The following is a 56,780-nucleotide window of genomic DNA, read 5'->3' as shown; positions in this document are numbered from 1 at the left end:
ATTTGTGTCGGCACGTATGTCACCCGATTGCGCAGAATGGCAGCGAGATGCACCGCGCCCACCGTAGTCCCAATCAGTCGCTTGACATGTCCACCAAAGTGAGGGCTTTGCAAGCGGGCGATAGGCCGGATTGTTCCACCATTCCGCGCAGGTCGAATGAAAGGCACGGGATCGAAAATTGCGGCCAGTGTCGACTTGAATGCTGTCCGGCCTGCCCTGCGTGGGCCACGGGACAATAAACTCGATGTCAGCCAGAAACTCTGCTTTGGGGCGACGGCCCGCGTGAAGCACAAGGCACTGCGGATTTTTGTCACATCTCGCACTGGGGTGAGGCGTTCTCGCCAAAGGAAATATCGCGTCAAATGCTCTTTGATGATGCCCTCGACATCACCGAACACCATGACAAACCCGTGGGTTGGCCGTGTTTGCGGGGAACAAGGGCGCTTGTCCGGCCACCTCCTTCTGCAAACCGTCGGCTCCAGTGCCAGGCAGTGGTCTTGCTGACGCCAAGCGCCCAGATTGAATCACGTATACCGCTCTCCAAGCTTCCGTTGCAGTTGAGATGCACCTGAACAAGCGGTCGAAGGGCTGATGCCGACCTAGCGCTTCAGCACCAACATCGCCACTTTTTTCGTCATTGTCTTCTATCGCTCACAGCCGTCATATCCCGTGAATCCTGTGTCAGATTTAACGGTAAAAACGTCGGATTTAGAAACAAGCTATCGTATTGAATGACAAAAGCATCCCATTGATTTTGTTGACTACTCTATACCGCACTCAAAGGCTACGCGACAAACAATTTGCTGTGTTCGCGGTATAGCCATGTCCAAAATATAGCCCTTTTCCATCCCTTACAGAAATTTGCGGCGGAACCAAAAGAACAGCAAAACTCTTGGTTCGACCGTCCCCAAAAACCGTTGCTCGGTATCAGGCCAATGGCTTGGCCTTTCCCAACGCCATTGCCGAGCGACTGATGTCGGACACCAGAGGCAACAGGTCTGCCTGCAAAGCGTGATAGATATCAGGCTTGCCCGAAAATTGATCAGCGGCGATTCCATTGCTGTCTGAAAGTTCCGGATACCAGCCACCACGGACATGGTCGATCAAATGGGCATCTGCAAACCCCCACAATCGACGATACCAGATTTCATCTTCCGGCTGCGCATCAAACTTGATCAGACAGGCCAACGCGCCAATGGCCTCAGTCACCGGCCACCAATACCGGGCATTGCGCAGCACAGTTCCATCCGATGCCAGAGTATAGATAAAACCGCCACGTTCAGTCTGCCATGCATCCTGTAGGGCTCGCGTGATCAAACGGCGGGCGTTTGCTGGCGCGGTTGTGTCAAAACGGCCCGACAGATCCCACAGTTGCAGCAAAAGGCGCGCAAGTTCAAATGAATGGCCGGGAGTTGACCCTGCCGGGCGAAACATCGGATTGCCTTCATAGGCACGATCTATTTGCCAATCTTGGGTATAGTGTTCCGGAATGCGCCAGTTTTCAGCCGGGGCAATGCGTCCCACGAAAAAGTCGAGGATACGGCTGGCACGTTCCAGAAAAATCGCCTGTCCGCCGGCCTCATATGCGGTCAACATTGCTTCAACGGCGTGCATATTGGCGTTCATTCCGCGATATGACGAGAAGGGCTGCCATTCGCGGGTGAACTCATCACGAAACAGCCCCGCTTGATCGTCCCAGAAATATCGGTCCAGAGCCTCGGCAACATCGGCGAGCAAGCGATCCGCGTCAGGGTGACCTGCCTGTTTCGCGGTGGAGGCCGCCAGCAAGACAAACACATGCCCATAGGCCAGTTTCACACCATCCACGATACCGTTTTGGCCAACGCCCCAAGCATAGCCACCATACCGCGTGTCACGATGGCGGTTCCAAAGATCGGACATGCCCCTATCGATGATACCCGCATGATCGGGCCGCCCTGCTATTTGCGCCAAGCCATAGCTATGAACCAGCCGTGTGGTAGTGATCAATTCTTGTGGGCCCGAGAGGGGTTTGCCCGCAAAATCCAGAGTTGCCAGCCCACCACTTTCGCCAAGGCTGGCGTCAAAAAAATCCAGCTGCCGCTTTGCATCCCGGACAAGATAGGCCCGATGCGTCGGATCGTTAAGCCAAAAGCCATCTGCGGGAGACGAAAGCGGAAGGGACATCGTGAATCAGCCTTTTAGAGGGTTACGTGCATTGCCCAGACGTTGAGATCGTGTCAGCGATTATGGCTAAATAATTTGGAAAACGACAAAGCCAGAGTGATCAATGCTCAGGTTCATCCCCAATTTCTGCCATTTTCGCGTCCAGCTCGGCCTGCAACGCCATGCGAATATCGGCATAGGCTGGATCATCGACCACATTGAACAACTCTAGCGGGTCTTTTTCACAGTCGAACAATTCCCACTCCCGATCCTCTCCGCCGTGATTGGTGCCGGGCAACTCATAGCCCTCATTATACCAGTAGATCAGCTTGTAGCGCTGATTGCGCACGCCGTAATGCGAATAGGCGTTATGATCGGGGTCGCGGTGCATCCAATAGCGGTGATAGGCCAGTTGCGGCCAATCTGCGGGGGTTTTGCCTTCAAACACCTTTCGGGCCGAGCGGCCTTGCATGTAATTCGGCACCACCTGCCCCGCGAAATCGAGGAATGTCGGCGCGAAATCGACATTGCACATAATGTCATTGCAGACCTGACCTGCCGGAATGGCGGCGGGATAGCGGATGAGGAAGGGCATCTGGAACGATTCCTCATACATGAACCGTTTGTCGAACCAACCATGTTCACCCAAAAAAAATCCTTGATCCGAGGTATAGATCACGATGGTGTTTTCGGCCTGACCGCTTTCATCCAGCCAATCCAGCAACCGCCCGACACTCTCATCTACCGATTGAATTGTCCGCAAATAGCGCTTCAGATAGCGCTGATATTTGAAGTGATTCAGCTCTTTTTGCGTGGCAAAGGTGAACACCTCACCGGTATCGCGGTCAATCAGGCGCATTCCGGTCACATCTTCAGGGTTCGGGATCTTGCGGTTGATATCGCCGACCTTCACCCGCTCGCCGACCTCTGATCCGCCTTCGGGTTGCACGAGGCCAAGGTCGATATATTTCATATCATCCTTGATCCGCATTTTGGCCTCGGCGGCGGCGCGGGCACGGTTGCGGTAATCATCGTCGAAACTTTCCGGCACTTTGATGTCATCGGTGTAAAGGTCACGGTTTTTGGGGTGCGGTTCCCATTCGCGGTGCGGTGCCTTGTGGTGGCACATCAGGAAAAACGGCTTGTCAGGATCGCAAGACTTCAACCACTCAAGACTTTTGTCGGTGATGATATCCGTCGTATAGCCCGGCACCTCAATCTCTTCGCCCATCTCGATCATATAGGGGTCGAAATACTCGCCCTGCCCTGGCAGCACTGACCAGAAATCAAAGCCGCTGGGTTCATGCGCCTTGCCTTCGCCCAGATGCCATTTCCCGACAATCGCCGTCTGATAGCCCGTCCCGCGCAGATGTTTAGCCACATTCGGCCCGCGACTGTGGATCGGGGTGTTCAGTGTGGTGACATTGTTCACATGGTTATAAGTGCCCGTCAGGATTGCCGCGCGGCTCGGGGTGCAGATAGAGTTGGTCACATAGCAATGGTTCAACCTCATCCCTTCCTTGGCGATGCGGTCAAGGTTGGGGGTATGGTTAATTCCGTGGCCATAGCAACTTATCGCTTTGGAAGCGTGATCGTCGGCCATGATGAACAGGATATTGGGGCGTTTTGTCATAAGCGATTGTCCTATTGCTTGGCCTCGGAGTGGATGGAAAGACCCGTCTTGGGATGAAATGCGTGTAGCCGTGCCGGGTCGATGCGGACGCGCACAGACTGGCCCGCAAGCGGGAAATCAGTGCCACCGACACGCGCCAGCATGGGTTGGCCCATCACCGACAGGTTCAGCAAGGCATCAGCACCAAGCAGCTCTGCCAGTTTGACCTTTGCGTCAAAGACCCATGGGCCTTCGGGTGCGTCCTCAGGGGCAAACACTTCCAGATGTTCAGGGCGAACACCCAGCGTCAGAGCGGGGTCAGTTGATTGCAACCTTTCAGTCGCGTGCAACACCAGATCTGAATCGATAATCTGCCAATGGTCTCCTGTCCGCCGCCCCGACATGAAATTCATCGCGGGACTACCGATAAAACCAGCCACAAACTCGGTTGCCGGATGATCATACACCTCGCGCGGTGTGCCAATTTGGGCAACCTTGCCGCCGTTCAAAATGACAATCCGGTCGGCCAGCGTCATCGCCTCCACCTGATCATGGGTCACATAGATTGAGGTGACGCCCATCCGGCCATGCAGTTCCTGCAGCTCCATTCGCATCTTGACCCGCAGCTTGGCGTCAAGGTTGGAAAGCGGCTCGTCAAACAAGAACACTTCGGGCGTACGAACAATGGCCCGTCCAATGGCAACACGTTGCCGCTGACCGCCAGACAGGGCAGCGGGTTTGCGCTCTAGATATGGGGTCAGGCCCAACATGTCAGCCACGCCGTTTACCCGCTCGGCAATCTCAGCCTTAGGCATTTTTTGCAGCTTCAAGGCCATCGCCATGTTGTCAAACACGGATTTATGCGGATAAAGCGCATAGTTCTGGAACACCATCGCCACGCCGCGATCCTTTGGGTCGATATCATTCACCCGCTTGCCACCGATCATCAGGTCGCCGTGCGTAATACTTTCCAAGCCAGCTATCATCCGCAGCGTGGTGGATTTACCGCAGCCCGAAGGCCCCAACAGAACCAGAAACTCACCATCTGCAATTTCCAGATCGAATTGTTCAACCGCTGTCACAGCCCCGTAGGCTTTGCCAATTTGGTTGAGTGTTACACTTGCCATGTCAGACCCTCATTTGCCAGCGCCAGCAGTCAACCCGCCGACAATCTGTTTTTGGAATATTGCGGTAATGACCAGAACCGGGATAATTGCCAGAACGGTCGCAGTTGAAATTGTTTCCCACGGAAAGGCGTATTCGCCGGGATAAAGCGAGATGCCGACGGGGGCGGTCCGCATCGCGTTTTGCGTCATCAAGACCAAGGCAAGCGGAAACTCATTCCACGAAAAGATAAAGACAATCAATCCTGTAGCCACAAACCCCGGCCATGACAGCGGCAGCACGATTGTCAGGAAAATCCGCAAAAAGCCCATGCCATCCATGCGGGCGGCTTCCTCAATCTCCACCGGCAGGGTGGCGAAATAACTGGCCAGCATCCAGACGGTAAAGGGCAGGAACAGACCAGCATGGGCAAGGATAAGCCCCGTATATGTATTGAGCAGCCCAAAGTTCAGAAAGTTCTGGAACAGGGACGGCAGCAGCGACACGGGTGGAAACATCGACACAGCCAGAATGCCCACCATCAACACGCCCGCAAACCGCATTCCCAACCGCGACAGCGCATAGGCCGAAAGCCCCCCCAGCAGCAGCGTGATGGCGGTCGTCCCAACCCCTACGATAAAGCTGTTCAGAATATAGCGCAGCAGTTCGGGTGAATTGGTGAAAATAGAGATATAGTTTTCCAGCGTGAACGGGTCCGGCCAGTATTGCGGTGGCCAGGCATAGATGCCCGCTGTGTTTTTGAACGACGTCAGGATCAGCCAGACAATCGGAAAGAAGGAGATCACCACCGACAAGGTGACAAGGGCATAAAGGCCAAAGCGCGGTTTCTGGTTCATGATCTCAATCCTTATTCCGAAGGGCGATGACATAGATCAGGCTCATCGCGAAGATCACGAGAAACTGCACCACGACCACTGCCGCACCAAAGTTGAAATCGAGGAAATCGAAAATCACCTTATAGGCATAAAGTGACAGGCTTTCGGTCGCGTTTACCGGCCCGCCATCGGTCAGGTTGAACGGCAATTCAAAGGTGCGCAGCGCGTCCATCGACCGGATAATAAGCGCCACAAGGATTGGGCCTTTCAGCAAAGGCAGGGTGATCTGGCGAAACTCTTGCCATTTGGTCATGCCGTCCATGCGGCCTGCCTCAAACAGGTCTTTGGGGATGGATTGCAGGCCTGCCAGAATGATCAGCGCCATGAAAGAACTGGTCTTCCAAACCGCCACAACCACCATCGACCCCATGGCAAGCGAGGTGTCACCCAGAAAGTTGATGGGCCTGTCCGCCAACCCGCTTTGCAAGGCCACGGCATTAAACAACCCGTAATCCGAATTATACATCCAGCGCCAGATCAATGTGTTCAACGCCGTAGGCAGTGCCCAGGGGAACAGGATGGCCAAACGCGCCAGCCCCTTGCCTTTGAAGCTTTCGTTCATCAGCAGGGCCAGCCCGATACCCAGCGCCAGCTCCAACGGAATAGACAGCGCGGTGAAAGTAAAGGTCACGCCAAGGGCGTTCCAGAACTGGCTGTCACCCATCAACTTGGCGTAATGCTGCAAGCCTACAAAATGATAGGGCTCGGACCCGTCGATGCTGGATTGTCCAAAGCTAAGCACGACCGACTGAATGATCGGATAGATCAGGATCAGCGCAATAATGATAACGGTCGGCGTGACAAAGCCGATCCCGGTCAGCGCCGTGCGCTGTTCCAAGTTCATGGTGCGGTTCATGGTCAACCCATCTGTTTTGAAAATCCCCGCGCGGGAAAGGATCGCGCGCGGGGTGATTGACTTACTTGCCGAGGATAGAATTGATCTCGGTCTCTGCGTCGTTCAGCGCTTGCTCTACCGTTTTTTCGCGATGCAAAGCGTTGGTGATTTCGGTTTGCATAGTCTCGGAAATACGTGGGTAGAGATTCCCCGTTGTTGCTGACGGGCGCACCACGCCAACCGCAAAGTCATTCCCAAGTTTCTTCAGCAACGCAGCCTTTTCCATTTCTGGCGCGGCATAAACATCTGTCCGGCCGGGGGCACGGTTTTCGTCCAGCGCCGCCGCGAGCTGCGCGTCATAAGAGGTGAAATATTCCACCAATTTCGCCGCAGCTTCCTTATGCTCCGAATTCGCATTTACAGCCAAAAGCCAACCACCCATTGCTGTGGAATGACCGTCGGGATGGCCCTCGAAATAGGGGTTGCGGGTGAAATCGAACTTGCCCGCAACCGGGCTATCGGCAGCGCTTAGCGGGGCATAGACAAAATCCTGCACCATCATGAACACCGCGCGGCCTTGTTGGAACAACGTGCGTGCGTCATCTGGTTTCATCGTCAGAATTGAATCCGGCACGATCTTGTCTTTATAGATCATGTCAACCATGGTTTGCGTGGCGGCAATCGCCTCGGGAGAGTTGACCGCGACGTTGCCATCGGCATCAAAGAAGGTCGCGCCATTGGCACCGGTGAACGATAACCAGTTCATGAACAAGCCTTCAATCTTGGCCCACATCGAGACAAAACCGTAAAGTTGTGGATTGCCTTCGCCCTCCATCACGGTTTTAGAGGCGGCGATGACCTCTTCCCAGGTCTTTGGCACTGGAATGTTGTATTTTTCCAAAAGATCGCTGCGATAGAACAGGTGCGTGCCATCGACATAAAGCGGTGCAGCAAAAACCTTGCCATCCACTGTCGCGGCAGACAGGAACGACGGGTTATAGGCCGCAATCGTGTCTGCGCCCAGATAATCGCTCAATGGCTCAAGCCAGCCGCGTTGCGCAAATTCGCCCGCCCAGATCACATCAATCGCAAAGACATCCGGTGTGGGGCTTTTCGCTGTCAGACCCGTGACATAGAGCTTACGGCTGTCACCGGGAACATCCGACACTTTCAACCATTCCACTGATGTGCCGGGGTTGGCAGCCTCAAACGCTTTGATATTCCGCTCGACCATGCCGCCGTAGCCGCGAGACCCGATCGACATGACCAGATCTTGCGCTGTCGCCATTACCGGCGCGCAAAGCGCCATGGCCGCCGCAATCCCAGCGGCACCTTTAAATGTAAACTTCATCTTATCCTCCCTCATTTCCACCTCACTAAGCCTGATACGTCAAATTTTGTCTTGCCAACTTGCTGCCGCTTTCAACGGCCGCTTTTGCCTCCAACAGCACGGCGCGCACCTGTGCCACATGCGCGTCTACATCCCGCACCGGCGTTGCCGCTTCGGCTGCAGTCATAAGCCCGACGAATTCCCCTTCGTCGCCATGAATTGCCACGCAAAAGCGGCGCACACCCTTGGCATTGCCCATCAGATCAAATTGCATTTCCGCCGTATCAACGGCCAATATCTGCTCGCGCGCCTCATCCCACGACACTTTGCGACCGGACACGCCCACTTCGTAAAAGCCAGCAATATCCCAGCTCGTCTCTACCTCTGACAACGGCAAATGCGCTAGAGCCATACGCGTTATGCAATCCAGTTCATACATGCCGCGCACAAACCCAACCCCTGCGCGCAGCCGAATGGATTGATTGGGGTGCCCTTCGGCGACATGCCAAAACAGCGTTTCACGCCGCATGGCGATGAATTCCGAAGCGGCAACCAATGCAACGCAGACCAATTGGCAAGCATCAGACAAGCGCCCAATATCAACTCCACCAAAGCTCATGCCTTGTTCAAAATGGAATTTCGGAAACAGACGGCGATCATCGGATTTGCGTATATATCCGAGCGCCTCAAGCTCTTGAACCAAGCGATAAACGGTTGAACTGGCCAAACCTGTTTGCTCGACCAACTGCGCAACAGTTACCCCCGCACGCTTTGCAGCCGAGAGATGCTCTAGCAAGATCAGAGTGCGGTTAAGATTTTCGCTCATTTGATTCCCTATCTTGGGATTAATTATTCCCAATTTAGAGAAAAGTCAAATTTATTTTGTATCTTTCTGTCACGTCGATATCGCGTAGCCCTATTTTTGGATCATCCTCAGTTTGTGTGGTGGGGCGGCAGCAGACTGGCCCTCAGCAAATTCGAACCCGCCTTGCCGTACATGGTGCGTTTCAAGGCTTTCAACCGGTTGACCTGGCTTTCAGCTTGGTCGTTGCTCTACGGTTGTTCGATGGCATTTCTGACAGCATCGATGTTACAGTGAAGCGTTCGAGCAATCGCACGACTGGAGCAAGGTTTGCGCCGATCGCATCGTCGCGAAGGCAGGAGAACCGGCTTTCTATGCATCGACCTTGCGTGCCTGATCGTGTGAGAGGTTTGCCTTGGGCTTGATACACAACACTGCGGCTCCACCCGGCAAGCAGGCGCTGCAAGTGTGTCAGACTACCTTCATGTCCCCGATTTTGATCTACTGGAACAGGGCACTGCCGGTGCGAACGCCGTCTCTTCACCATTGGTTCAAGTACTCTTCGGAATACCACTGCGGAGTTGGCTTCATTGTCACTCGCCTAAGGTCTGCTAGCTTCATACATCAGCCACTTTGCGACACCGCGACGCCTGAACCCTGTCCTTCGCTGGACCTCGCTGCACGACGGTCCATGCTGTTGAAGGGCATGAACGCTCTCAACTATTTCTTCTCGGGACTTGCGAAAAGCTAGGCGGGACCGCAACAGATGTTTGGCGGTGCTGATGTTATTCGCATCAGAGAGAAAGGCCCTACCGGTCGCGCGACCGTGCAAGTTCATTCACACTTCAATCGCCATGCGAAGGCTCTGGATGATATAAAACCGCGCCGCGACTTGTACCGTCTGTGGGGCACCTTAATCGGCAGCCTGTGCGCAGGGACCATAACGATCCCGGCTGATACCCTCGATTTCGGGGGGGCGACGCCGCCACTCCGTGGATATGTCCACGTTGCGCTCGTCAAGGATGCCGACAGCGGAGCGATTTTCAAGATCGATGACGATTGTCCCGCACGTCTACAATTTCCGCCAGCTCCAGCCATCAATACCAATGACGCTTAGCGGCCAGGCATTGAGCCTAGACGCACAGAGTATTTGGCGAATGACCGTATCATCACTGTTCCGAATGCCAGCAACCGCATGAAGCAGGATCCGATGGTCGGCAGACGATATTTGCATCACCGCAAGGCTGGCGATCCGGGCATTAGACATGGCCGTGGCGTTGCGGCCCCCACCAGAGGGTGACATTCAACATACCAACCGCGATGCGCAATATTGATCACATGACTATCAGAAGCGTCTTGCGTGGCAGAAACAGTCCCCCGTACGGTTTCCTGATCCTCCTCACGTTCTTCAAATCCCTCAGGGCAGAGCTTATCTGGCGAAACCGTTGGGAAACCCGACGCTTTACCGAAAGAGCGATATTCCAGTATATCAATGGGTTCTAAAATCTGCGGCGGCGCCATTCATCGCTGGGCCGCAAAGCCCCTAGGCCTTCGAACGAAAGGCCGCCTAAAAGAGTTGCGAGACCAGAACACAAACGGGACAAGTAAAAATCAGCTGCCGTTATTCTCAACGTCTACTTTTGCGCGGAAATCGCAGCGTAATGATCGCCAAACTTCCGACAACCAGCACGACGCCAGCCCATCCAAGGCTTGGCAAACGCTCGCCGACGATGATTACCGCCAGCAGCGCTGCGATAACCGGTTCCAGCAGCGTGAGCACCGTTGCCATGCTTGCCGCAACGCGGGCAAGGCCATAGCCGAATGCAATGTAACCAAGAAACATTGGCACTGCAGCCATATAGACCCCAACAGCCGCATTGGACCATGAGGCAAAAAACGGGGCGCCCGTCATGATCAACACCGGCAACAGCAGCAGGCCGCCAAGGCCAAACGTAGCACCCATCGCGACCGAAGACTGCGTGCCGCCCAACATCATTCGGCGCGCGGTCCAGGAATAAAGCGCATAGGTTAGCCCGCCGATCAGCCCCAAAAGCACACCCAAGAGCACGTAATCGCCGCCGATTGCCGCGCCATGGGATGCATTTTCCGCGATACAGATCAGTACTATACCAACCACACCAACAACGGCCCCAATGCTCCAACGCAATGTCAGGAGTGTCCGGTCAAGCACATATTCGATTAACGCCGATAGCAAAGGTGCCGAACCAATGGTGACGACCGTGCCAACCGTCACACCTGCCATCCGCATAGAGCCATAAAACGCCAATGGATAGATCATGACAGCCACGGCGCCAAAGACCAAAAGCAGACGCTGGTCCCAAAGCGCCTTACGCGACCGCACAATACCGCGTGCAGCCCAAAGGGCCTGACCAATGCCGCCAACGCCCATTGCGGCAGCACCAATCGCCGCGGCGCTGACATCGGGTGCAAAGGTCGCAGCTGTACCTGTCGTGCCCCAGACAGTTGCGGAGAACAGTATGGCTATCACACCCCACGCATATTCTTTTGGCACCACAAAGTCCCTTCGTCGTATATTAGGCTATGTCCTGTAACCTGATCACCCGGACAATTGCTAGCGAATTGCATGGTGCGGTCAATTGCATACACTTGATTGATGAACGGGTGCATCAAGGCAATGGTTTTCGCCAAAAGCCTTGGCGATAGCAAACGTCGCCTCCCCGAATGGCACAAAGCCGAAAGCTGCACCAATTGTGGCCATATGCTACCGGACAAATGCTCTTGCCACCATTGCACATGGCGCTGCCGACGATTTCAAACCCCAAGTGCCGAAAATCTGCATGCGGCGGCCAATGGCGGGTCGCTTTTTATAGCGCTCAAATCCGCAAAGCTTGCAATTCGAAGTGGGCTCGTATGGACGGGCACAAAGATAGCCCTATTTTCGCTTTCAAAACCCGTCTTTTATGTGCCACAGGATTGCACAAAGAGAACTCTCGACTACCATTCCGACTAGCCCAGACTTGCCAAAGAAATGAGGCCCAACATGAGAAAATCTGCCATCTTGGTGGCCCATGGCTCACCAGCCGACCCAGTGCCACAAGAGGCCACGATGCAAGCACTTGCAGTACGTGTTGCCATGTGGTTGCCAGGCTGGCAGATAATTGGTGCGACCTTGGCGCAAGAGGGGGCGCTGGAAAACGCCCTGTCCAAAGTAGAAAAGCCCTTTATCTATCCGTTTTTCATGGCCGAGGGGTGGTTTACGCGCACCAATTTGCCACGCAGGCTTGCGGCAGCCCATCGCACGGATCTGGTGCAGCTTGCGCCATTTGGTACCGACCCAGCATTGGTTGGACTAATGGCGAAGGCAGCCAGATCAGGCGGTGCCGCCAAAGGGGTATTGATTGCCGCACATGGTAGCAAAGTTTCGAAAACGTCGTCAGATACGACCTATGCAATGATTTCGCAGTTAGAAAGCTTGGGCATTGGCCCGATCGAGGCAGGCTTTATAGAAGAGGCACCTTTCTTGGCAGATGTTGCCCGCGATATGCCCGAGGCTATTTGCCTGCCATTCTTTGCTTTGCGCGCCGGACATATTGTGCAGGATATTCCTCAGGCTTTGAAGGAAGCGCAATTTCAGGGTACCGTTTTACCGCCCATTGGCGAAGATATCGGAACGGCACAGTTGATTGCAGCGGCTTTGAACCGCGCCCCGAGCTGATTTAAACTGACCCTTGATTAAACGCAGCCGCGACACTCGCCAAAAGTAGTGCCAAGCATCTTACCTTTGCGACAAGTTTGTTGGAAATGGCCGCGCCCGACACGCGTACCCGCGCATATCTGGAACATTTGCCCCCATAAGTAGGGTGTTTTTATAAGAAACAATCAAACCCAGCTTGCAACACGCACAGATCGTGCGCTATGGCCATGCAGTGGATGCAAGGGGCGGCAACACTTACATGGACAAGCCGAGTATCATTCGAAACCCGATAGGATTCCTAGCGGGCGGACGAAACCGGCGCAATTTGCCGGAAGGCGCGCCGCAGCCCATCAATTTTATTGTGGCGACAAGGTATCTGGCAAAGAAGCATTCTCGGATAGAAAACTGTTTCGCCAGCAGCGCATGTCACACAGTTTTTCGACATCGGTTTGACCAGCAAACGGCCCTCTGCAGTGGGCGTATCAGATAATGCAAACTCTGGTACCTCTTGGCGGTGAACGGCGTTGGACAGCTGTGTTGATGGCCGACTTGGCAGGATCAACGGTTATCACCGAACAGATTGGTACCGAGAATGCTTACCTATTACTGACTCGGCTTATTGCCATGGCCGTCAGCGCCGTAGAGCATGAAGGCGGAACCGCCCTAACCTTTGGCGGAGACAGCTTGTTAGCGTCTTTTGGCGCCCCAATCGCAGTAGAGGAAGCGTCGTTGCGGGCCTGCCGGGCGGCACTTGCCTTTCAAGCCGCCGTCGTCGAAGAAACCGACAGAATCGAGGCGCAGTTTGACGTCCGCCCCACCTTTCGGATCGGCATTAGCGGCGGCATGGTCGTCGTAGGCCATATGGGCCCAAACGCCGGAATGGACCTGAACATCATGGGCCAGCCGGTAAATATGGCCGCACGCTTGCAAGAGCTTGCCAAGCCGGGCCAAATTCTCTTGTCCGACGCGATATTCGAGCAAGTTGCCGGAGAGGTCGAGTTTGAAAACCTGGGGCCTCACACGCTGAGAGGCATTGCGGGCAAGTCGCCGGTCTTTGCATTGCACAGAACGATTGAATCGTCACAAAGGTTTGCAGGGCGGATCAGGCGCGGTCTGGTCGATATGGTTGGGCGCAGAGACCAACTTAGCGCGCTGCACAACCTATCGCAGACCGCGCCTGTTGGTTGGAACTTGGGCCTGATCGAGGGGCCCCCGGGTATCGGAAAGTCACGCTTGCTGCACGACCTGCGGTTTTCCCTGCAAGGTGAACGACGCATTTTTCAGGGCCAATGCCGCGCCGGTTCCAAAGTGCTGTTTCAACCGTTTGCGGATATTATTGTCGCTGCGAGCCAGGTTGATCCAACTGAGGGCCAAAATGCTGTGTTGGCAGGCCTGCAGCAAGTGCTGGGACAAGATATAGATCTTGGACCTTTGCAACATGTTCTGTCGCCGGGCAAAGATGTCGATATTTCCAGTACCCCGACCAACCAGGCCCTTGCACTGCGCTTGTGCCTCAAACAGGCACTGGCGCGTCTTTACGAAACCCAACCCTGCCTTTTGGTAATCGAAGATGTACATTGGATCGACGGCTCCAGCCGAAACCTGCTTGATGACTTGCTGCGGGACTCCGATTTCCAAGCCAACATCACTGCCCGCCCCATATTGCTGACCAGCCGACCAGAAGGCACGCACCATTGGGCAAAGCACGAAAAGGTCACCACGCTACATCTGGAAAGCCTGACCTTAAAAGAGACAAAAGCATTGGCATCCCGCAGATTGCGCAACGCAAAGCTGTCGGCCGGATTGGTGCAGACCCTCTATGAAAAATCAGAGGGTAACCCTTTGTTTATCGAAGAAATCCTGCGCTATCTTGGCGCAACCGATGCGATAGGGGATGGCAAGGATGGGTTGACGATTCTGGGCAATGCAGACATCGGCTTGGCAAGCGGAAACCTTCAACATCTTGTCATGTCTCGCGTCGATGCCCTGCCCGCACCGATGCGCCGAACGCTCCGTTTTGCCGCTGTGCAAGGCCGTCAGTTCAGCGCGCTCGTGTTGAAAACCGTTCAGCTTGGGCAAGATATTTCCCAGCATCTGGCCGAAGCGGCAGATCGCGGTTTGATCGAGGTCGCGCCACTGGGCAAAAAAGACTGTTGGCGCTTTCGTCACGCGCTGCTTCGAGATGCAATTTACAGCAGCCTGCTTGAAGATGATCGCCGCCTGATGCACCACACCGTTGGCACGATGATCGAGCACCTTAATTTGGCGCGGCTTGACGAAGTTTCGGAAACCTTGGCCTTTCACTTTCATACGGCCCAAACCCCTACGCGCGCCGCCCCTTACTTAATCCGATCTGCCCGCAAAGCATTGCAAGTTTATGATCTGAGCGAAGTCGACCGCCTATTACTGCTGGTCCGCGACATGCTACGCGAAAACCCTGAAGTTATTGATCAGGCCAAGATAGACCAAATGGTTATGATTTGGGGAGAGGCCATGACGCTCAAGGGCGATTTTGCCCGCGCTATCGAAGTGGGGCGCGAATTCTTGCCTAAACTGCGGGCCGGAGGAAATGCGCGTGCAATTGAAATTACGGTCTCACATTACGCCACAGCCTTGGCCCATACGCGCCACTACCAACAGGCGATCGAGCTGGCACTGAATGGGATCGATCAGGCCCGACGGCGTGGCGACGAAATGTCGGCCGCATGGCTGCATCTGCCTTTGCTACGGGCCTATGATGAAACCAACGCCGTCTCGCTCGAGGCCTATATGCAGCTGTCCAACGACAGTTTGCATATTGCCGAGAGGCTTGGCGAAACGCGCTTGAAAATGCAGCTCATTTATTTGCAGGCTGCAAAATACCGGTCCCATGGGAAAATGAATGCGGCACGCGAACGCAGCCTTGCACTGCAGGATTTTGCGATCTCTGAAAACGATAAACGCGGCCAAAGTTTTGCAGCCTGGTCCCTAAGTCTGTTGCATCAAATTGCCGAAGAAAATGAGGCCGCAGTTCAACTGACCGAAGCCGCTATGCCGCTGAGTCTGGCTGGAACTGCGGATGCACATGTACTGAAGTCTGTTTGGGCGGCAAATGTCGTGTTGGGCAGCACCCCCCAAAAGGCCCGTGCAACGCTGGATGAAATGCTGGAGCTGTCGCGCAAATATCTCGATTATAACATCATTCAAGGGAATGAGCTGATCGATGCAATCTACCATTTGCGACTTGGAATGATAAGGATCGGCTGGACCCGGCTTTGCGCAGTTATCGAACGCACCCGCATTGATGGGAATGTTGTGTTCAGCCGCTACTTCCATCTGGTACGCGCTGAAGTACTGCTGAAAATTGCGGGTTTGATGAAAGAACCGGTGCCTGCACCGGATTTGCCAGACCGCAGCGTACAGCCCCCACCACAGCCGGGGCTGAAAGACATTGCGACAGTGATCGCCATTCGCTTTAAGGCGCGCAAACTGGCGGCGGCAGACCTCGCTTATTTTCGCGCAAACTATCACGGTGATGGCACCGGCCTTCTTGAGGCACGCGTGTTGACTTGCGAGGCACTTTTGACCCGCAATAGAAATCTGCGCAGCGAAATGCTGCACCGTGCCAGTCAACTGGCGCAGGACGAAGGAATGCAGATATTGCAAAGCAGGATCAAAGCCCAGCTTTAGGGCTGTGGATGGGCCCTACCCGTAACGTGGCGGCGATTGATCGATGCAGGCCGCCCCGGCAGCGCAAGGTTGGCATCATTGCGCTGCCGTTTGGCAACCAACTTACCTTTTGACACAACGGCAAGCCTGTCTGGCCGCAGGCGCAGCGCCTCAACCGGCCCACCAGCATCCAGCACGACAAGGCTAGCTTGTGCGCCAACCCGCAAACCGTAGTCCTGCAGGTTCATAATGGTTGCGTTTTGCGTAGTTACCATATCGAAACAACGCGCCATCTCGTCAGGTGAAGTCATCTGCGCAACATGCAAGCCCATGAACGCCACATCCAGCATATCGGCTGTGCCAAGGCAGTACCAAGGATCCAAAACGCAATCCTGCCCCCAACCCACAGTGATACCATGCGCCTGCATTTCTTTTACCCGCGTCAGGCCGCGCCGTTTCGGAAACGTATCGTGCCGCCCCTGCAATGTAATATTTATCAATGGGTTAGGAATGGCACACAAACCGCTTTCGGCAATCAAGGGCAGTAACTTCGACACATAATAATTGTCCATCGAATGCATCGAGGTCAGGTGACTGCCCGCCGCCCTGCTGCCAAGGTCCAACCGCTGCACCTCATAGGCCAAAGTTTCCACATGGCGCGACATAGGGTCGTCGGTTTCATCACAATGCAAATCCAGCATCAGACCACGGTCTGCCGCAATTTGCGCAAGGTCCGTTACCGAGGCCGCTCCCTCTGCCATTGTTCGTTCAAAATGCGGAATCCCGCCCACCACATCGACGCCCATTTCCAAGGCCCGGATCAGGTTTTCGCGTCCGGTTTTCGTGCGATACAGCCCGTCTTGCGGAAAGGCCACCAGCTGTAGATCAAGGTAGGGCGCGACGCGGCGCTTGACCTCTAACATCGCCTCAACCCCGCGCAAATGGTCTGGCGTGGTATCGACATGGCTGCGAATGGCCAAAAGACCCATGGAAACCGCCCAGTCGCAGTAGTCTACTGCGCGGGAAATCATTTCATCTACAGTGGCAATATCGCGCAGTTCGCCCCACAGGTTGATGCCTTCCAGCAAGGTACCCGAAGCGTTCAGACGCGGCGTGCCATACGATAGCGTGGCATCCATGTGAAAATGCGGGTCTACAAAGGGTGGGCTAACCAAATCACCTGTTGCATCAATAATTTGCCTAGCAGCATCGGGTAAATTTCCCATCGCCGCAATACGGTCACCGGAAATGCCAATATCACTGCGGGTGCCATCGGGCAATGTGCCGCCTTTGATCAGCAGATCGAACATCAACGCTCTCCTTTGTTGAATGGCACCATTAGCGCCGAGGGCACTTGGGCGCGGCGTGACATCAAGATCAGCGCGAGGATAGACAGGAAATAAGGTGCCATCAGAAACACCTGATAAGGTACCGCCTGCCCGATAGGTGTTTGTTGCAAACGAATTTGCAGCGCGTCAAAGCCAGCAAACAGCAGCGCCCCCAGCAGCGCCTTGCCGGGCCGCCAAGCCCCGAAAACGACCAACGCAATGCAAATCCAGCCGCGCCCGTTAACCATCTCAAAGAAAAAGCTGGAAAACGCCGAGAGCGTCAGGAATGCCCCGCCAACGGCCATCAGCCCCGAGCCCACAATAACCGCCCCCATCCGCAAGCGCGTAACCGAAAGCCCTTGGGCCGCCACTGCGTTCGGGCTTTCGCCGGCCGCACGAATGGCAAGGCCAAGCGGTGTGCGATACAGGATAAGCACGGTCAGGGCCACCACGGCGAATGCCGCATATGTAAGTGCGGTTTGTGCAAATAGTGCTGGGCCAAGCAATGGAATATCAACAAGATAGGGAACCTCCACAGCCTGAAAAGGTTCGATTTTTGGTGGGCTTGTCACCTCGGGCAAGATTAGCCGATAGGCGAAATAACTGGTCGATGTCGCCAAAAGCGTAATGCCAAGCCCAACCACATGCTGGCTAAGGCCAAAGGGTACTGTCAGCGTGGCGTGCAGCAGGCCAAACAGCATCCCCGCCAGCATCGCGACGAAAACACCGCCCCAAAGGCCCATCCCCAGATACACCGCCATCCAACCCGAAAACGCGCCAATGACCATGATCCCTTCGATCCCAAGGTTCAGCACGCCTGCCCGTTCGCAAATCAACTCTCCCATCGTGGCAAAGATCAGGGGCGAGGCAATCCTCACTGCAGCGGCCCAAAAGCTGGCAGTCAGCAGAATGTCAAACAGCGCGTTCATCCCCGCACCATGCGATACTTGGTCAGGCCAATCGCCAAGACCATCAGCAGCAGTGCCGTCGCCAGCAGCATATCGGCGATATATGTCGGCACTTGCGCCGCACGGCTCATGCTATCGGCCCCCACGAAAATACCCGCAACAAAAATCGCTGAAATAACAACGCCTAACGGATGAAGCAGTGCCAACATCGCGACAATAATCCCCGTATAGCCAAACCCCGGCGACAGATCGAGGCTCAGGTGCCCCTTTAGCCCAGCCACCTCGGAAAACCCTGCAAGTGCCGCCAAACCGCCGGAAAGCAAGGCGGTTTTCACCAAAACCCGGTTCAGCGGAATTCCCGCAAACCGCGCCGCCTGTGGGTTAAACCCCACGGCCCGCATCTCATAACCCAGTGTGGTGCGGGTTTGCAAAAACCAGATTAAGGCCGCTGAAATCAGGGCCAATCCGAACCCCCAATGCAGGCGCAGCCCCGCCACAATCCGCGGTAAGCGCAGATCCTTATCCAGCGGAGCCGATTTGGGCCAGCCCATACCCATCGGGTCTTTCATCGGGCCTTCGAGCAGGTAAGATACCAGTAACAGCATGATAAAATTTAACAAAAGCGTAGTCACCACCTCGTCCACACCATAACGGGTTTTAAGCATAACAGGTACCAGCAGGACCACAGCACCAGCCAACATGGCGCCCAAAGCAATCAATGGCAGCGCCGCCCCGCCAAAGTTTGATAGCGCCGAAGTCCCCAGAATAACCGTTACAATCGCGCCCCCATAAAGCTGCGCCTCGGCGCCGATGTTCCACAGCTTTGCCCGGAACGCGACAGCAATTGCTAAACCCGTGAAGATAAGCGGAGTCGCACGGTTCAGCGTTTCTAGCAGTGCGAATTTTGACCCCGCGGCCCCCTGAACAATCAGCCCCAAGGTTTGCAAGGGGTTGCCGCCCGCAATGGCCGCCAAACCAGAGGCAACCAGCACAGTCACACAAATCGCCAGCGCCGGAAAACCGAGGCTGCGGGCAAGGCTAGGGTTCGCGATTGGTTCAAGCCGCATCTGAAAATCCTTGCCCCGCCATCCATAGCCCCAGTTCGGCCGCTGTAAGGGCGCCACGTCTGAATTCCGGCGACAAGCGCCCCTCGGACATCACATGAATAACATCTGACAATCCCATGATTTCATCCAGATCTTCTGATATCAACAACACCGCCGCACCTGCATCGCGTGCCGCCAACAGCCGTCCGTGAACATAGGTGATCGCCCCTATATCCAACCCGCGCACTGGCTGGTTTGCCAGAACAATCTTTGGCCCCAACTCTAGCACCCGCCCCAAAATCAGCTTTTGCATATTGCCGCCAGAAAGCTGGCGGATCGGGCCTGACGGACCGGGGCAGCGCACGTCATAGGTATCGATCAGCTTGCGGGTGTGGTCTTCGGCCGCGCGCCAGTTCATCAGGCCGTTGCGGCTGAACGGGGCCTGCGCATAGGTTTCCAGAATGGCGTTTTCAGTCAAAGAAAAATCTGCGATTGTGCCGGTTTTATGCCGATCCTCGGGGATGCGCGCGATGCCTGCCGCCACAGCCGCGCGGGGCGACCAAGCGGCTGCGGCAAAATCCAACTCTAGCGCACCGGTTTCGGGTGTCAAAAGCCCCGAAATCAGGTCAGACAGCGCAGATTGCCCATTCCCCGAAACGCCTGCAAGGCCGGTAATCTGCCCTGCCCGCAACGCAAGCGACACGGATTTTAGGCCAGGGGCCGCGCCCATGCTGCGAGTAGTCACGTCGCGCAAGGTTAAAAGCGCAGGGCCGGGCAAACCAGGCGCAACACTTGGCAGCGTAACCTCGGCCCCGACCATCAATTCGGCAAGCGCGTGGCGGTCGGTATCACGGGTGGCAACCTCGCCAACCAATCGCCCGTGCCGCAACACCAAAACACGCGAGGACAAGGCCGTAACTTCATGCAATTTATGTGAAATAAAGATGACAGACAGGCCGGCTTTTACTGCCCGCCGCAAGGTATCAAACAGCGCCTCGCTTTCTTGTGGCGTCAGCACTGCGGTCGGTTCGTCCAGAATTAGGATCCGAGCATCGCGGTACAATGCCTTAAGGATTTCAACCCGCTGTCTTTCGCCCACAGTCAGGCTGCCCACCAAAGCGTCAGGATCAACCCTTAGGCCAAAATCATTCATAAGCCGCGCCAGTTTGGCCCGCGCAGCGGTTCCTTTCAAGCTAAACCGCCACAGCGGCACCGTGCCAAGCTGGATGTTTTCCAGCACGGTTAAGTTATCGGCCAGCGTGAAATGCTGATGCACCATGCCCAAGCCAGCCGCCAATGCGGCGCGGGGGTTGCCGGGTGGCAAGGGCTTGCCAAACACCTGCACGCTACCTTCATCGGCCGTATATTGGCCAAACAGAATGTTCATCAACGTGGTCTTGCCCGCGCCGTTTTCACCCAACAGGGCTATGACTTCACCACGACGCAAATCCAAAGAAATCGCGTCATTCGCGGTTAACGCGCCGAAACGTTTCGTGATGCGATCAAGGCGCAGAACAATGTCCTGCGCCCCCGAAGATATTGATGTCACGAGGATTTCGGCTCTTCGTCGTTAACCTCAACCGTAAAGGCACCTGATTTGATCGCGGCCTCTTTTTCAGCCACGAGCGCCAGCGCGGCCTCGGGTACTTTGCCCTCAAATGTGCCCAGCGGGGCCAGCGAACAACCACCCTCTTTCATCAAGGAATAGGTGCCATAATTAGCCGCTTTAAAGCTGCCTGCCTGCACGGCGGCAACGGCTGCGTTAAAAGTCGGCTCAAATTGCCACAGCGCCGAGGCGACGACGGTTTCGGGGTAATCGGCCTGCGTATCAATCACGTTGCCGATTGCCAGAACGCCCTTTTCCATCGCCGCATCCGACACGCCAAAGCGCTCGGCATAAAGCATATCCGCGCCGTTTTCGATCATCGCAAAGGCAGTTTCTTTGGCCTTTGGCGGATCAAACCACGAGCCGATAAAGCTGATCTGAAACTTGATCTCGGGGTTGGATTCTTTGGCGCCGGCCATAAAGGCGTGCATCAGGCGGTTCACCTCGGGGATCGGAAAGCCGCCTACCATGCCGATATTGCCTTTGGTCATCGCCCCCGCAATGATGCCCGACAGATAGCTGGCATCCTGAATATAGTTGTCAAACACCGCAAGGTTTGGCAGCGCCTCATCGGGCATAAAGCTGGAGCCCATAAGGAACGCCACATCAGGGTATTCGGCGGCCACTTCGCGGGCCTCTTGCTCAACGCCGAAAATCTCGCCCACGATCAGTTGCACGCCGCTTTCAGCATATTCACGCATGACGCGCGGGTAATCGGTGTTCGAGGTGTTTTCGGTGTAGGTGTAATCCACCTGTCCCGCCGCTTTGGCCGCCTCGGCCGCGACATGGATGCGGCTGACCCATTGCTGTTCAACCGGCACCGTATAGATGCCTGCGACTTTGATCGGCGTTTGTGCGCTGGCAATGCGGGGCAGCAGCCCTGCACCAAGCGCGGCCCCTGCCCCTATAAGAAGGCTACGGCGTGACGTGGAATACATCATCTTGTGCATGTTTTGTCCTATCCCTGTTTGTTTTTGATGTTTGACCAGATGGTAAAGCAAGAATGCGATTCGCTACAAGCAAGCAGAAAATGTTTTGCCATCATCCACAGCATCCGGCCAAACTGCTACACAAACAGGCACCCGCAGCTGTATTGCGCATATTTTGCGCAACGACTGTTACGAGAAATCTATTTCGCCAAAGCCAAAAGGCCCGACACATCGATATACCGCTCTAAATGGGTGGCCAAAGCATCCAGAGTTTGCTCAACAGCAGCGCTGTAAGACATGGTTGATGCCGCTGCCCCCCGCGCCGCCAGAAACGCTGCACGAAAGCTGTCATCAACAAAGAGGCCGTGCAAATAGCTGCCCATGATACGACCGTCGTTTGAGACCGCACCTTCAGGCGTGCCATTCACTGTCGCAAATGGCCGTGCGCGCGCGGGGCCCTCGCTGCGGCCAATGTGGATTTCATAGCCTGAAATGGGGCAGCCGGTTTCAACATGCGTGGCGGAAACGCGGGTCAGGGTTTTGTCGGGGCTCATCACTGTTTCAATATCCAAAAGGCCAAGGCCCATTGTGTCGCCGGCCACGCCTTCGATTCCATGCGGATCGCGCACCCATTCGCCAAGCATCTGATACCCGCCGCAAATGCCCAGCACCGCCCCCCCGCGCCGCACATGGCCCGCAATATCGACATCCCAGCCCTGGGCGCGCAGATAGGCCAAATCGCCACGCGTGGATTTGGACCCCGGAATGATGATCAGATCGGTATCCCCCGGCACCACCTCGCCCGCGCGGATCATGCGTAGGGACACGCCCGGTTCCTGCGCCAGCGGGTCGAGATCGTCGAAATTGGCGATGCGCGACAGGGCAAGGCAGGCGATTTTATAGCTGCCCGTGCCACCGCCGCACGGCAGGTCAAGCGCATCCTCGGCCGGCAAGCGGCTGGCATCTGCGAAAAACGGCACCACGCCAAAACCGGGCCATGTGGTGCGATCGGCAATCAGTTTGTAACCATCATCAAACAATGACACATCACCGCGAAATTTGTTGATCAGAAACCCTGCGATCAAGGCATTATCGGCGGGGGCCAGCACGGCTTGGGTACCGATCATCTGCGCAATCACGCCGCCACGGTCAATATCCCCCACCAGCACCACCGGAACGCCAGCCGCTGCCGCAAAGCCCATATTGGCAATGTCACCGCTGCGCAGGTTCACCTCGGCTGGGCTGCCTGCACCTTCGACGATCACCAGATCACATTGCGATTTCAGGCGGTTAAAACTGTCGAGCACGGGCGCCATCAGGCTGGGTTTCAGGGCCGAGTATTCGCGCGCCTTAACCGTGGCTACCCGCCTGCCTTGTACAATTACCTGCGAACCGACCTCGGATTCCGGTTTCAGCAAGACCGGGTTCATATCAACCATCGGGTCCACCCCGCAGGCCATCGCCTGCAACGCCTGTGCGCGGCCGATTTCGCCACCATCGGCGGTGACGGCGGCGTTGTTCGACATATTTTGCGGCTTGAACGGGCGCACCGACAGGCCGCGCAGTTTCGCCGCACGGCACAAGCCCGCCACCAGCAAGGATTTCCCGACGTTCGAGCCAGCCCCTTGGATCATCAGCGCAGGCATAAGTCAGACCTGTTTTGGCAAAAACGCCTCAACCGCCGCCGTGGCGATCACCAGCACATTGCCATTATCGGGGTTGGTGACGTTCAAACCGCCGTGGGTCGCGGTCACAACCGCCCGCCCGCGCGGCAGGTTCTTTGCCAGCGCCGCACAATCAACTACTTCAGGGTTTTGCACGCCAATCGTCACCCGCACCTCCATGTCCGAATGCGCAAGACCCATCGCATCGAACATCGGAATAGAGGAATGGCGGATCGCATCCTCGATCGCGCGGGCGGCGGCTTTGGTGTAATCTTGGCCGTATTGGTCGTTACCCATGCCCATTTCAATAATAAAGCGCTGCATCTAAACCTCGAATGAAACGGAAATGGCAGCATTGGCGATGACCGTGGGCAGGCCGCCATCAGCGCGCGGCACATCGAGCCCGCCGTGAACGACGCGCACCGAAACCTGCCCGTACGGGAACACGCCCGCCAGTGCATCCGTGTCCACGCGGTCGGGCTGCTGGACGCCAATTTCCAGATCAATCAACATATCCGATTTATCGCGGCCGAAAAGCTCGGCCAAGTTGATCGAATTATGCCACAGCGCGTCTTTGACCGCCCGCACCGCCGCCTCGGTATAATCCTGACGGCGCAGGGATGTCCCCATCCCCATTTCGGTAAGCATCCGTTTTTTCACCTAAAACTCCACACCCTTTTGCGCCTTGATCCCCGAGCGGAACGGATGCTTGATCAAGGTCATTTCTGTCACCAGATCGGCCAGTTCGATCAATTCCTCTTTCGCATTGCGGCCTGTCAGAACCACATGGGTCATCGGCGGCTTATGATCGCGCAAAAAGGCCACGACTTCGGCGATATCCAAGTAGTCATAGCGTAGGGCGATGTTGATTTCATCCAGCAAAACAAACTGGATCTCGGGGTCAAGGATCAGCTCCTTTGCCTTGGCCCAACCAGCTTGGGCGGCGGCCACGTCGCGCTCGCGGTCTTGGGTTTCCCATGTAAACCCTTCGCCCATCGCGTAAAACTGGCAAAGTTCGGAAAAATTCGCCTCGATCAAACGCCGCTCGCCAGTGTCCCACGCGCCTTTGATAAACTGCACCACCGCGCAAGGCATCTCATGCGCGATGCAGCGCAGGATCATCCCGAAACCGGATGAGGATTTGCCTTTACCCGCCCCCGTATGCACAATCACAAGGCCCTTATCGCCTTCTTTGGTCGCCATGATCTTATCGCGGGCGGCTTTTTTCTTGGCCATTTTACTGGCGTGGCGGGCGTTATCTACAGGCGGTTTTTCATTTGCGGATTCGGGCATGGCATCAGGTCCTTTTCGGTCGGTTTGGCGTATCATTGGCACCAGTTGCCGCCCACTACAACCCGAACCCACGGCACTTGCCGCGACAATTGCGGCAGGGTTGGATTACGGGGGCGCTTGACTCCGCCCTGTTACATACGCCAAACGTGCCATGCTGGTGCCCGAAACATTCGGGTGAAAAGGGAATGTGCCAAGGCGATCCGCCCCAAACACAGCCGCCCCCGCGACCGTGACCGGAGAGGTCGCCCAAAGCCACTGGCCGCGAGGTACGGGAAGGCGGGGCAGCCGACAGGGCCAACCCGATTTGGGTACCCCCTGACATCCGCAAGCCGGGAGACCTGCCAGCCATAAGACAAGACGTTTCCGGGCGGGGTGCCCCGGTGTCGGGCATTACTATGCGCCCGCCATTTACCCCGGTCCCTGTTGCCAAAAAGGACCGATGAGATGCCAGACCAACCAGATGCCACCTTGCCAGATGCCGAATTACTGATCTGCGTGACCTGCAAATCCAGCGTCGTAACTGACCCAACGGATGATGATACTCGTCCCGGCGCACTGCTTTATGCGGCCTTGATGGCGGGCGAGATTCCTTCGGGCGTTAAGGTGCATGCCGTCGAATGCCTGTCCAACTGCACACGCGGTTGCACGGTTGCGCTGCGGGGTGGTGACCGTTGGTCCTATGTTTACGGTAACCTGAACCCCGAAACTGATGTCGAAACCCTGCGCGATGGCGCTGCCCGCTATCAAGCTGCCGCAGATGGGCTGGTGCCATGGCGCGAAAGATCGCAACACTTTCGCAAGAATTGTATCGCCCGCATTCCTCCACTTACCTTGACCAAGGAAACCCCAAATGTCTGATCTATCCAAAATCCCCGTTACCGTGATCACCGGTTTCCTCGGCTCGGGCAAAACCACGCTGATCCGGCATTTGATGATGAACCCGCAGGGCAAGCGGCTGGCGGTGTTGGTCAATGAATTTGGCACCGTGGGCGTCGATGGCGATATTCTGAAATCCTGCGCCGATGATAACTGCCCCGCCGAAAATATTGTCGAGCTGGCAAATGGTTGCATCTGCTGCACCGTGGCCGATGATTTCATCCCGACGATTGAGGCGCTGATGGCGCTGCCGCAACGCCCTGACCATATTCTTATTGAGACCTCGGGCTTGGCGCTGCCTAAACCGCTGCTCAAGGCGTTTGACTGGCCTGCAATCCGGTCGAAAATCACTGTTGATGGTGTGATCGCGCTGGCCGATGCCGAGGCTGTGGCCGCTGGCCGCTTTGCCCCCGATGTGGCGGCGGTGGATGCCCAGCGCGCGGCTGATGACAGCATTGACCATGAAACCCCTTTGTCCGAGGTGTTTGAGGATCAGATCTCCTGCGCCGACATCATCCTGCTGTCCAAGGCTGACCTGGCGGGTGAGGCTGGTCTGGCCGCTGCCCGTGCCGTGATTGCGGCGGAAACCCCGCGCGAGTTGCCGATGATCGCGATGACCGATGGCATCATTGATCCGCGCGTGATCCTTGGCCTGAACGCAGCCGCCGAAGATGACATCGACGCCCGCCCCAGCCACCACGACGGCCATGACGACCACGAGCATGACGATTTCGAATCCGTGGTGATCGACCTGCCCGAAGTGGCCGACCCCGAGGCGCTGCAAGCTGCGATTATCCGCCTTGCCCGCGAACAGCATATCCTGCGCGTCAAAGGTTATGTCGCCGTGACGGGCAAACCGATGCGGATGCTGGTGCAAGCCGTGGGCGAACGCATCCGCGCGCAATACGACCGGCCTTGGGGCGACACAACGCGCCAAACCCGCCTTGTGGTGATTGCCGAGCATGACCATGTAGATGAGGCCGCCATCCGCGCCGTTCTGGTGGGCTAGGCCATGCATGTCGTCTTTCGCGAAAGCCACGGGCTAGAGGAAACGGACGCGCCGTTTGACGTGGGGCAAAGCCCTGCCGATTTGGTGGTGCTGTCGTTTTCTGATAGCGACCTTGGGGCTTTCGCGGCAGGCTGGCATCGCGGTAAGGGCAAGCTGCCCTCGACCCGTTTGGCCAATCTGGTGGCGCTGCGGCATCCGCTGTCGGTTGATACCTATGTCGAAAATACGCTGGCAGGGGCCAAGGGCATTCTGATCCGCCTGATCGGCGGCGAAAGCTATTGGCCCTACGGCTTGGCGCAGGTGCAGGATCTGTGCCGCCGCCAAGGTATTGCGCTGGCGGTTGTGCCTGCCGATGGCCGACCAGATGATCGGTTAGATGCACTGTCCACCCTGCCCCTGTCTACCCTGCGCCGGCTGTCTGCGCTATGCGAAGCAGGCGGTGCAGTGGCAGCCCAAGCGGCATTGGCACAACTTGCCCTTGCGGCGGGGCTTTATGCCGGGCCCGTCGCGGGTGATAAATCCATGCCCGAATGTGGCTGGTATGACCCAGATATGGGCGTGGTAGCAGGGCCTGTGGGCGGTGGCCCAACCGTCGTCGTTACATTCTATCGCAGTTATCTGACTTCGGCCGATACCGACCCTGTGGATGCGCTGATCACCCGCCTGCGCAGGCGCGGTTTCAACGCGATCGGCCTGTTTGCCAATTCACTGAAAGCCCCTGTTTCTGCAGCTTGGGTGCGCCAATCTCTGGTTACGCTTGCCCCTGTCGCCGTGATCAATGCCACCGCCTTTTCGGCCAAAGGGGCCGATGGCACCTCGCCCCTTGACGCCGCCGGTTGCCCTGTGTTTCAGGTCGGGCTGTCTACGGCGCGGCGGCGCGAATGGGCGGCGGCCGATCGTGGGTTGTCGCCCGCCGATCTGGCAATGCATGTGGTGCTGCCCGAGGTGGATGGCCGCATTTTCGCAGGCGCCGTCAGCTTTAAATCCCCCACCCCGCGCGACCCTGACCTGCAATATTCGCGCTTTACCCACCGCGCGGATGCGGGGTTGGTCGACGCTATTGTCGAGAAAGTCGCCGCTTGGCACCAGTTGGCACAAACGCCCGCGCCCGACCGCCGTTTGGCGCTGGTGCTGTCCACTTATCCGGGCAAAACTTATCAGCTGGCCCATGCCGTTGGCCTTGATGCACTCGCGTCAACCGAGGCGATATTGGCCAGTCTTCAAGCGGCGGGTTATGACGCTGCAGCGGGTGAATCCCTTGGCTTGGAACTTACACATCACACGCTATCGTGGTCGCTTGACGCTTATAAAACCGCGCTGAAAACCTTGCCACAAGCTTTGCAAGATGATCTGGCCGCTGCTTGGGGAGATGTTACATCCGACCACTGCTATCGCGATGGCGCCTTCCATTTCAGCGCCCTACGTCGAGGCTCAACCCTGATCGCGCTGCAACCCGAACGCGGCGAGGTTGCAAGCCGCGACGATGATTACCACGACCTGTCTCGCACGCCGCGCCATGGATATGTGGCGTTTTACCTCTGGCTGCGCGCCCAAGGACTGCACGCGCTGGTGCATGTTGGCGCGCATGGTACGTTGGAATGGCTGCCGGGCAAATCGGTGGCCCTGTCGGCCACCTGCTGGCCTGACGCATTAACCGGCCCCCTGCCCGTCATCTATCCCTTTATCGTCAATGACCCGGGTGAGGCCGCGCAGGCCAAGCGCCGCATCGGCGCGGTCACGCTGGGCCATATGCCGCCGCCTTTGGCGCTATCGGAAACGCCTGCCAATATGACACGGCTGGAACGGCTGCTGGATGAATATTCCACCGCCGATGGTTTGGACCCCGCGCGCCGCACCCGCCTGATTGCCGATGTGCGGGCCGAGGCGCAGGCCGCAGGGGTCGAGGCTGATCTGGGCCTTGCCCCCGATGCCTCACCCGCCGAGGCGATCACGCGGATTGACCGCTTTGTCTGTGATATCAAAGAAAGCCAATACGGCGAAGGGCTGCATATCTTTGGCCCCAATGGCGAGATGGAGGGTCTGCTGACCGCTCTGTCCGGCCGCCGCGTGGCCGCTGGTCCGTCAGGGTCGCCCTATCGTGGCCGCACCGATGTGTTGCCGACGGGGCGCAATCTGTTTTCGGTTGACCCGCGTGCGGTGCCGTCGCGTTCGGCCCATGCCCAAGGCGTGAAGCTGGCCGAGGAACTGCTGCGCCGCCATTTGCAAGACCACGGCGATTGGCCGCGGGGGTTGGTGATTGATCTGTGGGGCTCGGCATCTATGCGGACCAGTGGCGAAGAATTTGCCATGGCGATGCATCTGGCAGGTGTTGCCCCGCGCTGGGACGACGGGTCTGAACGCGTCTCGGGTTATGAAATCACACCATTGGCCCTGCTGCGCCGCCCGCGCATTGACGTAACCTTGCGGGTGTCTGGTCTGTTTCGCGACATCTTCCCCGGCCTTGCACAGCTGTTCGAATCCGCAGCCGAGGCACTTTCACAGCGCGATGAGGCCCCCGAGGACAACCCCTACACCCAGCGCAGCCCCCGCGTTTTCGGCCCCAAACCGGGGCTGTATGGTATGGGCATGACCGACGCTCTTGAGGATTATTCCGACGCAGGCCGTGCGGCGGCTGGCGAAGCGTGGCTAAAAGGGTCTGAATGGGCGATCAATGCCCAAGGTACGGCGCATCATGCGCGGGACGCGCTAGAGGCCCGTGTTTTGGCCGCCGACGGCTTTGCCCATGTGCAGGATTTGGCCGAAACTGATGTGCTAGTGGCATCCGATTACGCCGCCCATGAAGGCGGGTTTGCGGCAGCGGTGGCAGCGCTTGGCGGGCAAGCACCTGCGCTTTATCATCTGGACGCCACCCGCGCCGACAGCCCCCGCGCCCGCACTTTGGCCGAAGAAATCGCCCGCGTTATCCGCGCCCGTGCCGCCAACCCGAATTGGGCCAACAGCATGATGAACCACGGTTTTCGCGGTGCTGCCGAGGTGGCGGCGACGCTGGATCACCTTGCCTCTTTCGCGCATCTAACCCGCGCCGTACCGCCGCATCTGTTTGATTTGTACCATGATGCAACCTTGGGCCGCGAGGATCTAGTGGCCTTTTTGGAGCGCGAAAACCCTTCTGCCTTGGTTGCAATGCAGGCGAAATTCGCGGCCTTGCGCGATGCAGGCTTGTGGCTGACACGCCGCAACTCTATCGCCGCGACATTGGAGCCGCAGCGATGACGATGGCCCAAGCCCCAATCATTCAAGGCTGGTGCCCGGGTGCCCTGCGGCCGATGATGTCGGGCGACGGCCTTGTGGTGCGGGTGCGCCCACGTGGTGGCAAGCTGACCGCAGCGCAGGCGATTGCCATTGCCGAACTGGCGGCACGTCATGGCAACGGGCTGCTAGACCTGTCCAATCGCGCCAACCTGCAAATCCGTGGCGTGACGCAAGGCAACCACCCTGCACTGATCAAGGGTCTGCGCGAAATTGGTTGCCTTGATGAAACCGCCGAGATTGAAGCCCGCCGCAACATCATGGTTTCACCGTTCTGGACCGAAACTGATGACACGCTGGCGATTTACACGGCCTTAGCTGCAGAACTTGCGGCCGAGAATGCGCCGCAACTTCCTGGAAAATTTGGCTTTTCGATTGATCTGTCAGCTGACAACCAGCTTGCAAGCGCCCCCGCCGATATTCGGATAGAGGCGGCCAAAGGCGGTATTTTGGTACGTGGAGAAGGCTTTGCAACTGGCGCGTTGGCAAGCAATGCCAAGGCGGCGGCCACGCTTGCAATCGCACTGGCCCATTGGTTCACCCAAACGGGCCATATTCAGAACGGGCGTGGCCGTATGGCGACGGTTTTTGCCGATCTTGCTAGCCAAGATCGCCACAAGCGCCTGCCCGCAGTCTTTCAAACACACCCTGCGCGGTCGGCAAACCCGTGGCCTCCGCAGATCGGGCCTTGCGCCAAAGGAATGTTCATAGGTTTTGCCTTTGGCCAAATGCAGGCGCAAACCCTTGCTGATCTTGCCAAATTCGGCGACCTGCGGCTAACCCCTTGGCGGATGGTTTTGGTTGAAAATCTGGCAACACCGCCCGACCTTGCTGGTCTGATCACCAGCCCCGATGACCCACTTACGCGCGTGGTCGCTTGCACCGGCGCGCCCGGGTGTCCGCAGGCATTGGCACCCACCCGCGCCCTGGCCACGGCTTTGGCCCCCCATGTGCCCGCTGGCAAAACCCTGCATGTTTCCGGATGTTCCAAAGGCTGCGCACACCCCGCATCGGCTAATTACACCCTTGTCGCCACCGTCACTGGCTTTGCCCCGTTGCACAATGCCACCGCAGCCGCTACGCCCCGCACCACCCATCCTGCCGCCGATCTGGCCGCAAACCCCGATCTTTTGTTTGAGAACCCCAATGCCCCATAAGTATGAGACCGACGGCGCTGCCATCTACCTGCAATCCTTTGCGATGATCCGCGCCGAGGCCGATCTGGCGCGTTTCACACCCGAGGAAGAAATTGTTGCGGTGCGCATGATACACGCCGCGGGCATGGTGGGGTTGGAGCAATACATCCAGTTCTCGCAGGGTATGGCGATTGCCGCACGGGCGGCACTGGAAGACGGTGCGCCGATTTTCTGCGATGCGCATATGGTATCTGAAGGCATCACCCGCACCCGCCTGCCGCGTGACAATGAGGTGATCTGCACCCTGCGCGACCCTGCGGTGGCGGGCTTGGCGACGGAAATGGCGAACACCCGTTCAGCGGCGGCGCTGGAACTGTGGCGCCCCAAACTCGCCGGCGCCGTTGTGGCGATTGGCAACGCGCCTACTGCACTGTTTCACCTGCTGAACATGCTAGAGGACCCAAGCTGCCCGCGACCTGCGGCGATTATCGGCTGCCCCGTGGGGTTCGTGGGTGCTGCCGAAAGCAAAGAGGCGCTGATCACCGCACCACCTGTCCCATCATTGGTGGTTTCAGGGCGGCTTGGCGGGTCAGCCATCACTGTGGCCGCGGTAAACGCGCTTGCCAGCCGAAAGGAATAACCATGGCCCGTATCATCTGCGCAGGGCTTGGGCCGGGCGACCCCGATCTAATCTCGGTTAAATCGGACCGCGCGGTGCGGGGTGGGGAAACCATCGCCTATTTCCGCAAAGCCGGTAAACGCGGCCAAGCCCGCCAGATTGTCGAAGGCATGTTGCGCGAAGGCGCGGTGGAATTGGCAATGGAATACCCTGTCACCACCGAAATTCCGTTCAACAGCCCGGAATATAACGACCTTTTGGCGCATTTTTACGATGACTGGGCCGAACGCCTTGCCACCATGCCCGGCGAGGTGGTGGTGCTGTGCGAAGGTGACCCCTTCTTTTACGGTTCCTTCATGCACCTCTATACCCGCCTATTGGGGCGGGTCGAGATGGACGTGATTCCCGGTATCACGGGGATGACCGGCTGCTGGAATGCGACCGGCGTGCCGATCACTTGGGGCGATGATGTGATGAGCGTGGTCATGGCCACCCTGCCCGAAGAGGATCTGGTGCACCATATCGGCCAAGCCGATGCGCTGGTAATTATGAAAACCGGCCGCAACCTGCCCAAAGTACGCCGCGCGCTGGAAACGGCAGGGCGGCTGGATCAGGCTTGGCTGGTGGAACGCGGCACCATGCCAAAACAACGGGTGATGAAGCTGGCCGATTTGCATGACAGTGACACGCCCTATTTCGCCATCGTGCTGGTGCATGGCCACGGGCGCAGGCCGGAGATTGCAGAATGAGCACTTCAAACTCAGGTTGGCTGGTGGTCGTAGGGCTTGGCCCCGGTGCGGAAGATTTGGTAACACCGCAGGTTGCCGCAGCTTTGGCGCAGGCGACTGATGTTGTCGGCTATATCCCTTATGTGGCCCGCGTGGCACCGCGTGAGGGGCTAACCCTGCATCCCTCCGATAACCGTGTGGAAATTGACCGCGCCCAACATGCCTTGCAATTGGCAGCGCAAGGCCGACGCGTGGTCGTTGTCTCATCAGGCGATCCGGGGGTTTTCGCTATGGCCTCGGCTATTTTTGAGGCGTTAGAGGCGCGGCCTGAATACCTTAACCTCGATATTCGTATTCTGCCCGGCATTACAGCAATGCTGGCGGCGGCCGCGAGTGCGGGCGCGCCATTGGGCCATGATTTCTGCGCGATCAACCTGAGCGACAACCTAAAACCCTTTGCCACAGTGGAAAAACGGGTCGCCCTAGCCGCACAGGGTGATTTTGCAATGGCATTTTACAACCCGCGCTCGGCCAGCCGCCCGCATCAATTCGCCCGCGTGCTAGAAGTGCTGCGCGAACATTGCGAGCCGTCGCGCATGATCATCTTTGCCCGCGCGGTTTCCACGCCGGATGAGGCGCTGAACACCGTCACATTGGCCGAGGCGACGCCGGAAATGGCGGATATGCGCACGGTTGTGCTGGTCGGCAATTCACAGACCCGCCGCATCGGGCCACATATTTACACGCCACGTTCCGCGCTATGACCCAACCACGCCAGCACCTCGGTGACCGAACCCACGACATGACGCGGCGGCAAAACCGGCCGGTCGATCAAGATCACAGTCACGCCCAGCGCGCGGGCGGCAACCAACTTTGCCTCTGCCCCGCTGCCACCGGCATTTTTGGCGACAATATGGGTGATGGCATTGGCTTGCAGCAGCGCGCTATCACCCGCAACATCAAACGGACCACGTGCAATGATCGCTGTGGCATTGGCCAGGAGCAAGGCACTGGGCCTATCCACCAGACGCAGCAGGTAAAAATGTTGGGGCTTGGCGGCAAAGGGCGCAAGGTTCTGCTTGCCTATCGCAAGGAAAACGCGGGCGGGCGCATCGGGCAAGGCTGCGACAGCGCCCCCGATATCTGGCACATGCTGCCAATCATCGCCCTGAATGGCACCCCACGGCTGACGCTCCAGTACCAAAAGCGGAATGCCACAGTTATGGCTGGCCTCAAGAGCATTCCGGCTTATTTGCGCGGCAAAGGGGTGAGTGGCGTCAATGATATGCGTAATGCCTTGGGCCCGAATATAGGCCGAAAGCCCCGCAACGCCTCCAAACCCGCCCACCCGCGTCGGCAAGGGCTGCGCCACGGGCTGCGCGGTGCGCCCGGCATAGGAAAAGACGGCATCCATGCCCCGCGCGGCCAAAGCTGCGGCAAGGTTGGAGGCTTCGGTCGTTCCACCCAGCAGGAGGATGCGCATGGCTGATCCTTGGTTGCATGTCATTGGCTTGAATGAAGACGGCTTGTGCGGTTTGTCAAGCACTGCCCGCAAAGCGCTTGATGCGGCTGCGGTGATCTTTGGTGGCCCGCGCCATTTGGAACTGGCGCAAGTTGGGGCGCGTGGGCAGGCTTGGCCAGTGCCATTCTCAGTTGATCCTGTGCTGGCCCTGCGCGGGCAAAAGGTGGTTATCCTCGCCTCGGGTGATCCGTTATGGTTTGGCGCCGGCGGGTCGATTGTGCCGCATCTGGCGCCCGATGAATGGCGCAGCTTTCCGGCCCCGTCCACCTTTGCGCTTGCCGCAAACCAATTGGGCTGGCGGCTAGAGGATACGCGCTGTTTTGGCCTGCATGCTGCGCCTTTTGCGCAGCTTTCGGGGCATTTGCACAAAGATCAACAGCTGATCTGCCTATTGCGCGATGGGGCTGCACCTGCCGAACTGGCCGCTTGGTTGGTGGCCCAAGGCGCCGCGCAAACCGAAATGCATGTCATGGAACGCCTTGGCGGGCCGCAAGAACGGCTGCGCCATGCCCGCGCTGATGGGTTTGACCTGACGGATGTGCAGGCCCCTGTCGCCGTAGCCCTTCACATCACCCAAAACGCGGGCCGCGCCAATTCGCCCGGCCTGCCCGACGACAGCTTTGCCCATGACGGGCAAATCACTAAACAACCGATCCGTACACTGACAATCGCGGCCCTTGCCCCGCGCAAAGGCGCGCTGCTGTGGGATATCGGCGCGGGTTCTGGCTCGATCTCGGTCGAATGGTGCCTTGCGGGCGGCCGCGCTGTGGCAATGGAAGCAAAGCCACAGCGTTGTGCCAATATCACTAGCAACATTGCGGGATTTGGACTGGCGCAGCAGATGACGCTGGTTGAAGGAAAAGTGGAACCCACCCGCCTGCACAATTTACCCCAGCCCGATGCGGTGTTCATAGGGGGCGGGGCAAATGAGGCACTTGTCGCGGCGCTTTTTGACCTGCTACCGCAAGGTACGCGGCTGGTTATAAACGGCGTGACCTTGGAAACGGAAATGCTGCTGGCTGACTGGCACGCGCGAAAAGGCGGCAGCCTGTTGCGGATTGAACTGGCCAGTGCGGCCCCTCTTGGCAAAATGCGCGGCTGGCAACCCGCCCGCCCCGTAGTGCAGTGGAGCGTGGTGCTATGATTATCGCAGGTTTTGGCTTTCGTGCCTCGGTAACGTTGCCCAGCCTGCGCGGGCTGTTGGGGGCAACCCAAGTTGATGCGCTGGCCGTGGTTGCCGACAAGGCTGATCACCCCGCAATTCTGGCTCTTAGCCATGAGATAAACAAACCGCTGCTGTGCGTACCGCTGGATGCGCTGGCAAGTGACCGCGCCCGAACCCCTGCGCCACACCAACCGCCCCGCTATGGCAAAACCTCGGTCGCCGAGGCCGCGGCCTTGGCCGCCGCTGGACCAGGGTCTATACTGATACAAAGCCGCATCACCGCGCCCGATGGCACGGCGACCATGGCCCTTGCACAAAGGAAAAACTCATGACCGTTCATTTCATCGGGGCAGGCCCCGGTGCCGCCGACCTGATCACCTTGCGCGGGCGTGACCTGATCGCCGCCAGCCCTGTCTGCCTTTACGCAGGTTCGCTGGTACCGCAGGCACTGCTGGCCCATTGCCCCGAAGGTGCGCGGATTGTGAACACGGCATCCTTATCGCTGGATGAGATTATGGCCGAGATTTCTAGCGCCCATTCTGTGGGCCAAGATGTCGCCCGCCTGCATTCCGGCGATTTGTCGGTCTGGTCGGCGATGGGCGAGCAACTGCGCCGTTTGCGCAGCCTTGGCATTCCTTATGATGTGACCCCCGGCGTACCATCCTTTGCCGCCGCCGCAGCGACCCTGGGCGCCGAGCTTACTCTGCCCGGCGTGGCGCAATCGGTGATTTTGACCCGCACCTCGGGCCGCGCCAGTGCGATGCCGCCGGGCGAAACCCTATCGGCCTTTGCCGCCACCGGGGCCACGCTTGCCATTCATTTGTCGGTGCATGTGCTGGACCGAGTGATCGCAGAACTGACGCCGCATTACGGGCCCGATTGCCCCGTCGCGGTGGTGTGGCGTGCAAGCTGGCCCGACCAGCGCGTGGTCAAAGCCACGCTAGAGACGTTGGAAACAGCGATTGGCGCGGAAATGGAGCGCACTGCCCTTATTCTTGTCGGACACGCGATCGGGGCCGAGAGTTTTGACGAAAGCCGCCTTTATGCCGGCGATTATGATCGCCGCTATCGTCCCGTCGGCACCGAGCCGCGATTTCCCGATACAGCTCTATGATCAGAGGCTTGCTGATATCTGCGCCCGCGTCCGGCACGGGAAAAACCACGGTAACGCTGGGGCTTCTGGCCGCCTTGCGCGCCCAAGGTATTTCAGTGCAACCCTACAAAAGCGGGCCGGATTATATCGACCCCGCATTTCATACCGCCGCATCGGGGCGCGCCTCGTTCAACCTTGATAGCTGGGCAATGCCCAAAGATACGCTCGGCAATATGTTGGCACATGCGGCGGGGGCCGATCTGATCCTGGCCGAAGGCTCGATGGGTCTGTTTGACGGCGTAGCGACTGTGGGCGAAACCGGCAGTGGCGCAAGCGCGGATATGGCGACGCTCATGGGCTGGCCTGTGGTGCTGGTAATCGATGTGTCAGGTCAGGCGCAATCGGCCGCGGCCGTGGCGCTCGGCTTTGCCAAATTGCGGCCCGAGATGCCATTTGCGGGTGTTATTCTGAACCGCATCGCCTCGCCCCGACACGAAGCGTTGGTCCGTGCAGGGATGGAAGCTGCAGGCATCCGGGTGTTCGGCGCCCTGCCCCGCAATCCCGAAATCACCTTGCCCGAGCGCCACCTCGGGTTGATCCAAGCTGAGGAAAACCCTGTTCTTGAGACGATTTTGCAACGGGCGGCTGCTTTTGTGGCGGCACATGTCGATATTCCAGCACTGCTTTTGGCGGCAAAAGCCACAGAAGTCACAATAGCAGAACCTCTACGCTTGCCGCCGCCGGGCATGCGCATTGCCCTTGCGCGCGACGCTGCCTTTTCATTCATTTACCCGCATTTGCTTGAGGGCTGGCGACAGGCTGGCGCGACAATTCTGCCGTTTTCTCCGTTAGGTAACGAAGGCCCCGATGACAGCGCCGATTGCTGTTGGCTACCGGGGGGATACCCAGAGCTACACGCCGGAAAAATCGCAGGTGCTTCGGTTTTTCTACAAAAAATCAAACGCTTTGCCGAAAGCCGCCCAGTGCATGGCGAGTGCGGCGGATACATGGCGATGGGTGCTGCGCTCATTGACAAAGACGGTGTGCGGCACGAAATGGCCGGGCTGCTGGGCCTTGTTACGTCCTACGAAAAGCGCAAAATGCATCTTGGCTACCGGATTGCGAAACTGGCACATGCTATGCCCGGCCATGCTTCGGGCAGCGGCTTGCGCGGGCATGAGTTTCACTATTCCACAATTCTAGACCAACCCGATGCCCCCTTGGCCGAGGTACACGATGCAAATGGTGCCACCGTCCCCGAAACCGGCTCCTTGCGCCGCCACGCGCAAGGTGGCATTGCAACGGGAACTTATTTCCACCTAATCGGGCGCGCGACATGACCGGCTTTGTTTCTTTCGTCTCTTCTGGCCCCGGCGATCCGGATTTATTGACGCTTGCTGCGCTAAAGCGGCTGCAAGCTGCGGATGTCGTCTTGTACGATGACCTGTCGTCTGGCCCGATCCTAGAGCATGCGCGGCAAGGTGCCGACCTTATCAGCGTTGGTAAACGCGCGGGGCGCCCGTCCGCCAAGCAAGAGCATGTGAACCGGTTGTTGGTAGACCACGCCCAAAGTGGATCCCACGTTGTGCGGCTGAAATCAGGCGATTCAGGCGTATTCGGGCGGTTAGAGGAAGAAATCACCGCATTGCGCGCCGAAGGCATCCGGTTTGAAATTATCCCGGGCGTTACATCTGCCTCGGCTGCTGCGGCAGCCGTTGGCATCCCGCTGACGCGCCGCCTGACCGCGCGGCGGGTACAGTTTTTGACTGGCGCAGATGTAACCGGCCAACTGCCCAAAGGATTGAACTGGGCCGCACTTGCCGACCCCGAAGCCACGACGGTTATTTACATGGGCAAACGTACCAGTGCCGCCTTGGCTACGCAGCTACAAGCACATGGGCTGCCCGCCGAAACCCCTGTATTGCTTGCGCAAAACGTCTCTAAACCTGATCAGAGCATGACACGTGGAACGCTAGGCACCCTTGCACAGATCGTGGCGGACCAAGACAATGACGGACCGGCCCTGATAATGATCGGGCCATTGATGATGGGGCCCCTGACCGACGGCGCCTGAAATCTGACTGGCAGTCGTTACGGGGTCGGGAATTCATACCATTGTGCCGCTATTTGCCTTGACCAGATCGTGCCATTCGCACCAAATGAATTGGCATAGGTGTTCGATTGGCGCAAAGCGCCCGAACTGAAACGGGAATGGGAAAAGGTGGACCAAATTGCGGCGCCTCAATCCCAACCGCCCCCGCGACTGTATGCGGAGAGCGGCTTTCCAATTTGCCACTGACCGGGGTTCTGGTTGGGAAGGCGGAAAGCAGCTTGGACCCGCGAGTCAGGAGACCGGCCTGCGCAGGAAACAATAACGCCGTCGGGTGTGACGGCATAGGAGACTGACATGCATATCGAACCAGGCATCGTAACTGGCGCCAAGATTCTGTTCAGCTATGGCACCGCCGCCGCTGCTGCGACCTATTCCGTGAAACTGATTGCCGACGCGTTGCGTGAAAAAGGCGTGTTTTCACTTGCCGCCCGCGCAATGTTTTCAACTGTTTCGGTCTTTATCTTCTTTCAAGTCCTACCGCATTTCTCGGTCGGCGTGTCAGAAGTTCACTTCATTCTGGGCTCAACTTTGTTCTTGTTGTTGGGCGCGGCACCAGCGGCCCTAGGCCTTGCTCTGGGTCTGTTGATCCAAGGCATGTTCTTTTCGCCGATCGATCTGCCGCAATACGGCATGAACATGACCACACTTTTGGTGCCGCTGTTCGCGATCCAGGCGATTGCCGCACGTGTTATTTCGGCCAACACCGCCTATGTTGATCTGAGCTACAAGCAAGCGCTCATGCTTTCGACCACCTATCAAGCCGGCGTTGTCGCCTGGGTTGCGTTCTGGGCGATCCTTGGCAACGGGTTTGCCGCCGCCAATTTGGCCAGCATTGCAACTTTCGGTATTGCCTATATGTCGGTGATTCTGTTGGAGCCACTGGTTGACTTGGCTGTTTTGGCTCTGGCCAAAAACCTCAGGGGCTCGACCCTTCTCACCCCGCGCCTGCACAACGCGGCCTGATCTTACAAACGACATCAAAGGCAGCCCCTTGTGGGCTGCTTTTTTATGGGAGCGCCTAAGTTGAAACAGCTTTTCCTTGTTGGTATTGGTACTGGCAACCCCGAGCATCTGACCTTGCAAGCTATCCGCACCTTGAACGAGGTCGACGTGATTTTAATCCCGCGCAAAGGCGAAAGCAAAGCAGAGCTGGCTGAACTGCGCCGCGATATCTGCTCCAAGGTGCTGACCAACCCATTGACACGTATCGTTGAATTCGACCTACCCACGCGCGATGCAGCCCTGCCCGACTATGTGCAACGCGTTGAAAACTGGCACGACCGCATCGCCCACATTTGGGCCGAGGCGCTCGCACAAACTCACAGCCCCAAGGAAAAAGTTGCTCTGCTCGTCTGGGGGGATCCATCGCTTTATGACAGTACGCTGCGTATTGCAGCAAGGCTCACCCCCACACCGAAAATAACGGTCATCCCCGGCATCACGTCACTGCAAGGGCTTACAGCGGCACATGCCATTCCGCTGAACGATCTTGCCGCCCCATTCACAGTCACCACGGGGCGCCAATTGCGTGACAACGGCTGGCCAGCTGGCAGCAACCGTATTGCGGTAATGCTTGATGGCGAATGCTCTTTCCAAAACATCCCTCAACAGAACATTCAGGTATGGTGGGCGGCCTACGCAGGCATGCCACAAGAAACCATTCTCTCGGGTTCACTCGCCCAGACTTCGCCGCTGATTATAGAAACGCGTAAAAAACTACGCGCCAAACATGGCTGGATCATGGACATCTACATCCTTGAGCGAACGCCTTAATCTTTTTCAAAGATAATGTTCTCCTTCTTTATAAGCACCAAATGTATCATGTGGCCAGCCATCGTTCATTGAGCGTTCGGTACAATACCCGGTCGTTGGCGAAAACCGGATACGCCGTACCTGTTCACCACCCAACGCCCGTTTCACGACCGCCAAATCATGTGAGACAAGGAATCTAAGAGCCGAATCCGCATTTCGCTTACCGATATTTCGACGGCCATCATGGCTCTTGGCGCCGCCGAACAAGCTGGCTTGTAGTCGGTTCAAATTTCCGCCCATTTCTTCAACGCGCGCCATTAAATCCGAGATCGCTTGATTGCAAAACCGCTGTTCATGTGGGGCATGCATTTCGCCGTCAGGAAACAGAAAATGCGCCACCCCCCCAAGCCTTTTTTCGGGATCAAAAAGGCAAACAGCGACGCAGGCGCCCAAAATTGTCGTAAAGGTAACATTGGGATCGGCCGACACCGCAACCTGACCTTGCACCACATGCAAGACGCGAGCTACGCCAAGAACATCACTTTTCATCCGCAAACCTTCGCATCAAATAACTGCCATTGCCAAACTTCAAATAGTCGGTCGGGAGATTCGGTGACCGGCATATGCCAAGCCTAGCCAATCCATCCTAACCAATCGTGAAACAAAACCAATATTCGTTGAATGGGATGCAAGAATGCTGCGACTCGGGCTTGAAATCCCGACTGGCCGTGGTATCAGAGCGGCAGCTAGGATGGGTGGCCGAGCGGTTTAAGGCTCTAGTCTTGAAAACTAGCGTGCGGGGAACCGTACCGTGGGTTCGAATCCCACCCCATCCGCCAGACACCATTGAAAACATTAGATATTTTCAACATTCACTCGCCACACCCATCATTAAACCCCACAAAGAAAAAACGCTTGGGAAGTGCTTCACTTCGCCCGACTCGTGCCTCAAATTCCGACAAGTCTAAGCCCCGCAATCGTTTATCAAGCTGTCTGGTTACAAAAAGGCCCCGCAGTTAGCAGGGCCTTCCTTTAGTCTGGCAACGCAAAGCTGCATTGCATCAAAGTTTCACAGCCGCCGTTTCTGCCCGTTCCAAATCGCCCAGAATGTCAAAAGCCAATTCCGCCGCCATATCCAGAACACGCCCACCTCCAACATGGCCCAGCGTTGCCGCCGCCACGTCTTCGCCATCAACTGCCAGCGATAGAACCTTGAGCAGGCTCATAAGGTCATAGGCTTTGTCGATTGTGGTTTTTGCTTTGGTCATGGCTTCACCCGGTCCAAGTCTTGCGCCAAGCGGTCGGCCCGTTCGATTAGGCTTTGAAGCATTGCAGGCATGGAATTGCTTGCGGGGGAAAGGTCGGTTTTGATTATGTCGTAAAGCACGTCGATGCCTTGGGCCATTGCGTGAAGGAATGTTGCATCCGTTTGCAGGTCTGAAATGGTTTTCGGCGTTGTCGCGTTTTCGGTGGTCATGGTCCTATCCTCTCTTGGATTGATTGAAGTGTTTAAGCGGCCATATGGGCGGCTTGGGTGCGCAGGGTCGAAAGGCGGGCAATGCCAGCAACGCCCAAACGGTCGGTATTTTCCAGCGCTGCAATCTGGGCATCAAGGCATTCGGCGGGGGTCGGGATGATTGCGGCGCGGATAATGCGCTTTGCAGCGGCCCACGCCATGCGCAGGCATGAAGCGAAGCGGATGGCCCGAACACGCTTTGACAGTTTGGTCACGTCAATGCTGCGAAACTGAACCCAAGCGGCTTTCATGATTTCCGATTTGTTGAACATTGCGGCCTCCTTGCGCTGCTTACTGATAGCTTTATATCAGTAGACTTTACTGATAGCAAGTGCACAGTGATTGAAAGTTATCAGAAGGATTCGCCATGAAGGTTCAGATTAAAGCTGCTCGTGATCTATTAGCCATGACGCAGCAAGAATTGTGCGAAATTGCGCAAGTTCCCCTCATCACACTACGCCGCATTGAAGGAAGGCCGGACCATACAGGGCTTGTCGGGGCGGAAACTGTATCGCGCGTTAAAGCGGCCCTTGAAGCGCAGGGCGTCCAATTCTTGGAAGCTGGGCAAGTTGCGGCAGGTGCTGGGGTCGCGTTTAGAGGTACGAAAGAATGAGATTTCTTGCATTAGCCGCTTCACTTGGAATTCAGTTTGCCCCTGCTTTGGCAGGCCCTGACGCATCGGCGAGTTACCTTACTAACACACCAGTATCGATGATGGATTTAGGAGTATTGCGGCTAGACTTGGCGCTTCAAAACGACCCCGGCGGTTACGCAGAATATGACTGGGATTCAAATCGTATTGATATTAGCGCGCCACTCGGCATCGTTCTGAAAATTTTTCCAACCAAAGACGAAGCTGAAACAGAATGCGCAACATGGATTACTAACGTGAAGCGTCTGTTTGGCCTCAATCTTGAGACAGGGGAACCGCTATTTGCAGAAATTTCGAGAGCTGCAAGGTTGTTTAAGCATGAAGGCTACTACAATAAGAATGAACCCGAAACCCTTTTCAAAGACCTTGATCGAATGTTCCTTCTGACTTGCTCCACTGCCACAGCAGACTGGAAAGTGACGGTTTCAAGTCCTTTGCTCGGGAAAGGGTATTCGGTGGCAAAAGACTAGGTTAAATGGCATCATAATTATTAGGCTCTCGTCGCCGCTGCCGCGCGGCTTTCTTGCGGCAAGATTCACGGCAATAAACCGCATCTGCACGGCGAAATAGAGGCACGTAGCCCCCACATTGCGGGCAACACCAATCACCCCAATGCATGTTGCGCAGGATGCGCTTTGCACGGGCAAGGCGGTGTTTTTTATTCTGGCAAAGGAAAAAGGACACTGACAGGGACAAAGGCCCATTGCTGCCCGGCTCAATGCCGTGTGGGTCGGGTTCTGGCATGGGTTTCTCTCTCGTTCTATTGACCGTATTTTGGGGGCCACAGGCGGGCTAAGGCGTTGGAATAGGCGGGGGGCGTGAATTTACCCCCCTGCCACTTCAATTTGGTTCTGGGGCGCTTGCACCGCTGGCAAGCAAAGCCGCGATTGCAGCGCGCTTATCGGTGCTATTGAAAGCCTTTGCAGCCAACGGCCCACCGTTCCGAATGGTTTGCATCAGCTTATCAATCTGCCGCTTTGTCAAAGCCTCGGCCCCGGCTTTAGCTCCGTAGCCAATGACAGAAGGCAACACGCCAAGCGGCCCGAATGATGCGCCACTGGCAAGCCCGCCCATCGCGGACAACGCCCCAGAGGTAGGGGAGAACCGTCCGGCTAGGCGCAAGGCGTTCTGCGCAGGCGTTCCCCTGACAATAGATTCCATCTGTTCCCGTTCCGCAGCGCTAAAGCCTCGGCTTTGCTTTGGATTGTCGAGCATCGCGCGAATGTTCTGCCGTGTCGTGTTTACCTCATTGCCACCCGTGCCAGATGATGCGGCGCGGCGCTCGGCCTTCGTGACAGCGCCTGTGACGGCCTCGGCCTTCTTTATCCGCTGTGTCATTTCGCGCCCATCTTGCAGCCGCCCAAGCGTTGCGCTGGCATCCGGCCCAAGCCCCCCATTATCGGCAAGCCCTCTAAGATAGGCGTCGATTTCGTCTTTCATGCCTTGGCCTATCATGGCCTCGGACGGGTCGAGCGAGCCAGCAACATCACGCCCGACAAGGCGGCGTTTTTGCTCTACATCAGCAATGCGTGGCGATGGTTCTAGGCTATCCATCCGGCTCATGGTGCGATTTGCGCGGGGGTGCAAAAATTCGTCCATATCCATTGCATCGGTGCGCCCGCGCATGTGGTCAATAAGCCCTTGCCGTTGCGTGGGGTCGAGCCGTGCCTGTGACGCGTCTACATCGGTATAAGCCGCCGCTTGCTGCTGTTTGAGATTGTCCAGCGTGGGGGCCTGTGGGCCGGGTCTCAGTGCCCGCCTTGCCACGACTGGGCCAATGCCGCCAATCATAGACGCTATCATGTCGGCGGTTGCATTGCCGGGGGCAATCTCTTGCGAGGTCTGGCCCGCAAGCCCAGCGCCCAAGGCGCTTGCAACTTCTGTTCCGGCTAAAGCAATCGGTGCCGCTGCGCCGCGCATCATTACACCACCGGGAACAGCCGCCGCGCCAACTTCCTGCCCAATCCGCCGCCCGTAGCGCTGGGCAGTTGTTTGTGGTGCGACTTCGGAAATGGTGGGCGAAAGCAAGTCTCGGAACGTGCCGCTACCACCAACGGGGTTTTCAATGCTGGGCAGGTTTGTCCCTGCTACCGCGTTAATGCCCTTGGCCCCCATATTTAGCGCGCCCGCCATCAGGTCAACCGGGGCGCCAAGCATCCCTGCAATGCCCTCGTTTATTCCGCTTGTTGATTGCTCGAAAAGGTTGGTTTGCGGGGCGGCAGATGGTTGCGCCACACCATCACGGCGGGCAATCGCAATTTGTGCAACACGCTTGGCGCTTTCCATGTCACCAGCCGCCGCAAGTTCGCGGCTCTTGGCAATCATTTCGGCATATGTCGAAGGCTTACCTTGCACCTCTGTATCAGTGCGCAGTTTTCTGGCGGCTGCGATAGCCGCAAACTGTTCCGGGGTGAATGATTGAGTAGCGCGCGCGGCGCTCTCTATGTCCGGCGCTTGCACCTCATAAATTTGCCCATCCGGTCCCTGAACCTCAAAAACGGGCTGTTCTTGCTGCTGGGCTGGTTGCGCAGAAGGAAACCTATTTAGTGCCGCTGCCATTTCCGCGCGTGACATGCCTTTGGGTAAACGCGCCTTGCGCCCGTCTGGCATATCAAATTCAATAAAATCGGCAGGGTTTGAACCTCCGTTTGTAGGGCGTATTTGCTGCCCTTCTGCAATTGCGCGGCGCTTTTTTGCTTCCGCTACGGCGGCTTGCTGTTCTGGTGTCATTTTGTAATTTCCTCATGATTTAGGGGAGTAAGAAATTGGTCAGAGCGGAACCTGCGGAACCTTTTCCCACACATTTCGTCCGAGCGCGCAAACACCCAGAATAAGCGGAACCTGCGGAACCGACTTATACCCGATAACCTCATTATTTTCATATAGTTAAGGGTTCTGGTGAAATGTGTGGGAAAAGGTTCCGCAAGGTTCCGCATTTGCGGGCTATGTCTGTTTTTACAGGGTTTTTTCGGGCAGGTGGCGCAAGAGGTTCCGCAGGGGGTTCCGCACTCAAACATGGTGGCCCCCCTTTGGTGCCACATAGCGCGATAGGTCGCGATTTGGCCCGCTTGTGAATTTGCCTTCGCGCGCCCATCCGGCGCGGGTCAAAATGCCTGTTATCCGCATGGCATCGGCTTTGCCGCGCCGATCAATGGCTATATCGAGTAGCTGGAAAACATCGCGGGTGCTGACTTCGCTTAGGCCATCCACAACGCGCAACACGTCAGCCGACCAAGGGTCATCTGCCGCGCGGGTTGCCACCACTGCCGCCGCCGCGCTTTCGTCTGTCTTGTCGAGCCACCACCGCGCGCCGTTGCGGTATAGGTCCACTGCCTCAGCCCATATTTGTTCCCGGTCGGCGGTCAATTCGTCCAGATTCACCGCGCCCACAGTGACAGGCCAGAACCGCCGCCCACCCGTGTCGTCTGTCAGGTAGTCATTGCGGTTGGTCGTGCCAGCAAAGACGCATCGGCGCGGCTCAATAACCTCTGTGCGGCCATAGGCGGGGCGATAGCGTTCCTCTGTGCGGCTAAGGAAGGCTTTGACCGCTTCGGTATCAGATCGGCGCATAGCTGACAGTTCAGGCAGTTCAATAATCCACTTGCCCCGCAAGGCGGCGCTGGCGTCCTTGCCGTGCATATCGCTTAGGCCGTCATGGAACCACTCATCCCCCGCCAAGGCCCGCAGGATAGACGACTTGCCCGCGCCCTGCTTGCCCTCTAGCACAAGGGCGCAATCAGCCTTGCAGCCCGGTTTCAACACCCGCGCAACGGCAGAGACAAGCCAAGCGGTGCCGACTTTGGCGGTCAGGTCGGAACGTTCGGCCCCGCAGTATTGGGAAAGCCAGTTTTGCACCCTCGGAAAGCCATCCCAAGCCAAGCCCTCTAGGAAGTGTCGGACGGGTGAAATGATGGTGCTGGACGCGACTAGGAAAAGGGCATCCGCCGCGCCGTTCTTGGTGGCATCTGGAAAACCATTGCGATTAAACCAACGCACCGCCGCCGTTATGTCGGTGTCTGCAATCGGGCGCGGCGTGAAGGTCGAGCGGGGAACCGTTGTTCCCGGGATTGGCTTCAATAGCAGGTAAAGCCCCGCAAATTCGTCATAGGCCAGAACCTCGGCCCAATCGGGATTTGTCTCCAGAATTGTGCAAGCAATATCTGCGCACCACTTGGCACGGGTTTTGCCTTCATTTCCGCTGCGCTGCTTTTGGTTATCAGAGGCTGGCCCAGCGCTGGGCTTTGGCATAGCGCGGCGGGTCGTGTTCTGATTACCCTTATGCAGCTTTGCAATAGCGCCTAAATCGGCCCCGTTCTGCCGTGCCAGTTCGCAAACGCTACCCCAGCCCGCGCCGCCGCCCAACTGAAAGCCTCGCCACTTTGCAGAGACTTCACCGGGCTTGTATTTGTAGCCCTTGGCGCTCCAATCGTCTGCGATGGATAGGCCCGCCGTGGATCCGTCGAAATGGTCATGTAAGCCCATAAGTACCGCCACCCAATCGCTATAACTGCAATCGGGCGGGATATGCGCCAAGAGGTCCAGAACCTCGGCGGCATCGGTCTTTTGCTCCAACCCTTGAAGGCCCCGCAGCGGTTGGTGTGGTGCGCTATGGCCCCGCAGCCTCTCTAGAATCGCATCAGGGGCGCTTTGCAGGCTTTCCCGCGTCAAAGGGCTATTCAACAGGACATACGCACCGGCTGGCGTTACAGAGCCGGGGGCGATGATATAACCGCCATTCCCGCGCGTGTCGATTTTCGGCCCCAGCTTGTTGGCTGTGCTGCCCAACCCGCAATCGCGGAAATAAAGGTGCCGCCCGCCGCTTGGGGTGGCAACCGTGGGAACCGCGCCGATCAGGTGGGATAGGCCCAGCGCGGCCAATGACGCTTCGCCAACCACTTCGCCCGTTTGGCGGTCGGTATCGAGGTCTACCACGAATAGGCCAGAGGTTTCCCCCGTGGGAAGCCCGACAAGCGCCCTGGGGTTTGCCTGCCAGTATGCGGCCACCGCGTCCAAGTTGGTTGTCGCATCCTTGAACCCGTGGGGCGTAAGGGGTTTTTTGTCTGACCCGCAAGGAAAGACGGGAAACCCCGCGCGCGCCCAGCTTGCCGCAACTTGCGCAGGAATTTGGGCCAAGCTGCTATCTTGTCGAATTGCGAAGGCTTCACCCATACGGCCCATCCTTTCGCAGTCCCGCCGCGCGGGTATGGTGGGCAACTGTCATTCGCGGCCCTCCCCATAGGCAAGCTGGGCCAGAATCCCCGCAAGCGGCCCGCTGAGGCCACACAGGCGGCGAAGGCGGGCAAGGCGTAACGCGCTCATGCTGCCGCCCCCCGCATCTTAAATGGGCGCTTCATTGTGTCGGCAGTCGCCTTTGCATCGGCAATCGCAGCCTCACGGTCAGACCAACGGCGCAACCGTGTTTTCAGGTCTTTGCCGGGGCAAGGCGTCACTAAGACCACGTCGAAGTTGCGGCCCGCCTTGTTTACGGTGTAAAAACTGATAGCCGCCGTTGGCAGTTTTTGGACGTTGCTCATGCCGCCGCCCCCTCTTGCCCTGCCAAGCGGAACGGGGTCACAGTCGAGCGGCAAACATACCGGGCATGATGGCCCTTGAAGTCACCCTCATGCGGTTCGGTGATAGTCTCGATTTCAACACCAAGCCCCCGAATATTATGCACATACGCTGACCAACGTGGCCCCGGATGGTCAATCGGTGTGCAGCCTTTAGGCCCAGCGCGTAGCAAGTTTTCAAGGGCCCAACGGTCGCGGCCTTTAACGCTGATGCGGAATGTTTCGCCTGTAGTTTTGTGAACGTCGAATGCGGCAAGCGCCCAAGTTTGTTTCATTGTGTTAGCCTCATTGTATTGTTGTTTGAGGCAGGTGGTGCTATGTTTTCGGTATCCAGATACCGTGCAAAGAACATGCCTCCACCCTGCCGGGGGTGGGGGTTCTTATGCGGCTTGGCTTTGCGCGGTTTCCCACGCTTGCACATCAGCCCATTTCCAGCGTGTCATTTGTGGTGAAAGCTTCACCGGGGCTGGAAAGCCATTGTGCTTAACCCAACCCCAGACTGTCGCGCGATTTACACCGAAATGCGCGGCAAGCGCCGTGTCGGTTGCGTAGGCAGGGCGGTCGGTCGGTGTTGCAATTTGCTTTGGCATTGTGTTGCGTCCCTCATGTCAGCGTGACTTCATGGGGATAAACATGCGGCATTGGGGTGCGACGGTCACGCGAAGCCGGGGGTAGAAACCTTAGGAGGTTTTTACCGCCTCTCTATACTCCGACATTTTAGAGCGCCCAAAGCGGCGATAAGCATTGCGGACGGTGGCTTCGCTTTTGCCTTCACTCACAGAAACTTTCTTGATTGCAGCCATTAACTTTGGGTGTCTGCCTGCGCTTTCTTCGAATAGAATTTCGATAACTACCAATTTTGCAAGGCGCTGGAGTTGGTCTCGTGTCTTTGCCTTTCGGGCAATCCCCTTTGCTCCTTGAAACCTCCCCTCCAATTCGAAGCAGTGGCCCAGTGTCTTTCCGCCCTCTACGTTTTGTTGTCCAAGATACTCGGCCCAGCCCATTGCCAGAGTGCGAAGAAAAGCAAATGGAATTGGCACAGTATCCTCTCGCCATGCCTTGACGGGCAAAGCAGCCAATATCTCATCGCTAGAAATGCCGCCATTGTGGGCTGACGCCATGGCCCGCATGAGGTCAAGTGCAATATATGCCTCGGATATGTTGCCTTCTTTATCATTCAGCCTTTGCAGAAATTGTTTACTTCGGGCTTCTAACCCCTCTAAAAATGCGGCCTTTTCCATCAGAGGCTCACTCATGCGCCAATCCTCACCACATTGCCGCCCAGTGCACGGCCTTGCAGAAAGTCAGCCCAATCGGCCATCATGCGGCGGCGCTTTTCCATCATATCGCCGCGCCGATATGCAGCCTCTACCGCGCTATTGATACTGTGCGCCAAGGCCACCTCGGCCATATCGCCGGGATATTGGGTTTTCTCTGCCACCCAATCTCGGAAAGTGCTGCGCAGGCCATGCGGAACGGCTGGGCGCTTGCTTCGAGCGTCCAGATATCCGGCGTTATCCCCACCCCCTGCCCGTTCTTTCTCGGCCTCATTCATGCGGCGCATGGTGGCGGAAAGGGTCATATCCGAAAGCATCCCGCCCCGTGCAGCTGGAAAAACCAAGCCAGAATCGTTCAAACGTGGCAAGGCGCGCAACATCGCCACTGCGGCGGGCGTAAGCGGAACGCGGTGTTCGCGGGTCATTTTCATGCGCTGGGCCGGAATAGTCCAAATTTCCGCCTCTAGGTCGATTTCATCCCAAACCGCGCCCCTGACTTCGCCGGAACGGACGGCGGTCAATGCGGCCAGTTCCAAGGCCCGCGCGCCAAAGCCGTCGCGCTTGCGCAGATCGGCAAACCATGCGGCTGCATCGCCCAGCGCCAAGGCAGGTTGGTTATCGCTTTTTTTGACTGCCGCCGCCGCTGGCAACAGCTCTTTCAGGTTACCCGCCCAGCGCGCCGGATTATCGCCCGTGCGGTGGCCCGACACAGTTGCCCAAGAAAGAACGGCCTCAATCCGGCCCCGAAGGCGCGCAGCGGTTTCTGTCTTACCTGTCCAGATCGGTTCCAAGACACGCAACACGTCTTGCACGGTTATATCCTGCACGGCCATTTTGCCCAGTTCCGGCGTTGCGTAAGTGTCAAGCGTGGCGCGCCATTGCTTGCGGTGCTTTTCATTCTTGAAGGCTTCCAGCTTTGCACCCAAAGCCTTTTCCACCGCTTCAGAAAAGAGCATCCCCCGGCGCTGGGCGGCGGTCAGAGCCGCTTTAGTCGCCTTGCGTTCTTCTACAGGGTCAATGCCAGCTTCAACCTTGGTACGGGCTACACGCGCTTTGTCGCGGGCTTGCGATAGCGTGACAGTCGGATATCCACCCAAGCCAATATCGCGGCGGCGGTCACCAACCTGCATTCGCAGTATCCATGTCTTGCCATTATTGGGGGTGACTTGCAGGTAAAGGCCAGCAACGCCCCCTACTGGAACCATGTTCGCCCACTTCCCGCCATTGTGAGCAATTCTTTTGACGTCTAGCGGCCCTAATTCAGATGCAGTTCTCGGCATTTAGCTTTCACCCACTATCTTACCCATCATAAATAGAATAACGGGAAGGCTACGGGATGCAACGGGAAAGGACGGGCAGAATGCAAATATGTATGAAAATAAGCGCTTAAAGCCAATATTTGCCACGGGAACGGCACGGGATACGCCTTAGCAATGGCAGTCACCCCATCCGCCAATACAATTGAAAACGCTGTATAAATTTGGCAAACAAGCCAAAGCCCTAGTCCCAGATGTGTTGCGCTTGTCGCTCGACAGCTTCGGGAAGATTGAAACCATGCCTAAGGCATTTAGCGGCAGTTCTTCGCAGTCCAAATTCGCCACGACACATGATGCCGATGTGGGGCGCGGCATCGCCAGCACAAGTATTTAATTTCAACCGCTTAAGACCATCTGACAAGTGCCAAGGGCATTGGAATATCATCCGGCTGCAACGTATTTTGATCATGATGTTAGGCCTACAAATCGCGATTGCCATTTGCCCCTGCATAACCACCAAAACGCCGGACGCGCGCCTCGAATGCGGCCACCTTTTCGGCGGCCCCGTCAGATCTTGCGGCCATACCGACAAGCAGCATCTCGACCGCAAGAAAAGCCGAGTTAAGCGAGGGCATGAATAGCGGGCCGGCCATCGGCAGTCGCAACGTCTTCCAAGCCCCGATTGCAATGGGTGAGGCATAGCTGTCGGTCAGCGCAAGCACACGCGCGCAATTGCTGCGGGCAATTTCACAGGCGCGAACCACTTCGGCGGAATAGTGTTCATAGGTGATTGCGATGACAATATCTTGGGGGCCAACTTGTGACATCTGGTCAGCAATTGCACCGGGAAGCGACGGCAGATCAACAAAGTTCTCAAATGCCATGCCACCAACATAGCTAAAATAATGAGCAATAGAATAGCAACTGCGAACGCCAACACTATGGATTTTACGCGCATCAAGCAGAGGATCGATACAGCTTTCCAACAATTCAAGCGTCTCGGCCGAAAAAATGGCTGCGGAATTCTGATAATTGGCGTCGATCACTGCGGCAAACGCATCATGGCCGCTGCGGCTCCGCAATGCGCGTGCGCGCTCGGCATAGCTTTCGGCGGGTGTTTGCAGTGCGGTTTGCACCTCGGCGCGGAAGGCATCATAGCCAGTATAGCCGAGTTCCTTTGCCAATCGGGTCACTGTATTGGGGTTGACCGCGGCCTGCTTGGCAAGGCCGCGTATGGAATTGAAGGCGACAAGCGGCATGTTGTCCAAGAGCCAAGCCGCAAAGCTGCGCAAGGCAGGGGTACCTTGGGCGCAAAGATCGGCCAATTGGCGGCGGATAACGTCAGGTTGTTCCATAAAGCCCATAGCATCAGAAAAGGATCAATAATTCACTTGCATTACATTTTGCCAGAAAATAATACAATCGAATTATTCCTCTTTGCGCAATCTATATAGGCGCCAAACCATGAAAGGTCTCTGGCATGACCAGCCACATCTTTGGACGATCCACGAAAGGTGCGCTTCCTGTCGCTGTGGCAGGGGACGGTTGCTATTTGATTGACGCCGAGGGGCGGCGCTATCTGGATGGGTCTGGCGGGGCCGCGGTATCTTGTCTCGGGCATTCCAACGCGGCGGTGCGTGCGGCGTTGCACGGCCAGATTGATCGGCTTGCTTTTGCACACACGGGTTTCTTCACCTCGGAACCGGCCGAGAAGTTGGCGGACCGATTGATCGCCAATGCGCCAACGGGGATAGAGCGTGTTTATCTGGTCTCGGGCGGGTCCGAAGCAGTTGAGGCCGCAATCAAGCTTGCGCGCCAGTATTTTCTTGAGGTCGGTCAACCTGAACGGCGCCGCGTGATCGCACGGCGGCAAAGCTATCATGGTAACACATTGGGCGCATTGGCGGCGGGTGGGAATGCTTGGCGGCGGGCGCAGTTTGCCCCGCTGTTGGCCGAGACAAGCCATATCAACCCCTGCTATGAATACCGTGACCGCCAAGACGGTGAAGCCCAGGCGGACTATGGCTTGCGCGTCGCCAATGAACTAGAGGCCGAAATCCTGCGCCTTGGGCCAGAGACGGTGATGGCCTTTATCGCCGAGCCGGTGGTTGGTGCGACCTCGGGTGCGGTGCCCGCCGTGCCCGGCTATTTCAAGCGTATCCGCGAAATTTGTGACAAGTACGGCGTGCTGTTGATTTTGGACGAGGTCATGTGCGGCATGGGGCGGACAGGGCATATTTTTGCTTGCCTTGAGGATGAGGTTTCCCCCGATATGATCACCATCGCCAAAGGGCTTGGCGCAGGGTATCAACCTATCGGCGCCTTGTTGACTTCGGGCAAAATCTACGACGCCATTGCGGCGGGCAGCGGTTTTTTTCAGCATGGCCACACCTATATGGGGCACGCGATGGCTGCTACAGCGGCGAATGCGGTGCTGGACGAAATTCTGGAAGGCGGGTTATTGGCGCGTGTTCGCGAGCAAGGTGCCAAGCTGGATACGGCATTGCGCGGCGCTTTTGGCCAGCACCCGCATGTCGGCGATATTCGCGGGCGCGGGCTGTTTCGGGGGGTGGAGCTGGTGGAAGATCGTGCCTCCAAATCCACCTTTAACCCCAAGCGCGGTTTGGCGGCGCGGGTTAAGAAAGAGGCCTTTGCAGCCGGTTTGATCTGCTATCCAATGTCGGGGACGATTGACGGGCAAAACGGCGACCATATTCTGCTTGCCCCCCCGTTCATCATCGAAGACGCCCAGATTGATGAATTGGTTGACAAGCTGTCGGTCGCAATTGCCAGGGCGCTGGCACCATGATGCCGCTACCACGCATCATGGTGGCGCCAAACGGGGCCAGGTTGACCAAGGCAGATCATCCAGCCTTGCCCGTGACCATCGAAGACGTGGTTGCTTGCGCCGTCGATTGCCAAGCTGCGGGCGCTGACGGTTGCATGCCCATGTGCGCGATGCCGATCAGCGGCATGTGCTTGATGCGGGGCTTTATGCCGAATTACTGGCCGAGCTTGGGCTGCGCGCGCCTGGCCTCTACGTGCAAATCACGTCAGAGGCGGTGGGGCGCTACACCCCCGCTGAACAACGCCGCTTGGTGCAAGACCTACGCCCCGCAGCGGTATCGATTGCGCTGCGTGAAATCACCGCAGGTCAGGATGATGCGATCTCGCGCCGCTTTTTCGCGAGTTGTGCCGAGGCAGATATCGGCGTTCAACACATCCTTTACGATTCCGCCGATGTAGCGCATCTGGGCAGGCTTGTTGAAACCGGTTGCGTGCCGCGCAAAGGCCTGATGGCGCTGATTGTTCTCGGGCGCTATTCGGTAGGGCAGGTCAGCTTGCCATCTGATGTAAGTCCGCTCGCACAATTGCTGAAATCATCAGTTCCGGGTGTCGATTGGGGCGCCTGCGCCTTTGGCCCGCAGGAAACGGCTTGCCTGATAGAGGCTATGCGTCAGGGTGGAAAAGCGCGGATCGGGTTTGAAAACAACCGTTTGAACATGGACGGCACCACAGCCGCCGATAATGCCGAACGCGTACGTGAATTGGTTGGTCAGATCGAAATCATGGAAAGCAAATAGCCTGCCCTTTTGCCATAACCAAAGTCATTCGGCTTATGCGTTATGCGAACTGCGCGATATGGTCGCGTGAAATGACAGAATGCAGCTTGGCTAAAACTGGGGTGCTTCAGATTACCTTTTGCGCCTCAATTTTCTGGTTCATCGTAACCTCTTGATCGGCAAGATGAACCAGAATTCTTGTGGGGATCAAATCCTCACATCAGTGCCTAAGCGGCTGACGTCAGATAGTTTGTTCGGATTAAATCATACAACCGATCACTCGCTGCGCGTGGCCCAAGTTTGATATGGGGCCAAGTCTGCATCACAAGGTTTCAGCAACAAGGCCTTAATTTGGTTTGTGTCACTGCGACCCGAGCGGGTTTCCGCGCCGACGGTCAAGCACATGTCAGGGGCTTCGGTCGGGGTGATCATACCTTGGCCAGAGAAGACAAAGCTTTGCGCCTTGCTGCCATCACAGGCTGCAAGATCAACCGACGCACCTTCCTCAAACCCGCTCATCTGGGCGCAGACATCGAATTCGGTCATGTAAAGCGTGCCCTTGGCAAAACGCTCGGTGTCAAAGGTCTGGTCCTCCAACAACGAACCGAGCGGGCTGTAACAGGTGTGGCCCTGCAGCCCATTCGACGGGTCGGCATCGGCGCCTTTTCCGCCTGCGATATCCAGGCAATATCCGGCCTGAGTGTTGTCGAGCATATCAGTCAGATAGATTTCTACAGGGGTGGCCTGTGCGACGCCTGCGGATAGGCATACCGCAATCAGGGTGGCAGGGATCATGGGTTTGAACATTGTGTTTCCTTTTGTCGAAAGTCGTGGATTTTGGTCGGCGGGTGTTTGTTTCACCCGCCAATGATGTCAGGGCCTAGCGCACACAGCGCACAAGGTTATCAGGGCGGTTGTAATCGCAGGCATTGACCGAACATGTGGTTTCTTCGGTCATCTCTTGACCTGCAACCGATTTGATCGACGAGCGTTGGGCACCCGCGCCATGCCAATCAGTGTATTCGGTCTGATCGCCCGCTTTGCTAAGGGCTTTGCCAAAGGCTATGACGTTCGCGTAATTTTTCCAGTCGCCAAAGGTTGTGCTGGTCCAGAAATCCAGCGTATCGGAATCTTCGGTGATGGAAAAGACAGAGGTGTCAATCGCTGGCAAATCGGTGCGGTGATAATCGACGATGCTTTGCAGCTCTTTCGAGTTGGGCAAATACCAGTCGTCATGCCCGCCAAGGTCCAGCGCCTCGCAATAGGCCAAAGCTTCGGGCCAGTCGCGGCGGGTGCCGTCATCAGATTGCTGCCACATACGACCCGTGGCGGCATCGGTGACGGTGCCATCGCCGTTGGCTGTAAAGGCGTTTACGCCATAAACCGCCTCATCGCCACTGACGCAGCGCACATAGTTGCCGGGGGCCTTGCCATCGGCGGGCCCGTTAGACAGGCCACTGCTTGCCGCCTCGCCGCCCGAATAAAAATCCAGACCCGTGCCATAGGCTTTGATGTGGCCGTCTGCAAAGTTGAAGCCGAAAGCGCCCTGGTTCGCGCCGTTCATAGCCGGCCCTTTGACATAGAGCGTGCTGCTCCAATATTGCCCGGCAAAGATCATGCCACGATCAGGATAGAAGAAGTCAAAGGCCGTGGTGTCGATATAGGGCCGCGGTTCACCCTCTTCCGGCTTCAGCAGCTCGCCGCGAAAATCGGCCAGTGAGTACAGTTCCTTAATTGTAGGCACGCGCCAATCGTCGCGTCCACCCAAGCTTAGGGCGCTGCAATAGGATAAGGCTTCGGCATATTGCAGGCGGGCGTTTTCGGGCGTCTTTTGCCAGACAAGCGCCGTGTTATTATCAGTGACCGTTTCATCGCCATTGTCGGTGTAGGATGCAGCAAGCCGGTGGTGCTGGGCATCTTGGCCGTAAAGCGCCTCACCCTCGGCGGGGCAGGTAATCTTGGCCCCAGTCGTGTCAAAACAAGCATCTTGCATCGTATCGACGAGGGGGTAGGTCAGGTTTTGCGCCATGCCCCCTGGCGCCGACAGTAACAGAAGTGCCGCGGCAAAAGCTGGTGCCTTTAAGGTGAAAATATGTGTCATGGGACGGGTTCTTTCTAAACATAATTGTTGATTGTCATTGAGAACTGACCCGGCACCAGCAGAAATTGTCATTGAGAATTGACCCATGTGTAACCTTGCCCCGGCTTGAATCAGCTGGGGGCGCATGGAGTGATAGACATGGGATTTTTGAGGGTAATTCGGAAATGGGCACTGCGGGATAAGATGCCTATTCGCGAGATCGCGCGGCGGACGGGCGTATCTCGCAACACGATCAAGAAGTATCTGCGGGAGGGGATTGTTGAACCTGCATTTCAGGTGCCAGATCGCCCCAGCAAGCTGGACCCTTATGCTAAGCATCTTACTGCGTGGCTGACGACTGATCAGCGCAAATCACGCAAGGAACGCCGAACGGCGAAGCTGATGCATGCCGATCTTGTAAAGCTTGGATATGACGGTTCCTACGAACGTGTTGCGGCCTTTGTGCGGGAATGGAAGGGTGACCGGCAGCGTGCGCATCACACGACAGATCGTGGGACTTTCGTGCCGCTGGTGTTCGCGCCGGGCGAGGCTTTCCAGTTCGATTGGAGCGAGGACTGGGCCTATGTCGGCGGCGAGCGTATCAAGCTGCAGGTCGCGCATATCAAGCTGTCGCACAGCCGGGCATTTTTGGTGCGGGCCTATCTGTTGCAAACGCATGAGATGCTGTTTGATGCCCACTGGCATGCATTCCGCGTCTTCGAAGGCGTCCCCGGGCGTGGCATCTATGATAACATGAAGAC

The 56,780-nt window shown here is 57.2% G+C and carries 53 protein-coding genes, 1 tRNA gene, 3 pseudogenes and 2 riboswitches (1 of these 59 running past the window's edge); of the genes and pseudogenes, 24 read left to right on the top strand and 33 right to left on the bottom strand.

The features are described 5' to 3' along the window. The 8 genes and pseudogenes from AKU79_RS19090 to AKU79_RS17800 all read right to left on the bottom strand — a co-directional run. Positions 1–44, bottom strand: a pseudogene (locus AKU79_RS19090) (heavy metal translocating P-type ATPase) (its annotated part extends 198 nt beyond the left edge of the window); the annotation flags it as partial. Between the two features lie 883 nt (positions 45–927). Next, entirely contained in the window at positions 928–2,166 is a 1,239-nt protein-coding gene (locus AKU79_RS17830; RefSeq protein ID WP_050524946.1) for an AGE family epimerase/isomerase, read from the bottom strand. 100 nt (positions 2,167–2,266) lie between these two features. After that, entirely contained in the window at positions 2,267–3,778 is a 1,512-nt protein-coding gene (locus AKU79_RS17825; protein WP_050524945.1) for a sulfatase family protein, read from the bottom strand. 11 nt (positions 3,779–3,789) lie between these two features. Beyond that, positions 3,790–4,884 (bottom strand): ABC transporter ATP-binding protein, encoded by a 1,095-nt coding sequence (locus AKU79_RS17820; protein WP_050524944.1) that lies wholly within the window; start codon positions 4,882–4,884, stop codon positions 3,790–3,792. Positions 4,885–4,893: 9 nt separating this feature from the next. Continuing rightward, entirely contained in the window at positions 4,894–5,718 is an 825-nt protein-coding gene (locus AKU79_RS17815; RefSeq protein WP_050524943.1) for a carbohydrate ABC transporter permease, read from the bottom strand. Between the two features lie 4 nt (positions 5,719–5,722). Then, positions 5,723–6,613 (bottom strand): carbohydrate ABC transporter permease, encoded by an 891-nt coding sequence (locus AKU79_RS17810; protein ID WP_231580232.1) that lies wholly within the window; start codon positions 6,611–6,613, stop codon positions 5,723–5,725. 61 nt (positions 6,614–6,674) lie between these two features. Next, positions 6,675–7,943: an ABC transporter substrate-binding protein gene (locus tag AKU79_RS17805; RefSeq protein ID WP_050524942.1), complete on the bottom strand. Its 1,269-nt coding sequence runs from the start codon at positions 7,941–7,943 to the stop codon at positions 6,675–6,677. A gap of 25 nt (positions 7,944–7,968) precedes the next feature. Continuing rightward, positions 7,969–8,748 (bottom strand): helix-turn-helix domain-containing protein, encoded by a 780-nt coding sequence (locus tag AKU79_RS17800; RefSeq protein WP_050524941.1) that lies wholly within the window; start codon positions 8,746–8,748, stop codon positions 7,969–7,971. A gap of 742 nt (positions 8,749–9,490) precedes the next feature. On the opposite strand from AKU79_RS17800, the gene AKU79_RS17795 reads away from it, so the two are divergent. Continuing rightward, the gene (locus AKU79_RS17795) at positions 9,491–9,841 is read left to right on the top strand and encodes a hypothetical protein (RefSeq protein WP_050524940.1); all 351 of its coding nucleotides are present in this window, start codon (positions 9,491–9,493) and stop codon (positions 9,839–9,841) included. Positions 9,842–9,968: 127 nt separating this feature from the next. Then, positions 9,969–10,295, top strand: a pseudogene (locus AKU79_RS19825) (IS3 family transposase); the annotation flags it as partial. A 56-nt stretch (positions 10,296–10,351) separates the two neighbouring features. Here AKU79_RS19825 and AKU79_RS17790 read toward each other — a convergent pair. Next, positions 10,352–11,257, bottom strand: coding sequence for a DMT family transporter (locus AKU79_RS17790; RefSeq protein WP_231580231.1), 906 nt, complete (start codon positions 11,255–11,257; stop codon positions 10,352–10,354). Between the two features lie 489 nt (positions 11,258–11,746). Here AKU79_RS17790 and AKU79_RS17785 point away from each other — a divergent pair, with 489 nt between their 5' ends. Then, positions 11,747–12,421 (top strand): sirohydrochlorin chelatase, encoded by a 675-nt coding sequence (locus AKU79_RS17785; protein WP_050524938.1) that lies wholly within the window; start codon positions 11,747–11,749, stop codon positions 12,419–12,421. A 468-nt stretch (positions 12,422–12,889) separates the two neighbouring features. After that, positions 12,890–16,069, top strand: coding sequence for an ATP-binding protein (locus AKU79_RS17780; protein WP_050524937.1), 3,180 nt, complete (start codon positions 12,890–12,892; stop codon positions 16,067–16,069). On the opposite strand, the gene AKU79_RS17775 is transcribed toward AKU79_RS17780, so the two are convergent. From AKU79_RS17775 to cobO, 9 genes are all read right to left on the bottom strand, one after another. Continuing rightward, positions 16,066–17,358, bottom strand: a complete 1,293-nt coding sequence (locus AKU79_RS17775) for an amidohydrolase family protein (protein WP_050524936.1) — start codon at positions 17,356–17,358, stop codon at positions 16,066–16,068. The genes AKU79_RS17780 and AKU79_RS17775 overlap by 4 nt on opposite strands. After that, a complete protein-coding gene (locus AKU79_RS17770) occupies positions 17,358–18,305 on the bottom strand; it encodes an ABC transporter permease (protein WP_050524935.1) in 948 nt (315 codons plus the stop codon). The genes AKU79_RS17775 and AKU79_RS17770 overlap by 1 nt, the downstream gene beginning before the upstream one ends. After that, the gene (locus AKU79_RS17765) at positions 18,302–19,351 is read right to left on the bottom strand and encodes an ABC transporter permease (protein WP_050524934.1); all 1,050 of its coding nucleotides are present in this window, start codon (positions 19,349–19,351) and stop codon (positions 18,302–18,304) included. The genes AKU79_RS17770 and AKU79_RS17765 overlap by 4 nt, the downstream gene beginning before the upstream one ends. Then, positions 19,341–20,879 (bottom strand): ABC transporter ATP-binding protein, encoded by a 1,539-nt coding sequence (locus AKU79_RS17760; RefSeq protein ID WP_082224107.1) that lies wholly within the window; start codon positions 20,877–20,879, stop codon positions 19,341–19,343. The genes AKU79_RS17765 and AKU79_RS17760 overlap by 11 nt, the downstream gene beginning before the upstream one ends. After that, on the bottom strand, positions 20,876–21,886 hold the full coding sequence (locus AKU79_RS17755; RefSeq protein WP_050525107.1) for a BMP family protein: 1,011 nt from the start codon (positions 21,884–21,886) through the stop codon (positions 20,876–20,878). Before AKU79_RS17755 ends, AKU79_RS17760 begins: the two co-directional genes overlap by 4 nt. A 179-nt stretch (positions 21,887–22,065) precedes the next feature. Continuing rightward, positions 22,066–23,511 carry a cobyric acid synthase gene (locus tag AKU79_RS17750; RefSeq protein ID WP_050524933.1) on the bottom strand — a complete coding sequence of 482 codons (1,446 nt, stop codon included), beginning with the start codon at positions 23,509–23,511 and terminating at the stop codon, positions 22,066–22,068. A gap of 3 nt (positions 23,512–23,514) precedes the next feature. Further along, positions 23,515–23,853, bottom strand: a complete 339-nt coding sequence (locus AKU79_RS17745) for a Lin0512 family protein (protein ID WP_050524932.1) — start codon at positions 23,851–23,853, stop codon at positions 23,515–23,517. Next, entirely contained in the window at positions 23,854–24,177 is a 324-nt protein-coding gene (locus AKU79_RS17740) for a Lin0512 family protein (RefSeq protein ID WP_050525106.1), read from the bottom strand. 12 nt (positions 24,178–24,189) lie between these two features. Further along, a complete protein-coding gene (cobO, locus tag AKU79_RS17735; protein ID WP_050524931.1) occupies positions 24,190–24,822 on the bottom strand; it encodes a cob(I)yrinic acid a,c-diamide adenosyltransferase in 633 nt (210 codons plus the stop codon). 138 nt (positions 24,823–24,960) lie between these two features. Further along, positions 24,961–25,183, top strand: a riboswitch (cobalamin riboswitch). A gap of 83 nt (positions 25,184–25,266) precedes the next feature. On the opposite strand from cobO, the gene AKU79_RS17730 reads away from it, so the two are divergent. The 7 genes from AKU79_RS17730 to cobJ are packed head-to-tail and all read left to right on the top strand — an operon-like array spanning position 25,267 to position 33,224. Next, positions 25,267–25,680, top strand: coding sequence for a DUF1636 family protein (locus AKU79_RS17730; RefSeq protein ID WP_050524930.1), 414 nt, complete (start codon positions 25,267–25,269; stop codon positions 25,678–25,680). After that, complete coding sequence (gene cobW / locus AKU79_RS17725) at positions 25,673–26,707, top strand: cobalamin biosynthesis protein CobW (protein ID WP_050524929.1); 1,035 nt, start codon at positions 25,673–25,675, stop codon at positions 26,705–26,707. Before AKU79_RS17730 ends, cobW begins: the two co-directional genes overlap by 8 nt. A gap of 3 nt (positions 26,708–26,710) precedes the next feature. Beyond that, entirely contained in the window at positions 26,711–29,941 is a 3,231-nt protein-coding gene (gene cobN, locus AKU79_RS17720; RefSeq protein ID WP_050524928.1) for a cobaltochelatase subunit CobN, read from the top strand. Next, positions 29,890–31,134 (top strand): precorrin-3B synthase, encoded by a 1,245-nt coding sequence (gene cobG, locus AKU79_RS17715; RefSeq protein ID WP_231580230.1) that lies wholly within the window; start codon positions 29,890–29,892, stop codon positions 31,132–31,134. Before cobN ends, cobG begins: the two co-directional genes overlap by 52 nt. Beyond that, a complete protein-coding gene (locus AKU79_RS17710) occupies positions 31,124–31,753 on the top strand; it encodes a precorrin-8X methylmutase (RefSeq protein WP_050524926.1) in 630 nt (209 codons plus the stop codon). The genes cobG and AKU79_RS17710 overlap by 11 nt, the downstream gene beginning before the upstream one ends. 2 nt (positions 31,754–31,755) lie before the next feature. Then, complete coding sequence (locus AKU79_RS17705; RefSeq protein ID WP_050524925.1) at positions 31,756–32,481, top strand: precorrin-2 C(20)-methyltransferase; 726 nt, start codon at positions 31,756–31,758, stop codon at positions 32,479–32,481. Then, positions 32,478–33,224 (top strand): precorrin-3B C(17)-methyltransferase, encoded by a 747-nt coding sequence (cobJ, locus tag AKU79_RS17700; protein ID WP_050524924.1) that lies wholly within the window; start codon positions 32,478–32,480, stop codon positions 33,222–33,224. The genes AKU79_RS17705 and cobJ overlap by 4 nt, the downstream gene beginning before the upstream one ends. Here the strand turns inward: cobJ and AKU79_RS17695 are convergent. Next, positions 33,200–33,943 carry a cobalt-precorrin-6A reductase gene (locus tag AKU79_RS17695; RefSeq protein ID WP_050524923.1) on the bottom strand — a complete coding sequence of 248 codons (744 nt, stop codon included), beginning with the start codon at positions 33,941–33,943 and terminating at the stop codon, positions 33,200–33,202. The two genes, cobJ and AKU79_RS17695, sit on opposite strands and share 25 nt — an antisense overlap. Between AKU79_RS17695 and AKU79_RS17690 the strand changes: the two genes are divergently transcribed. The 7 genes from AKU79_RS17690 to cobF all read left to right on the top strand — a co-directional run bounded on the left by AKU79_RS17690 (position 33,942) and on the right by cobF (position 40,126). Beyond that, positions 33,942–35,126: a bifunctional cobalt-precorrin-7 (C(5))-methyltransferase/cobalt-precorrin-6B (C(15))-methyltransferase gene (locus AKU79_RS17690; RefSeq protein WP_050524922.1), complete on the top strand. Its 1,185-nt coding sequence runs from the start codon at positions 33,942–33,944 to the stop codon at positions 35,124–35,126. The two genes, AKU79_RS17695 and AKU79_RS17690, sit on opposite strands and share 2 nt — an antisense overlap. Beyond that, entirely contained in the window at positions 35,123–35,479 is a 357-nt protein-coding gene (locus tag AKU79_RS17685; protein ID WP_050524921.1) for a cobalamin biosynthesis protein, read from the top strand. Before AKU79_RS17690 ends, AKU79_RS17685 begins: the two co-directional genes overlap by 4 nt. Continuing rightward, the gene (gene cobM / locus AKU79_RS17680) at positions 35,476–36,261 is read left to right on the top strand and encodes a precorrin-4 C(11)-methyltransferase (protein ID WP_050524920.1); all 786 of its coding nucleotides are present in this window, start codon (positions 35,476–35,478) and stop codon (positions 36,259–36,261) included. Before AKU79_RS17685 ends, cobM begins: the two co-directional genes overlap by 4 nt. Beyond that, positions 36,258–37,580 carry a cobyrinate a,c-diamide synthase gene (locus tag AKU79_RS17675; protein ID WP_050524919.1) on the top strand — a complete coding sequence of 441 codons (1,323 nt, stop codon included), beginning with the start codon at positions 36,258–36,260 and terminating at the stop codon, positions 37,578–37,580. Before cobM ends, AKU79_RS17675 begins: the two co-directional genes overlap by 4 nt. Next, complete coding sequence (gene cobA, locus AKU79_RS17670; protein WP_050524918.1) at positions 37,577–38,314, top strand: uroporphyrinogen-III C-methyltransferase; 738 nt, start codon at positions 37,577–37,579, stop codon at positions 38,312–38,314. The genes AKU79_RS17675 and cobA overlap by 4 nt, the downstream gene beginning before the upstream one ends. An 80-nt stretch (positions 38,315–38,394) precedes the next feature. Then, positions 38,395–38,615, top strand: a riboswitch (cobalamin riboswitch). A 32-nt stretch (positions 38,616–38,647) separates the two neighbouring features. Continuing rightward, the gene (locus AKU79_RS17665; RefSeq protein WP_050524917.1) at positions 38,648–39,316 is read left to right on the top strand and encodes an energy-coupling factor ABC transporter permease; all 669 of its coding nucleotides are present in this window, start codon (positions 38,648–38,650) and stop codon (positions 39,314–39,316) included. A 60-nt stretch (positions 39,317–39,376) separates the two neighbouring features. After that, on the top strand, positions 39,377–40,126 hold the full coding sequence (gene cobF / locus AKU79_RS17660) for a precorrin-6A synthase (deacetylating) (RefSeq protein WP_156209900.1): 750 nt from the start codon (positions 39,377–39,379) through the stop codon (positions 40,124–40,126). Between the two features lie 6 nt (positions 40,127–40,132). On the opposite strand, the gene AKU79_RS17655 is transcribed toward cobF, so the two are convergent. Then, complete coding sequence (locus tag AKU79_RS17655) at positions 40,133–40,654, bottom strand: chemotaxis protein CheD (RefSeq protein WP_050524915.1); 522 nt, start codon at positions 40,652–40,654, stop codon at positions 40,133–40,135. A gap of 200 nt (positions 40,655–40,854) precedes the next feature. On the opposite strand from AKU79_RS17655, the gene AKU79_RS17650 reads away from it, so the two are divergent. After that, positions 40,855–40,944, top strand: a tRNA-Ser gene (locus AKU79_RS17650). 222 nt (positions 40,945–41,166) lie between these two features. On the opposite strand, the gene AKU79_RS17645 is transcribed toward AKU79_RS17650, so the two are convergent. Genes AKU79_RS17645 through AKU79_RS17635 form a run of 3 tightly spaced genes read right to left on the bottom strand, consistent with a single transcriptional unit; the run spans position 41,167 to position 41,893 of the window. Then, positions 41,167–41,373: a hypothetical protein gene (locus AKU79_RS17645; protein ID WP_050524914.1), complete on the bottom strand. Its 207-nt coding sequence runs from the start codon at positions 41,371–41,373 to the stop codon at positions 41,167–41,169. Then, positions 41,370–41,582, bottom strand: a complete 213-nt coding sequence (locus AKU79_RS17640) for a hypothetical protein (protein ID WP_050524913.1) — start codon at positions 41,580–41,582, stop codon at positions 41,370–41,372. The genes AKU79_RS17645 and AKU79_RS17640 overlap by 4 nt, the downstream gene beginning before the upstream one ends. A 32-nt stretch (positions 41,583–41,614) precedes the next feature. Continuing rightward, entirely contained in the window at positions 41,615–41,893 is a 279-nt protein-coding gene (locus tag AKU79_RS17635; RefSeq protein ID WP_050524912.1) for a hypothetical protein, read from the bottom strand. 95 nt (positions 41,894–41,988) lie between these two features. On the opposite strand from AKU79_RS17635, the gene AKU79_RS17630 reads away from it, so the two are divergent. Both AKU79_RS17630 and AKU79_RS17625 read left to right on the top strand, forming a co-directional pair. Next, complete coding sequence (locus tag AKU79_RS17630; RefSeq protein WP_050524911.1) at positions 41,989–42,234, top strand: hypothetical protein; 246 nt, start codon at positions 41,989–41,991, stop codon at positions 42,232–42,234. Next, a complete protein-coding gene (locus tag AKU79_RS17625; protein WP_050524910.1) occupies positions 42,231–42,743 on the top strand; it encodes a hypothetical protein in 513 nt (170 codons plus the stop codon). Before AKU79_RS17630 ends, AKU79_RS17625 begins: the two co-directional genes overlap by 4 nt. A 370-nt stretch (positions 42,744–43,113) precedes the next feature. Here the strand turns inward: AKU79_RS17625 and AKU79_RS17615 are convergent, their stop codons facing one another. The 8 genes from AKU79_RS17615 to AKU79_RS17570 all read right to left on the bottom strand — a co-directional run bounded on the left by AKU79_RS17615 (position 43,114) and on the right by AKU79_RS17570 (position 51,731). Beyond that, positions 43,114–44,598 (bottom strand): hypothetical protein, encoded by a 1,485-nt coding sequence (locus AKU79_RS17615; protein WP_156209887.1) that lies wholly within the window; start codon positions 44,596–44,598, stop codon positions 43,114–43,116. Between the two features lie 684 nt (positions 44,599–45,282). Then, positions 45,283–47,442: a VapE domain-containing protein gene (locus tag AKU79_RS17605; protein ID WP_050524906.1), complete on the bottom strand. Its 2,160-nt coding sequence runs from the start codon at positions 47,440–47,442 to the stop codon at positions 45,283–45,285. Positions 47,443–47,588: 146 nt separating this feature from the next. Then, positions 47,589–47,807, bottom strand: a complete 219-nt coding sequence (locus tag AKU79_RS17600) for a hypothetical protein (RefSeq protein ID WP_050524905.1) — start codon at positions 47,805–47,807, stop codon at positions 47,589–47,591. Further along, complete coding sequence (locus AKU79_RS17595) at positions 47,804–48,118, bottom strand: winged helix domain-containing protein (RefSeq protein WP_050524904.1); 315 nt, start codon at positions 48,116–48,118, stop codon at positions 47,804–47,806. The genes AKU79_RS17600 and AKU79_RS17595 overlap by 4 nt, the downstream gene beginning before the upstream one ends. 105 nt (positions 48,119–48,223) lie before the next feature. Further along, positions 48,224–48,433 (bottom strand): helix-turn-helix transcriptional regulator, encoded by a 210-nt coding sequence (locus AKU79_RS17590; protein WP_082224105.1) that lies wholly within the window; start codon positions 48,431–48,433, stop codon positions 48,224–48,226. Positions 48,434–48,523: 90 nt separating this feature from the next. Then, entirely contained in the window at positions 48,524–49,099 is a 576-nt protein-coding gene (locus AKU79_RS17585) for a hypothetical protein (protein WP_050524903.1), read from the bottom strand. Further along, on the bottom strand, positions 49,096–50,400 hold the full coding sequence (locus AKU79_RS17580) for a tyrosine-type recombinase/integrase (protein ID WP_050524902.1): 1,305 nt from the start codon (positions 50,398–50,400) through the stop codon (positions 49,096–49,098). Before AKU79_RS17580 ends, AKU79_RS17585 begins: the two co-directional genes overlap by 4 nt. A 455-nt stretch (positions 50,401–50,855) precedes the next feature. After that, the gene (locus AKU79_RS17570; protein WP_050525104.1) at positions 50,856–51,731 is read right to left on the bottom strand and encodes a MurR/RpiR family transcriptional regulator; all 876 of its coding nucleotides are present in this window, start codon (positions 51,729–51,731) and stop codon (positions 50,856–50,858) included. 125 nt (positions 51,732–51,856) lie between these two features. On the opposite strand from AKU79_RS17570, the gene AKU79_RS17565 reads away from it, so the two are divergent. Then, a complete protein-coding gene (locus tag AKU79_RS17565; protein ID WP_050524900.1) occupies positions 51,857–53,185 on the top strand; it encodes an aspartate aminotransferase family protein in 1,329 nt (442 codons plus the stop codon). Then, positions 53,182–53,960: pseudogene (locus tag AKU79_RS17560) on the top strand (3-keto-5-aminohexanoate cleavage protein). Before AKU79_RS17565 ends, AKU79_RS17560 begins: the two are co-directional and overlap by 4 nt. Positions 53,961–54,215: 255 nt before the next feature. Here the strand turns inward: AKU79_RS17560 and AKU79_RS17555 are convergent. Continuing rightward, positions 54,216–54,734: a ricin-type beta-trefoil lectin domain protein gene (locus AKU79_RS17555; RefSeq protein ID WP_197087400.1), complete on the bottom strand. Its 519-nt coding sequence runs from the start codon at positions 54,732–54,734 to the stop codon at positions 54,216–54,218. A gap of 85 nt (positions 54,735–54,819) precedes the next feature. Continuing rightward, complete coding sequence (locus tag AKU79_RS17550; protein ID WP_050524898.1) at positions 54,820–56,040, bottom strand: Lcl C-terminal domain-containing protein; 1,221 nt, start codon at positions 56,038–56,040, stop codon at positions 54,820–54,822. Between the two features lie 138 nt (positions 56,041–56,178). On the opposite strand from AKU79_RS17550, the gene istA reads away from it, so the two are divergent. Further along, on the top strand, positions 56,179–56,780 hold a 602-nt coding region (gene istA / locus AKU79_RS17545), incomplete at its 3' end, for an IS21 family transposase (protein ID WP_156209378.1).

The organism is Pseudorhodobacter wandonensis (assembly GCF_001202035.1).
GTDB lineage: Bacteria > Pseudomonadota > Alphaproteobacteria > Rhodobacterales > Rhodobacteraceae > Pseudorhodobacter > Pseudorhodobacter wandonensis.
The sequence above is the reverse complement of the archived record's forward strand: the minus strand, read 5'-3'. Positions and strand labels throughout refer to the sequence as shown.

What these genes read in the sequence shown, in the direction of transcription:
- AKU79_RS17830 (WP_050524946.1), bottom strand. Translation starts at nt 2,166, where the DNA reads ATGTCCCTTCCGCTTTCGTCTCCCGCAGATGGCTTTTGGCTTAACGAT.
- AKU79_RS17825 (WP_050524945.1), bottom strand. Translation starts at nt 3,778, where the DNA reads ATGACAAAACGCCCCAATATCCTGTTCATCATGGCCGACGATCACGCT.
- AKU79_RS17820 (WP_050524944.1), bottom strand. Translation starts at nt 4,884, where the DNA reads ATGGCAAGTGTAACACTCAACCAAATTGGCAAAGCCTACGGGGCTGTG.
- AKU79_RS17815 (WP_050524943.1), bottom strand. Translation starts at nt 5,718, where the DNA reads ATGAACCAGAAACCGCGCTTTGGCCTTTATGCCCTTGTCACCTTGTCG.
- AKU79_RS17810 (WP_231580232.1), bottom strand. Translation starts at nt 6,613, where the DNA reads ATGAACCGCACCATGAACTTGGAACAGCGCACGGCGCTGACCGGGATC.
- AKU79_RS17805 (WP_050524942.1), bottom strand. Translation starts at nt 7,943, where the DNA reads ATGAAGTTTACATTTAAAGGTGCCGCTGGGATTGCGGCGGCCATGGCG.
- AKU79_RS17800 (WP_050524941.1), bottom strand. Translation starts at nt 8,748, where the DNA reads ATGAGCGAAAATCTTAACCGCACTCTGATCTTGCTAGAGCATCTCTCG.
- AKU79_RS17795 (WP_050524940.1), top strand. Translation starts at nt 9,491, where the DNA reads ATGTTTGGCGGTGCTGATGTTATTCGCATCAGAGAGAAAGGCCCTACC.
- AKU79_RS17785 (WP_050524938.1), top strand. Translation starts at nt 11,747, where the DNA reads ATGAGAAAATCTGCCATCTTGGTGGCCCATGGCTCACCAGCCGACCCA.
- AKU79_RS17780 (WP_050524937.1), top strand. Translation starts at nt 12,890, where the DNA reads ATGCAAACTCTGGTACCTCTTGGCGGTGAACGGCGTTGGACAGCTGTG.
- AKU79_RS17775 (WP_050524936.1), bottom strand. Translation starts at nt 17,358, where the DNA reads ATGTTCGATCTGCTGATCAAAGGCGGCACATTGCCCGATGGCACCCGC.
- AKU79_RS17770 (WP_050524935.1), bottom strand. Translation starts at nt 18,305, where the DNA reads ATGAACGCGCTGTTTGACATTCTGCTGACTGCCAGCTTTTGGGCCGCT.
- AKU79_RS17765 (WP_050524934.1), bottom strand. Translation starts at nt 19,351, where the DNA reads ATGCGGCTTGAACCAATCGCGAACCCTAGCCTTGCCCGCAGCCTCGGT.
- AKU79_RS17755 (WP_050525107.1), bottom strand. Translation starts at nt 21,886, where the DNA reads ATGCACAAGATGATGTATTCCACGTCACGCCGTAGCCTTCTTATAGGG.
- AKU79_RS17750 (WP_050524933.1), bottom strand. Translation starts at nt 23,511, where the DNA reads ATGCCTGCGCTGATGATCCAAGGGGCTGGCTCGAACGTCGGGAAATCC.
- AKU79_RS17745 (WP_050524932.1), bottom strand. Translation starts at nt 23,853, where the DNA reads ATGCAGCGCTTTATTATTGAAATGGGCATGGGTAACGACCAATACGGC.
- AKU79_RS17740 (WP_050525106.1), bottom strand. Translation starts at nt 24,177, where the DNA reads ATGCTTACCGAAATGGGGATGGGGACATCCCTGCGCCGTCAGGATTAT.
- cobO (WP_050524931.1), bottom strand. Translation starts at nt 24,822, where the DNA reads ATGCCCGAATCCGCAAATGAAAAACCGCCTGTAGATAACGCCCGCCAC.
- AKU79_RS17730 (WP_050524930.1), top strand. Translation starts at nt 25,267, where the DNA reads ATGCCAGACCAACCAGATGCCACCTTGCCAGATGCCGAATTACTGATC.
- cobW (WP_050524929.1), top strand. Translation starts at nt 25,673, where the DNA reads ATGTCTGATCTATCCAAAATCCCCGTTACCGTGATCACCGGTTTCCTC.
- cobN (WP_050524928.1), top strand. Translation starts at nt 26,711, where the DNA reads ATGCATGTCGTCTTTCGCGAAAGCCACGGGCTAGAGGAAACGGACGCG.
- AKU79_RS17710 (WP_050524926.1), top strand. Translation starts at nt 31,124, where the DNA reads ATGCCCCATAAGTATGAGACCGACGGCGCTGCCATCTACCTGCAATCC.
- AKU79_RS17705 (WP_050524925.1), top strand. Translation starts at nt 31,756, where the DNA reads ATGGCCCGTATCATCTGCGCAGGGCTTGGGCCGGGCGACCCCGATCTA.
- cobJ (WP_050524924.1), top strand. Translation starts at nt 32,478, where the DNA reads ATGAGCACTTCAAACTCAGGTTGGCTGGTGGTCGTAGGGCTTGGCCCC.
- AKU79_RS17690 (WP_050524922.1), top strand. Translation starts at nt 33,942, where the DNA reads ATGGCTGATCCTTGGTTGCATGTCATTGGCTTGAATGAAGACGGCTTG.
- AKU79_RS17695 (WP_050524923.1), bottom strand. Translation starts at nt 33,943, where the DNA reads ATGCGCATCCTCCTGCTGGGTGGAACGACCGAAGCCTCCAACCTTGCC.
- AKU79_RS17685 (WP_050524921.1), top strand. Translation starts at nt 35,123, where the DNA reads ATGATTATCGCAGGTTTTGGCTTTCGTGCCTCGGTAACGTTGCCCAGC.
- cobM (WP_050524920.1), top strand. Translation starts at nt 35,476, where the DNA reads ATGACCGTTCATTTCATCGGGGCAGGCCCCGGTGCCGCCGACCTGATC.
- AKU79_RS17675 (WP_050524919.1), top strand. Translation starts at nt 36,258, where the DNA reads ATGATCAGAGGCTTGCTGATATCTGCGCCCGCGTCCGGCACGGGAAAA.
- cobA (WP_050524918.1), top strand. Translation starts at nt 37,577, where the DNA reads ATGACCGGCTTTGTTTCTTTCGTCTCTTCTGGCCCCGGCGATCCGGAT.
- AKU79_RS17665 (WP_050524917.1), top strand. Translation starts at nt 38,648, where the DNA reads ATGCATATCGAACCAGGCATCGTAACTGGCGCCAAGATTCTGTTCAGC.
- AKU79_RS17655 (WP_050524915.1), bottom strand. Translation starts at nt 40,654, where the DNA reads ATGAAAAGTGATGTTCTTGGCGTAGCTCGCGTCTTGCATGTGGTGCAA.
- AKU79_RS17645 (WP_050524914.1), bottom strand. Translation starts at nt 41,373, where the DNA reads ATGACCAAAGCAAAAACCACAATCGACAAAGCCTATGACCTTATGAGC.
- AKU79_RS17640 (WP_050524913.1), bottom strand. Translation starts at nt 41,582, where the DNA reads ATGACCACCGAAAACGCGACAACGCCGAAAACCATTTCAGACCTGCAA.
- AKU79_RS17635 (WP_050524912.1), bottom strand. Translation starts at nt 41,893, where the DNA reads ATGTTCAACAAATCGGAAATCATGAAAGCCGCTTGGGTTCAGTTTCGC.
- AKU79_RS17630 (WP_050524911.1), top strand. Translation starts at nt 41,989, where the DNA reads ATGAAGGTTCAGATTAAAGCTGCTCGTGATCTATTAGCCATGACGCAG.
- AKU79_RS17625 (WP_050524910.1), top strand. Translation starts at nt 42,231, where the DNA reads ATGAGATTTCTTGCATTAGCCGCTTCACTTGGAATTCAGTTTGCCCCT.
- AKU79_RS17615 (WP_156209887.1), bottom strand. Translation starts at nt 44,598, where the DNA reads ATGATTGCCAAGAGCCGCGAACTTGCGGCGGCTGGTGACATGGAAAGC.
- AKU79_RS17605 (WP_050524906.1), bottom strand. Translation starts at nt 47,442, where the DNA reads ATGGGTGAAGCCTTCGCAATTCGACAAGATAGCAGCTTGGCCCAAATT.
- AKU79_RS17600 (WP_050524905.1), bottom strand. Translation starts at nt 47,807, where the DNA reads ATGAGCAACGTCCAAAAACTGCCAACGGCGGCTATCAGTTTTTACACC.
- AKU79_RS17595 (WP_050524904.1), bottom strand. Translation starts at nt 48,118, where the DNA reads ATGAAACAAACTTGGGCGCTTGCCGCATTCGACGTTCACAAAACTACA.
- AKU79_RS17590 (WP_082224105.1), bottom strand. Translation starts at nt 48,433, where the DNA reads ATGCCAAAGCAAATTGCAACACCGACCGACCGCCCTGCCTACGCAACC.
- AKU79_RS17585 (WP_050524903.1), bottom strand. Translation starts at nt 49,099, where the DNA reads ATGAGTGAGCCTCTGATGGAAAAGGCCGCATTTTTAGAGGGGTTAGAA.
- AKU79_RS17580 (WP_050524902.1), bottom strand. Translation starts at nt 50,400, where the DNA reads ATGCCGAGAACTGCATCTGAATTAGGGCCGCTAGACGTCAAAAGAATT.
- AKU79_RS17570 (WP_050525104.1), bottom strand. Translation starts at nt 51,731, where the DNA reads ATGGAACAACCTGACGTTATCCGCCGCCAATTGGCCGATCTTTGCGCC.
- AKU79_RS17565 (WP_050524900.1), top strand. Translation starts at nt 51,857, where the DNA reads ATGACCAGCCACATCTTTGGACGATCCACGAAAGGTGCGCTTCCTGTC.
- AKU79_RS17555 (WP_197087400.1), bottom strand. Translation starts at nt 54,734, where the DNA reads ATGATCCCTGCCACCCTGATTGCGGTATGCCTATCCGCAGGCGTCGCA.
- AKU79_RS17550 (WP_050524898.1), bottom strand. Translation starts at nt 56,040, where the DNA reads ATGACACATATTTTCACCTTAAAGGCACCAGCTTTTGCCGCGGCACTT.